This is a genomic window from Ensifer sp. ENS09 (assembly GCF_014852425.1).
Lineage (GTDB): Bacteria > Pseudomonadota > Alphaproteobacteria > Rhizobiales > Rhizobiaceae > Ensifer.
Genome location: NZ_JACVBP010000004.1, coordinates 458161 through 515494 on the forward strand (window position 1 = coordinate 458161; position 57334 = coordinate 515494).

Here is a 57334-nt window from a genome sequence, read left to right on the forward strand (position 1 = left end):
GCCAATCACGCGCGTGAAATCTACCTGCAGGCCGGCCGCAGCCACGCAATGCCGCCCGCCAACGTGACCGCCGTGTCGGACGAAGAGCGGCAGCTGCTCGTCGCCTGGTACGAGTCCGTCGTGAATGGAGGAAAGACCCAATGACCGATCTCTTGATCCGCGGCCGCGTGCTCACCTTCGTCGAGGAACCGAAGGGCGTCGACGACACCGCATCCTATCGCTACTTCGAAGATGGCGCCGTGCTGGTGCGCGGCGGCAAGGTCGCCGACATCGGCAATCATGCCGATGTTGCCCGCCGTGCCGGTGCCGGCGTCAAGGTCGCCGACCATCGCCCCCATCTGGTGCTGCCCGGCCTGATCGACACGCACCTGCATTTCCCGCAGACGCAGGCGATCGCGTCCTATGGCGCCCAGCTTCTCGAATGGCTGAACACCTACATCTTCGTCGAGGAGCAGAAGTTCCGTAAACCGGAGCATGCCGACTTCATCGCCGGCCGTTTCCTGGATGAGCTGCTGGCGAACGGCACGACGACGGCGGTTGCCTATTGCTCGGTGCATCCCGAAAGCGTCGACGCCTATTTCGGTGCTGCCGAAGCCCGCGGCATGCTGATGATCGGCGGCAAGGTGATGATGGACCGCAACGCGCCCGACGCGCTGCGCGACACGCCGCAGCAGGGCTATGACGAGACGAAGGCGCTGATTGCCAAGTGGCATGGCCGCGGCCGCGCGCACTACGCCATCAGCCCGCGTTTTGCCATCACCTCGACGCCGGAGCAGATGGAGGCGAGCCGCACGCTCGTTGCCGAGCATCAGGAATGCTACGTGCAAACGCATCTCTCCGAAAACAGGGACGAAATCGCCTTCGCCACGTCGCTCTATCCGGAGGCGAAGGACTATACCGACATCTACGCGCGCTACGACCTGCTGACGCGCAAGACCCTGTTAGGTCACTGCATCTATCTGAGCGATCGCGAGATCTCGGTGCTGGCCGAAACCGGTGCCGTCGGCAATTTCTGCCCGACGTCGAACCTGTTCCTGGGTTCGGGTCTCTTCGACCGAGATCGTTTCGACAAGCTCGGCGCCCGCTGGTCGGTCGCAACCGACGTCGGCGCCGGCACCAGCTTCTCGATGCTGGAAACGATGGACGAGGCCTACAAGGTGCTGCACCTGCAGGGACAGCGGCTGACGCCGTTCAACTCCTTCTACCGCATGACGCTCGGCAACGCCCGGGCGCTCGACCTCGATGACCGTATCGGCTCGCTGCATGTCGGCGCCGATGCCGATATCGTCGTACTCGACAGCCGCGCCAAGCCGTCGATGGACTTGCGCATGCGGGTTGCCGGTTCGCTCGTCGAGGAACTCTTCATCCTGCAGACGATGGGTGACGACCGTTGTGTCGCCGAGACCTATGTCGCCGGAAAGGCGATGAAGGGGACGGCACGCGCTTCGAAGGATGCAGCCACGACCACGGCAAAGAGCCTCGAAACCGCCTAAGGCACAGCTGCCCCTGCTGCGGGCTCGCCCGCGTTGCTTGCTATTACGCCGCGTGTCCGGATCTGACGCGCGGCGTTACTGTTGGTCGGGGTCTAAAGCTCTTCCGGCCGCTTGCCGCCCATCGCCTTGGTCAGCGCATCGGCGCGTTCGCGAACGATGGGGCCGAAGGTCGAGAGCTTCTGGTCGCTCACGCGGACCGACGGACCGGAGATGGAGATGCCGGCGATCGTTTCGCCATATTCGTTGAAGATCGGAGCGGCAACGCAGCGCATGCCGAGCGTGTGCTCCTCGTCGTCGACCGACCAGCCGCGGTGGCGGATCTCCTGGATATCCTTCAAGAGCGCCGGCAGCGTATCGCGGGTCTTGTCGGTGAAATGGGCAAGCTCGCGGCCGTGGAGCAACTGGGCGATCTCCTTGTCGGACCAGGTGGACAGGATCGCCTTGCCGATGCCGGAGGCATGCACCGGGCCGCGGCGGCCGGGACGGAAGAAAGCGCGCATCGGCGCGTGGCTTTCGACCTGCGAGATGAAGACGACATCGCCGCCTTCCTCGATGCCGATATTCGCCGTCTCGCCGCTTTCCTCCATCAAGCCCTTCAGAAATGGCCGGCTGATGGTGCCAAGCTTGCGAAAGCGGAGATAGGCATTGCCGATTTCGAAAGCCTTTAAACCGACTGTCCAGGCGCCGGTATCCGGGTCGTTCATCACCATGCCGTGGCCGGAGAGCGTCGTCAGCAGGCGGTGAACCGTGGACGGCGCCATGCCCGTCTCGTCGGCGAGCTGCGTCAAGGTCGAGCCATCGCCTTCAGCCACCACTGTCAGCAGAGCGAGGCTGCGGTCCAGCACCTGGACGGATGAAGGGGCGGCATTCTCACCCGCCTTGCGCCCGCGTTTTCCTCTGCCGTTGCCGTCCATAAAAGCCTCTCTGCAAATCACATCTCTGCCCATCATCCTCTATCAGGCCCTGCTGCGATTTTCTCCGAATTGTTGAAAATCTTTATTTCCACATGATGGAAATGAATTCCATTTGCTTGTTGCGTATCGAGAATTATGGATTATGTTTTCAGGAAATAGGAGGAGTTCCCATGGCAAAGATGCGTGCCGTTGACGCGGCTGTTTACGTTCTGGAGAAGGAAGGCATCGATTGCGCCTTCGGCGTACCGGGTGCCGCCATCAATCCGTTCTACTCGGCGCTGAAGGCGCGCGGCTCGGTTCGTCACATCCTGGCGCGCCACGTCGAAGGCGCTTCCCACATGGCCGAAGGCTATACCCGCGCCAAGCACGGCAACATCGGCGTCTGCATCGGCACGTCGGGCCCGGCCGGCACCGACATGATCACCGGCCTCTATTCGGCCTCGGCGGATTCGATCCCGATCCTCTGCATCACCGGCCAGGCACCGCGCTCCCGTCTCGACAAGGAAGACTTCCAGGCTGTCGATATCGCCAAGATCGCCGCACCGGTCACCAAGTGGGCGGTCACGGTCATGGAGCCGGCGCTCGTTCCCTTCGTCTTCCAGAAGGCGTTTCACATTATGCGCTCCGGCCGTCCCGGTCCGGTCCTGATCGACCTGCCGGTCGATGTCCAGTTCGCCGAGATCGAATTCGATCCTGACACCTACCAGCCGCTCGAGGCCTACAAGCCGAAGGCCACCCGCGCCCAGGCCGAAAAGGCGATCGCGATGCTGAACGAGGCGGAGCGTCCGCTGATCGTCGCCGGCGGCGGCATCATCAACGCCGATGCGTCCGATCTGCTCACCGAGTTTGCCGAAATTACCGGCATCCCTGTTATTCCGACGCTGATGGGCTGGGGGACGATCCCGGACGACCATCCGCTGATGGCCGGCATGTGCGGCCTGCAGACCTCGCACCGCTACGGCAATGCCAACATGCTCGCCTCCGACTTCGTTCTCGGCGTCGGCAACCGCTGGGCCAACCGCCACACCGGCAACGTTCCGACCTACACGGAAGGCCGCAAGTTCGTTCACGTCGACATCGAACCGACCCAGATCGGCCGCGTCTTCGCGCCCGATTTCGGTATCGTCTCGGATGCCGGCGCTGCGCTGAAGCTCTTCCTTGATGTCGCGACGGAATGGAAGACGGCGGGCAAGCTGCGTGACTGGTCCGCCTGGGCGGAAGAGTGCCGCGAGCGCAAGCGCACCATGCTGCGCAAGACCCACTTCGACCAGACGCCGCTGAAGCCGCAGCGCGTCTATGAAGAGATGAACAAGGCCTTCGGCCGCGACACCTGCTATGTTTCGACCATCGGCCTCAGCCAGATCGCCGGCGCCCAGTTCCTGCACGTCTACAAGCCGCGCAACTGGATCAACTGCGGCCAGGCCGGACCGCTCGGCTGGACCTTGCCTGCGGCACTCGGTGTTCGCGCTGCCGATCCGGACCGGACGATCGTTGCACTCTCAGGCGACTACGATTTCCAATTCCTGATCGAGGAACTGGCTGTCGGGGCCCAGCACAAGTTGCCCTACCTGCATGTGGTCGTGAACAATTCGTATCTCGGCCTCATCCGCCAGGCGCAGCGCGGCCTCAACATGGACTTCGAGGTCAGCCTCGCCTTCGACAACATCAATGCGTCGGGCGATGCGGAGAAGGGTTACGGCGTCGACCACGTCGCGGTTGCCGAAGGTCTCGGCTGCAAGGCGATCCGGGTGCGCAGTCCGAACGAGTTCCAGGAAGCCTTCGACCGGGCGCGCGCGCTGATGGACGAGCACCAGGTTCCCGTCGTCATCGAGTTCATCCTCGAGCGCGTCACCAACATCTCTATGGGCGCCGACATCAATGCGGTCGTCGAGTTCGAGGAACTGGCGCTGCGCGGCGAGGACGTGCCGACCGCGATCACGGCCCTGCTCGACTGAGCCTTGAATGACTGAGGAGATGCGGGCGCTCCGCCGCCCGCATCGCTCACAAGACAAACACAAGGAGGAAACATCGCATGGCGAAGTTCGCTGCGAACCTGACAATGCTGTTCAACGAGGTGCCGTTCCTCGATCGTTTCGCCCTTGCTGCCAAGGCCGGCTTCGAGGGCGTGGAATATCTGTTTCCCTACGAATTCGAGAAGGTAAGCCTGCGCGCCGAGCTTCAGCGCCATGGCCTGACGCAGGTTCTGCATAACCTGCCGGCTGGCAACTGGGCGAGCGGCGAGCGCGGCATCGCCATCCTGCCGGATCGGGTCGACGAGTTCCGCAAAGGTGTCGCCAGCGCCATCGATTATGCGACGGCACTCGATTGCAAGCAGGTCAACTGCCTGGTTGGCATCGCGCCTCACGGTGTCTCTGAACAGGTGCTGCGCGACACGCTGGTCGCCAACCTCAAGCTTGCCGCGAGCGAACTCGGCAAGCAGGGCATTCGCCTCTTGATCGAGCCGATCAACGACTTCGATATTCCGGGCTTCTACCTCAACACGGTCGAGCAGGCGGCTTCGATCATCGAGGAGGTCGGCAGCGACAACCTGTTCATCCAGTACGACCTGTACCACCAGCAGCGCACGCAGGGCGAATTGATCGGCACCTACAAGCGCTTTGCCGATCGCATCGTTCATGTCCAGCTTGCCGACAATCCGGGCCGCAACGAGCCGGGCACCGGCGAGATCAACTATCCCTTCGTCTTCGACGCGCTGGAAGCGGCCGGCTACGACGGCTGGATCGGCTGCGAATACAAGCCGCGCACCACGACGGCCGAGGGCCTCGGCTGGCTCGGCGCCGAGCGCCAGCGCACCCAATCCGCAGACATCATCAAGATCAGGAGCTAAGCACCATGGCAACAATCGGTTTCATTGGACTGGGTATCATGGGCACGCCGATGGCGCGCCACCTGCAGGATGCCGGCCACACCATCGTCACCTCGAAGTTCGTCATCCCGCCGCGCCAGGAGCTGCTCGACAACGGCCTCAAGTTCGTCGACTCGCCGAAGGCGCTCGCCGAGACCGTCGACACCATCATCCTGATGCTGCCGGATACCCCTGAGGTCAAGGATGTTCTCTTCGGCGAACACGGCGTTGCCTACGGCCTTTCCAAGGGCAAGCTCGTCATCGACATGAGTTCGATTTCGCCGATCGAGACGAAGGAATTCGCCAAGAAGGTTCGCGAGACCGGTGCCGAATACATCGATGCCCCGGTCTCCGGCGGCGAAGTCGGCGCCAAGAACGCCTCGCTGTCGATCATGGCGGGCGGCAGCCAGGAAAGCTTCGACCGCGCCCTGCCGCTGTTGAAGCTGATGGGCAAGAACATCACGCTCGTTGGTGACTGCGGAGACGGCCAGGTCACCAAGGTCGCCAACCAGATCATCGTCGCGCTGACGATCGAGGCGGTTTCCGAAGCCCTCGTCTTCGCGTCCAAGGCCGGTGCAGATCCGGCGCGTGTTCGCGAAGCGTTGATGGGCGGCTTCGCCTCCTCACGCATTCTCGAAGTGCACGGCGAACGTATGATCAAGCGCACCTTCGATCCGGGCTTCCGCATCTCGCTGCACCAGAAGGACCTGAACCTGGCGCTCCAGGGTGCAAAGTCGCTCGGCATCTCGCTGCCGAACACGGCGGCAACGCAGGAACTCTTCAACAACTGCGCCGCCAACGGCGACAGCGGTCTCGACCACTCCGGCCTCGTTCGGGCGCTGGAGCGCATGGCGAACCACCAGGTCGCGTGAGGCGACCTTGAATGCGCATGACTCGTCCGGCGTCCCATTGTTCCGGGCCGGTCATGCGTCCGGGCGGCGGTCGGAGGAACCGCCGCCCGAGACTTTCATTAGGTTCCAACCGTGATTTGGGTTGGGATGACATTTAAGGATGGAGCGACGCGACATCCTCCAGGGGGAGACCAATGCCAGCCATCACCGATCCACGCCGTTTCCTCGAAGCGCTGTTCACCTCGGCCGTTGCCGCGGCTGATCCGGAGAAGGTGATTGCCGCCAACCTGCCGGCGCGACCGAAAGGGCGCACGGTGGTGGTTGGGGCCGGCAAGGGTGCCGGCCAGATGGCGGCGGCCTTCGAGCGGCATTGGGATGGCCCGCTCTCGGGTGTGGTCGTCACGCGCTATGGCTATGCTGCCCCTTGCGAGAAAATTGAAGTTCTGGAAGCGTCGCACCCGCTGCCGGATGAAAACGGCCTGCTGGCCTCGAAGCGCTTGCTCGCTGAAGTCAGTGGCCTGACGGAGGATGATCTTGTCGTCGCGCTCGTCTGCGGTGGCGGCTCGGCGCTTCTGCCTTCGCCTCCGCCCGGCCTGACGCTCGAAGACGAGATTGCGGTTAACCGTGCGCTGCTTGCCTCCGGCGCGCCGATCAGCGCCATGAATGCCGTGCGCAAGCACGTCTCGATGATCAAGGGCGGTCGCCTGGCCGCTGCAGCCTATCCGGCCAAGGTCGTCTCGCTGATCGTTTCCGATATTCCGGGCGACGACCCGGCGCTGGTCGCCTCCGGCCCGACGCTGGCGGACGCCAGCAAGCGCGAAGATGCACTGACGCTGATCGAGCGCTACAGTCTGGACCTGCCAGCCAAGGTTATGTCCTGGATCAACAGCCCAGATAGCGCCGCGCCATCTCCTGACGATCCGCGTTTTGCCCGCAACGAAGTCCGGCTCATCGCATCCGCTTCCGTCTCGCTTGAGGCTGCGGCTGCCGAGGCGCGTGCCGCGGGCATCGAGGCGATCATTCTTTCCGATGCGATCGAAGGCGAGGCGCGCGACGTTGGCGGCGTGCACGCGGCGATCGCCCGCGAAGTCGCCGGCCGTGGTCGGCCGTTCACCAAACCGGTCGTCGTTCTCTCGGGTGGAGAGACGACCGTCACCATCCGCGGCAAGGGCAAGGGTGGCCGCAACAGCGAGTTCCTGCTGGCGCTGGCGCTTGGCATCGACGGCGCCAAGGGCGTCTCGGCGCTGGCCGCTGATACCGACGGCATCGACGGCTCCGAGGACAATGCCGGCGCCTTTGCCGACGACACGACGATCGCCCGCCTTGTGGCGCAACGGCTGGATGCGGCGGCATTTCTGCAGAAGAACGACAGCTGGTCGGCTTTCGACGCGCTGGGCGATCTCTTCAAGCCGGGGCCGACCGGCACCAACGTCAACGATTTCCGCGCCATCCTGGTGCAGTGATACGCGCGTGGCGGGTGCAATAGCCTGCCGCTAGCCATTTCACGCGAAGTGGCAACTCACTGAGCCGTAGACGCCGAAATCGGCGACGATCGTGTCGCCGCTCTTGGCTTCGAGGGTGCGGACGAACGAGCCCGAAAGTACGATCTGGCCAGGCTCGATCGCGTCGCCGCATTGCGCCAGCCGGTTGGCGAGCCAGGCAATGCCGCGGGCCGGATGGTTGAGCACGCCGGCCGCAAGTCCGGTCTCCTCGATCACGGCGTTGCGCGAGACGATCGCCCCCATCCAGCGCATGTCGACCGTATCGGGACGCACGGCCCGGCCGCCGAGGATGAGACCGCCATTGGCGGCATTGTCAGCGATCGCGTCGACGAGGATGCGCGCCTTCTTTGTCTTCGGATCGGTGCGGACGATGCGACTGTCGAGGATCTCCAGCGCCGGCATTACATAGTCCGTGGCGTTCAGCACCTGCACGATGTTGACGCGCGGACCCTTGAGCCCGGTTTTCATGATGAAGGCGATCTCCGCTTCGACGCGCGGCTGGATGAAGCGGTCGGCGGGGATGCTTGCGCCGTCATCAAACAGCATGTTGTCGAAGAGCACGCCGGAATCCGGCGTGTCGATGCCGAGCGCCTGCTGCATGGCGTTGGAGGTCAACCCGATCTTCCAGCCGATGATGCGGTGGCCGTCGTCACGTTTGCGCCGGATCAGGGCAGCCTGGATCGCATAGGCGTCGTCGACCGTCATTTCGGGATGCTTGAGCGAGAGGAGCCCGATCTGTTTTCGATCGCGCTCGGCCTGATGCAGGCTCTCGGCGGCCTTGGCGATCTCGGTTGCATTCAGCATGGTGCCCCCTGAATTCAGCGTCTTTGAGGATACACCAAGGTGGCGCCCGGCGCGCGCACCGTCTTTGGGCGATCAGATCGGTTGGCTCGCCAGCATCAGGCCGAGGCCGATGAGGATCGAACCGCAGGCGCGCGGAACAAGATTGCCGGCGCTGCCGGCCAGCCGACCGAGCGTGAAGGAGGCGAGGAAGACGGCCGCGATATCGGCGACCGACAGGGCAAGGTTCACCAGCAGGCCGAACATCAGGAACTGCAGCGACATCGGCATCGCCACGGCCGGATCGACGAACTGCGGCAGGAAGGTCACGAAGAACAAGGCGGTCTTGGGATTGAGGACCTCCACCACGATGCTGTCGCGCAGGACGCCGGGTTTCGCAGCATCGGCGTGGGCGGCATGTTTGCCGACCCCGAGCAGCATGGTCGCGCCGAGCCAGACCAGATAGACGGCGCCGGCAAGCTTTATCGCCCCATAGAGAAGCGGTGCATGGTGAAGCAGGGCGGCAAGCCCGAGCGCCGCGGCGGCGATGTGGACGTAGCAGCCGATATGAATGCCGAGCGCCGCCAGGAGGCCGGCCTTGCGGCCATGCGCCAACGTCTGCGCCGTCATGTAGAGAATGGCAGGACCCGGCATGAAGGCGAAAATCGCCGTTGCCAGTGCGAACGAAATCCAATCCTCCAGCGACGGCATGGCGGCTCCTCCCGAAATAGCCGGAACGCCCCGGGCCGACGTCTTGGCGTCGAACTATCTCGGTAGCGCGATAGAGCGGGAGAACTACGCTTGGTTGTATCCGATTGACATACGGCAGGTGCCGTATTTCGGCGTTGGCGAAGGCCGGTCCGTTTTGCCGTGGTTAAGGGAAGATGACCGTCGCGGATTGAGGAAAGAAGGCGGGACGTCAGCCGATCGGCAGGCCGATACGCACCGCATAGGCGGCGATCTCCGCCGCATTGTGCAGGCTGAGCTTGCGCATCAGGTTTTCACGATGCTTGCGGGCGGTCAGCGGGCTGATACCGAGGCGATCGGCGGTTTCGCGCGCTGTCAGCCCTTGCGCGGCGAGAGAGAGGATCTGCATCTCGCGGCGGGTGAGCGGAATAGGGGAGAGCGCCGTATCGGTTGTCGGCGGCGGCTGGTGGCTGCGGGGATCGTCGATGGCGAAACGAACCGATTGGCTGAGATAAATTTCGTTTCTGAGCATTGCATCGAGTGCTGCATTCAGTTCGGCCGGGTCGCCGGTCTTCGTCAGGTAACCGCTGGCCCCGGCCGCGATCACGGCTCGCACGGTTCGCGGCTCGATGTTTGCGGTCAGCGCCAGGATCTTCATGCGCGGCGCGACCGCCCGGAGTTCGTTGATGAACTGCACGCCGGCAACCCCCGGCATGCCGAGGTCGAGGATCACCAGATCAGGACTGCTGGCGCGCACGATGGTCGTAAGCGTCTCGCCGTCGGCCGCTTCCGCAACCACCGATACGTGGTCCATGGTGGAGAGCAGCAGCTTCAGGCCCTCGCGAACGATGGCGTGATCGTCTGCCACCACGATCGTCAGCAGTTTGCGCATGTAAGCAATCCTTCATCGAATTCAGGCAATTCTCCGCGGATATCCGCGTTGCATCGAGAGAGGAGCGGCAATGGAGACTCGCGAACACCTGCAACCTCTCCTGATAGGCTTATTATTTCGTCAATCTTACGCGGTGCTTTTCGCCAATTTCGCAATTCCATTGCCGGTTGCTTATGTTCTGCGTGACCTCGCATCCTGGGATCTGCTGCTTTCCTGGGGTGCCGCACTCTATCTGCTGACATTCGCCCGCATTCTTCTCGACTGGCGATACAGGCGGCAGGCGGATGAAGCGCGGACGCGGGACTGGAGGCTATGGGCTTGGCGCTTCACGCTGCTTTCGTGGGCTTCCAGCGGCCTCTGGGGCGCGCTCGGGTGGTTTGCCTTCCATCCGGACGAGCCGCAGACGCTTGCCTTCATCTGCATCGTGATCACCGGCATTGCCAGCGGCGCGGTGCCGTCGCTGTCTGCCTTTCCGCTCGCCTATGCCGGTTCGCTGGTCGCGATCCTGCTGCCTTTCGCCATCCGTTGCTTCCTCGGCGAGGGGCCGATCTACGACACCTATCTGATCTTCACCATCTGCCTCTTCGGCGTCGATCTCTACTACAGCCGGGTCACCCACAGGACGCTCGCCGAAACGGTGCGGCTGCGCTTCGAGAACCTGTCGCTGATTACCAGCCTCCAGGAAGAGCGCGACAAGGCGCAAAGTGCCGATCGTTCGAAGTCGCGGTTCCTCGCTGCTGCAAGCCACGATCTGCGCCAGCCGATCCACGCGCTGAGCCTCTTCATCTCGACGTTGGCAGCGCTCGGCCGAAACGGTGACGTTCCGGCGAAGAGCGCCCGCGATCTCGCCGACCGCGCGCGCTCGGTCGTCGGCAGTCTCGGCGGTCTGCTCGACGCGCTGCTCGACATTTCCAAGCTCGATGCAGGCATCGTCACCGTCGCGCGCGAGCCGCTATCCTTGCGGCGGTTGCTCTCCGATCTCAAGGACGAGTTCTCCGGCATCGCCAAAGACCAGGATCTCGGTTGGCGCGTGGTCATGACGGATGTCTGGGTCGATACCGATCCGATGATGCTGAAGCGTGTCCTCGACAACCTGCTGTCCAACGCCTTCCGCTACACCCGCACCGGGACGGTATTGATCGGCTGCCGGCGGCGCGCTGCTGCGGTGGAGGTGCAGGTCTGGGACACCGGCGTCGGCATCCCGGCGTCCGAGCAGGAGGCGATCTTCGAGGAGTTCGTACAGCTTCAAAACCCGGCGCGCGATCGATCGCAAGGGCTCGGGCTCGGCCTTGCCATCGTCCAGCGCACCGCCGTACTGCTCGGCCATCCGGTTCGGGTGGTCTCGACGGAGGGGCGCGGTTCGATGTTCTCCATCACTTTGCCGGTGGTCTCACCGCCTTCGCTGGCAAAGCCCGGACGCGCCCACCCGACTGCCGCGACCCAGCAAGGAGGTATCGTCGTCATCGACGACGAACGCGACGCACTGGATGCCACGGCGCTGCTGCTCCGCACGCTCGGCTATGCCGTCTATGCCGGGCGTTCGGCCGCGGCGGCCCGAACGGAGCTTGAGAAGGCTGCGCGCCTGGGAGAGGCGCCGGTCGATCTCGTCATCACCGACTACCGCCTTGAGGCCGGCAAGACCGGGATCGAAGCAATCCGGGAGATCAGAGCCTATCTTGGGTGGGAGGTGCCGGTGCTGATCCTTTCCGGCGATACCTCGCCGGCGCGGCTGAAGGAAGTGACCGCAAGCGGCCACCGTCTCCTGCACAAGCCGCTCGATGCGGTGCGGCTCGAAGACGAGATCGAAATGCTTCTCGCCGAGCGACCTGACGACGCAGCGCGCGAGGTCCGCACCGTCACTCGATGAAGACGCGCACGCTGGCGGCGCGCCCGACGGAATCGATCACCGTCAGCGTCGAATAGCCGGCTCCGTCCGGTTGCCACTGCGTCACCCGCCTGCGGGTGAGTTCCGGTAGTGGCTTGCCGTTGGCAAGCCAGCGGAATGGTGCGCGTCCGCCCTGGAGCTTGAGTGTCAGCGGCGAGAGTGTCTGGTGATCCGCGCCGAGCTCGACGCGCGCACCCTCGGGCGGAAACACGATCTGCGGGGCCGGCTCGCGGGCCGAAGCGTTGACGAGGCCGCTTGCTGTCAATGAGAAGCGGCGCTGGCTGATCGGCAGTTCGGCTTGAGAAATGCGGACCGCTCCGGCCGGCGCATCGGGCAGCGGTGTGATGCCGAAGCCAGATTTGGCGAAGCCTTCGAAGAGAATGGGAGCGGCGCTGCCATAGCCGGTCAGGCCAGGAACGGCGCCATTGTCAGGTCGTCCGACCCAGACTCCGAGCACATGGCGGCCGTCGTAGCCGACCGACCAGGCATCGCGGTAGCCATAGCTGGTGCCGGTCTTGTAGGCGATGCCGCGCTGGCGGCTGCCGGCGGGCGGCAAGACGCCAGAAAGCGCGTCGGAGACATTCCAGACGGCGACCGGCGAAAGCACCGGCTCCGCTTCGATCAGGTCGGCCTTGCCCTCGACGCCGTCGCCGAGCCGGAGCGGGAAGCCGCGATTGGCAAGCGCCGCATAGAGCTGCACGAGATCGCGCAACGAGAGCCCGACGCCGCCAAGACCGATCGCAAGGCCTGGTGCTTCGCCGGCAGGAAGCGCCGGCTTCACCTCGCCACGGCGAAAGCGCATCATCAGTTCGGCCGGACCGACCGCGTCGAGAAGGCGGATTGCCGGTACGTTCAACGACAATTGCAGCGCTTCGCGCACGCTGACATCACCCTGGTAGCTCATGTCGAAATTGCGCGGGCGATAACCGAAGAAGTCGGCCGGTCGATCCTCGATGATCGTCTCCTGGCTGACGAGCCCTTCTTCGAAGGCAAGACCATAGATGAACGGCTTGAGGGTTGAGCCCGGCGAGCGCGTGATGCGGGTCATGTCGATCCAGCCGGAGCGGCTCGCATCGAAATAGTCGGCGGATCCGACCGAAGCGACGATCTCGCCGTTCTTCGCATCGGCCATCAGCATGGCGACCGAAACTTTCGGTCCGAGCTTGGCAGCGCCTTCCCTCGCCACGGCCTCGAGGTTGCGCTGGACGGCAAGGCGCAAGCTTGTCTGGTGCCGAACTGCCTGCGGGGCCTTGCGCAACGCCCTCTCGGCGAGATGGGCGGCATAGGCGGGAAGCTGCAGCCGGCGCGACGGGACGGAGGTGGCGATCGCGCGCTCCGCTTCGCCGTCTCCGATCACATCGGCAACCGCAAGCCGCGTCAGCACCCGTTCGCGCGCAGCGACGGCGGCGGCATGGTTGCGGTCCGGTCGGCGCTTTTCCGGCAGTTGCGGCAGGGCGACGAGCAGAGCCGCCTCGCCGGCCGTCAGCCGTTTCGGCTCCTTGCCGAGCCAGGAGAGGCTTGCGGCGCGCACGCCCTCGATGTTGCCGCCATAGGGCGCGTGGGTGAGATAGAGATTGAGGATCTGGTCCTTGGATAACCGTCGCTCGATCTGGATCGCGCGGGCGATCTGCAGCAGCTTGGCGGTGATCGAGCGCTGCTGCCGTGGCTCGATGAGGCGGGCGACCTGCATTGAGAGCGTCGAAGCGCCCGAGACAATCCGGCCGTTGCTGACGAATTGCAAAGCAGCGCGGCCGAGCGCCAGCAGATCGACACCGGAATGCTCCTCGAAACGCTGGTCCTCGTAGGCGATCAGCATCTTCAGGAACTGCGGATCGACATCGTCGACGGTCGTCTTCAACCGCCAGAGACCATCCGGCGTTGCGAAGGCGCGCAAGAGCTGTCCGTTGGCGTCGTCCACCTCGCGCGACACGACGTCCGCCTCGCCAAGCGGTGGCGGGAAGGCCTCGTCAGCCTTCTCGATCGCAAAGCCCGTCAGCCCCGTCAGAAGCAGGCAGACGGGCAAGGCGATCAGCAGTTTGCGCCCAATCGACATGATTTTGCCTATTGCGCCGCCAGCACCTCCATGCGCCCGGTCGCTGTGCGGGCCGAAAGCTGCGGCCGGTACATGTCCTCGACGGTTGCGGCCGGATGATCGTAGGTGCCCGGTGTTACCGCGCGCACGACATAGGCGAGCGTAACTTCGCGGCCGGATCCGATGCTGCGGTCGAGTGCTGCGACGAAGCGGTCGTTGCGGAATTCCGTGTGGGTCGCGGTGATTTCACCGAGCCACTCGAGATTGCTGAGCTGTGCGCTGTCGACGAGGCTCGGATTGTCGATCTGGAAACCGGCCGGCAGAAGGTCGGTAACCAGCACGCGCGACGGCCAATCGTTGGCTTCCGTGACCTTCAGCACGACGACGTAGCGTTCGTTCTGCCGCGCTTCCATGACGTTCGCCTCGGCACCGTCGAGCGTGTAGTAGGTGCGCTCGATGGTGAAGCCGTCACCGCCGGCCGAAAGCGGTTGGGCTGGGGCGGCCACCGTGGTGACCACGGCCGAGACCGGATCTGCCCCCTGGTTGCGGATCACCACCGGATGGGTGATGAGCGCGTCGCCCGTCATCTGGGCGGCATAGCTGCCGGTCTTCGATGCGCCGTTGACGTCGAGCGCCATGTCCTCGTCGCCATTCTGGATGGCGCGGGCGGCAAGCAGCATCCAGGCCTGTTCCTGGGTGCTGGTATAGGTCTTCTGTTCCCATTCGCGGGCGACCATTTTCGACAGCTCCGGAACGATCGGCGGGACCGGTCGGCTTTCGGCCGCGAGCGCCAGTACTGCCGCGCCGTCACGCAGCGACGAGCCGTAGTCGGAGCGCGACAGGCTGACATTGACGAGACCCGTCGACATGTTCGCCGCGTTGGCAAACGTGTCCTGCGCCCCTTGAGCATCGCCATACAGCGAAAGCGCTGCGGCGATATGGGCCTTGGCGAGCGGCGTCGGGAAGTCGTTGATCAGCGTGTTAGCGTAATAGCGAAGATCGTTGATCGCCGCCTTGCGATTGCGGGCAAGCACGTAGAGCGCATAGGCGATCTCGTTGCCGCGATCCTTGGCATTGGTGTCGTAACTGACGCCGTTCTGCAGGTTTTCGAGCGCCTGAACCATCGCGGCCTCCGGCACGTCGTATTTCTGCTCGCGGGCCCGGGTCAGGAAATCGGTGACATAGGCGTCGAGCCACAGGTCGCCGTAGCCCGGCCCCCAAAGGCCGAAGCTGCCCGACGAGGACTGGTTGGAGAGCACGCGGTAGATTGCCTCCTGTACCCGTTTCGTCACGCCCTCGTCGTCGGCAAGTCCTGACTGCTTGGCGAGCTCGCTCAGGTAGAGCAACGGCAGCGCGCGGCTGGTCGTCTGCTCCGTGCAGCCGTAGGGATAGCGGTCGAGCGTCATCAGCAGCGCCGGCATGTCGAAGGCGGCGGAGCGGGTGACGCTGAGGTTGACCGAGGCGCCCTGCAGGATGCTGTCGGCGAGCAACTGCCCGTCGACCGTCAGGCTGCTTCCCGGCGCGATCGATACCACCCGCCGCTCAGTCACCGGCAGGGTTGCCGGACGCACGAGCAGGTCGAGCGACTGCTCGAGCGAAAGGCCGTTGGCGCCGGTCAGTGCCACTGTGACGACGCCGCTGCCGGGATATTGCCCGACCACCGGCAAGATGATCGAGGAGCGGCCGCCCTGGTCCAGAGTGACGGTGCTGCCCGTGCCCGGTTGCTCGACGGTCGCTTGGCCGCTGGTCGTCACATGGATCTGGTAGTCGCCGGCTGGTGCGTCGGTGTTGGCGATATCGAGCCTGAGGTCCGACCGGTCTCCGGGTGCCAGGAACCGCGGCAGGCTGGCTGTGACGACGACCGGATCGCGGATCACCACGTCGCGCGTGGCGTGGCCTACACCGGATTTCGTCCAGGCGAGGGCCATCAGCCGCGCCGTACCGTTGAACTGCGGAATGTCGAAGCTAACCGTTGCCTTGCCGTCGCCGTCGAGCTGAACCGGCCCTTCGAAGAAGGCGACCAGCTTTTCCGTGGGCGGGCTGCCCTGAAGTGCCACCTGGCCGCCGTCGCCGCCGGTGCGCAGTTTTCCGGTCGCGCCAAGCGAGCCGTCAATCAGGCGGCCGTAGAGGTCGCGGATTTCAAGGCCGAGTTGGCGCTGTCCGAAATACCAGGATTCGGGGTTCGGCGGCTCGTAGCGGGTGAGGTTGAGGATGCCGACGTCGACGGCGGCGATCGTCACATAGGCTTCTTCATTGGCGCCGGCACCGGCAACCTGAAGGCTGATATCGAGCGGCTGGCGCGGCTCCATCTTCTCGGGCGCACCGAGCGTGACGGCAAGTACGCGATCGGCCGGATCGACCGAAAGCCACTTGATGCCGATGGCGCGCATCGGCATGCGGCTTTCCTGGGCGTCGCCTGGCCGATAGAGCGTGGCCGTGACATAGGCCCCGGCGCCCCAGGCGTCGGTGACCGGCAGCTCGACTTCGCCGCCCTCCGCGGCAATCGATGCCGTCTGCGTCGTGATCAGGTTCTCGGTACCGACGGTCACCAGCAGCTCACCGGCAAAACGCGGCGAGACCTTGAGCTTGGCCGTGTCGCCGACTGCGTATTTCTCCTTGTCGAGCGCGATTTCCAAGCCGTCAGGCGTTTCCGTCGAGGTGGCGGCAACGTACCAGCCGGCGTCGAATTCGAGGCTCGAGGTCGGGCCATCGACCGCGGCCGTCTCGACTTCCAGGCGATACCGCCCCCAACCGACGGGCACGGAGATGTCGCCGCCGTCTTCCGTCAGATCGACGCTGCCGTTGGCCACCTGCTTGGTGGTGACGACGGGTTCGTACTTCCAGGCGCTGCCGTCGCGGTACCAGTGATAGTTCCGCTCGACGCTGATCAGCTTCCAGAGGACCCCGGGCATGGCGAGCTTGGCACCGGCCGGATCGACGGCGATGATGCGGAACTTGCCGACCGAGTTCTCAGCCAGTTCGCCTTCGAATTCCGGCTTGATGCCGAGCATTGGGCCTTCGGCGCGCACCGGCAGTTTCAGCGAGCGCTCGACGGCGCGGCCACCGGCTTCGCGCATGCGAACGGTCACCGTGGCATTAAGCAACTGCGTGGTCGAGGGGACTTCGTCGATGAGGACGTCGAAGCTGGATTTGCCTTCCTCGTCGAGCGACGAAAGCTCTTCGAGCGGCAGGCGCGTGTCTTCACTAGCCTCTTCATCGGCGAGACCGAAGGAATAGCCCTTGAAGGCGGCATTTTCGCGCGTCGGCTTGATCGTCACTTCGCCTTCGAGTTCGAGCCCGGCAGCCGGCGCGCCATAGAGATAGCGCCCGTCGACCGCCACACTCGCCGTCTCGCCGACAGCGATTTCCTTGGCGTCGCTGGTGAGGTCGAATTCGGTGCGATCCGGCACGAAGTCATCGATCAGGAACTGCTTCTCGCCGATCGCAGGCGACTTCGGATCGGTGAAGATCTGCATCGTCCAGGTGCCGCGCATGGCGTTTGCCTGGGTGTCGAGTTCGAGTGTATGGCCTCCAAGCTTGCCACCGGCGCTGGTCATGCGGCGGTATTCGACACCATCCGGGCGGAGGAAGACGAAGGTGAGCGGCAGGTTTTCGATCGCCATGCCGTCGACGTCACGGGCAAGCGCTGCCGCATGCACGGTTTCGCCGGCGCGGTAGATGCCGCGTTCGGTCCAGGCGAGAATGTCGATGGCGCCGGGCGCCGCGCGTCCGGTGACGCCGCGGTCGGAAAGGTCGAAGCCGGCGCGGCTCATGTCGAGGAAGACGTAATCGTCTTCGCCCTTCTTGGCCGTGATCACCGCAGGCGTCAGGCCGGCCGTGCCACGGATCAGGCCGGCGGTGAAGGTGACGCGGCCGTCGTCATCGCTCACGGCCGTGCCGAGGATCTCGTTGTTCTTGGCGACGAGCTGCAGTTCTACGCCTTCGATCGGCTCGGCTGTGGCAAGCGAACGCACGAAGACGTTCAACCCGTCGGTGCCGGCATAGGTGGAGATGCCGATATCGGAAACGACGAACCACTGTGTCGCGCGCGCGTCCCATTCCTGGCTGACGCCGGTTGTCGGCGCGGCGGTGAGCACATAGACGCCGGGTTTGCGCTGGGGCAGCGCCTCGTCGACCGGGAAGCTGGTGACAACCTCCTTGTTGACGTCACGCTCGATATCGATCGAGCCCTGCCAGACGAGTTCGCCGATCTCATCCTCGATGCGCTGGGCGCTGTAGCCATCGAGCTGCGTCAGGAACTGCGAGCTCTGCAGCACCTGGGCGATGCTGCGGTCGCCGACGCGGTAGAGTTTCAGCTTGGCGCTGTCGGTGTTGACGGAGACGAGCGGGATGCCGCGGCGCGCGGTCGACGGCAGCACGAAGCTGTCGCCGGTGAAGCGCACCATCTGCGCACGGTCAGCGACATAGATATCGAGGGTCACGGGCGCTTCGAGCACTTCGTCGACGGTGGAAGGCAGGCCGGTGCGAACGGTCAGCTTGTAGCGTTCGCCATGCGAAAGGCCCTCGATGCAGATCTGGTCGCCCTTGGCCTCAAGCGCCTTTGGCGCAGCACCATTGACGGTGACGAACGAGGCATAGTCGGCGCCGCTCTTTAGAAGCTGCTCGGAGAACTGCACGCAGGCGCGCGGCGTCGCAGCGTCGGAATCGATCGTATGTTCGACGACGCGGAAGCCCTTGCGCTGCTTGAGGTCGAGATAGGCCGCCTCGACCGATTTCGCCTTCACCAATTCGAGGCTCGCTTTGTAGGCGTTCAATGCGGCGCGGAAATTCTCGGCGCCTTCCAGCGATTTCGCCATGACGGCGAGCGCATGCGCACGGCTCTCGGTGGTGCGGGTGAGTTCATAGCCGTTGATCGCGGCGATGGCCGCCTGGATCGATACGCTTGAATTGTTGGTGATGCGGTTCGCGGTGCGCGCCGCCTCCAGCCAGAGTTCGCCGTCATCCGGATTGATCGCCAGCGCGCCCTGGAAGGCCTTCAACGCATTCTCGATATTGCCCATGCCGGCCTGACCGCGCGCCATGTCGATGAGCGTATTGACGCCCATGCCCTGTTGGTCGTCGGCGAGCGCCAGATTGGCCTTGGTGTTGCGGGCGTCCTGCAGCAGTTGATCCGACAGGAAATTCAGGCGCGGCGGTGCGCCGATATCGGCTTGTGTGGCTTGCGGCTGCACGACCTTGCCGGCAATCGCGCCGGGGAAAGTGTTGAGCTGGTTATAATCGGACTTGAGGAAGCACCACTTGACCTTGGGATTGTAGGTGAACGCGCGGCAGGACTGGTCCGCGATGCATGTCTGCTGGCATTCGTCGAGCGAGACGTTCTGTTCGGTCCTGAGGTCGAAACCGAAATAGTCGCCGTCCTTGGTGATCTCGATCTGCCGTCCACTCTCCTGGGCAACGGCGGGTACGCCGGCGGTCACAAGCGACAGGAAAAGGGTGGAAAGGCCGAAAAACGCGCGCACAGACATCAAGTCCTCCCAACGCTGCCGGTCTCGATAGAGGCTTCACTTTTCAGGCTTCCGCCCCGCTTGTCAACTGAAGAGCAGTCGACGTGCGGCGCAATTTCAGCGGGAGCACTGCTGTGAAAGATCGAACATCGATCCGGAATGAAACACGATAAAACGATATGTAAATCAAACTATTATGATGGTCGGCCAAAGCCACGGGAAAACCGCGCCGCTAGCCTCGTTGGTCTCTCAGGAAGACGGTCAGCGAGCGACCGGCGTCGAGGATATGGTCACGCGTCAAGGCGCTGGCTCGCTCCGCGTCGCGAGCAATGCAGGCATCCAGTATCGCCTTGTGTTCGCGGCGCGCGCGCGCAACGCCCGAGGTCAGCGTCAGCTGCGCCCGCAGGTAACGGTCGATGCGATCGAGCGAGGCGCGGACAATCTGCAGGTAATAGGGGCGACGGGCTGCCTCGTAGAGGCTGTAGTGGAAATTGCGGTTGATTTCGCCCCAGCGGTCGGAATTTTCCTCCCGCTCGAACTCCTCGCAATGCTGGCGTGCAAGATCGAGTGTGCGGCGGTCGAGATTGGGTATCGCAAGCCGAATGACCTCCGCCTCGATGAGCGCGCGGAACTCGAAGATCTCCTCGATTTCCTCGATCGAGAGGCCGGCGACGACGGAACCCTTGTAGCGCTCCGTGGTGATCAGCCCATGCTGCTCCAGCCGCGAAAGCGCCTCGCGCACTGGAATGCGGCTGGTGTTGAACATCTGGGCGATGTGGTCCTGACGCAGGTTCTCGCCCTCGGCGAGGTCACCTTCGATGATCGCCTTGCGCAGGGCCTCATAGACGATATCGGCGGCGGAGGCGGCTTGCCTGACATCGACGGCGTCGAGTTTCATCGTGTTCAAAATCCTGCTGGCCGAACCGTGAGGGCTCGGCGAATTCGGAAGCGTTTTCGCGCGCTTGGCCAATGGTCATAGGTCCAATTCAGGCGCCGGGCAACAGACGCGTTCGGTTCTCGCAGTAAATTCGAATATTTCAGATTGTATATTGGATCCAATGTTTCTATGACTGTTTTCGCCGGGCGGGCGCGGACGCGCTATCATCTCCGGCGAAGAGCGGAGCGTAGCCAGTGCGAAAGCATGGCGCGCCCGGGTGGCGCCCGTCCACCAGCACCGAAGGAGAAGGGGCATGCGCAGCAGCAAGGTCGTTCACATCGTTTCCTGCCACGCGGAAGGGGAAGTCGGCGACGTCATCGTCGGCGGCGTCGCGCCGCCGCCCGGAAACACGCTCTGGGAACAGCGCCGCTTCATTGCCGAAGATCAGACGCTGCGCAATTTCGTGCTCAACGAGCCGCGCGGCGGCGTCTTCCGCCACATCAACCTGCTTGTGCCGCCGAAGGACCCGCGCGCGACGATGGGCTTCATCATCATGGAGCCCGAAGATACCCCACCGATGTCGGGGTCCAACTCGATCTGCGTTTCGACCGTCCTGCTCGACAGCGGCATCGTGCCGATGCAGGAGCCGGAAACGCGCATGGTGCTGGAAGCGCCGGGCGGGTTGGTCAACGTCGTTGCTGAGTGCCGTAACGGCAAAGCCGAGCGCATCACCGTCACCAACGTGCCGTCCTTTGCCGACAAGCTGGACGCCAAGCTCGAGGTTGAGGGTCTGGGCACGTTGACCGTCGATACCGCCTACGGCGGCGATAGCTTCGTCATCACCGACGCCCGCGCTCTTGGTTTCTCGGTGACGCCGGACGAGGCGCGCGAACTTGCCGAAACCGGCATCAAGATCACCCGCGCGGCCAACGAACAGCTCGGCTTCACCCATCCGGAAAATCCGGAATGGGCCCACATTTCCTTCTGCCAGCTGACGCTGCCGGTCGAAGAGAAGGACGGCGTTCTGCATGGTCGCAACACGGTCGTCATCCAGCCGGCCAAGCTCGACCGCTCGCCGACCGGTACCGGCTGCTCGGCGCGCATGGCGGTGCTGCACGCGCGCGGGCTGATGAAGGTCGGCCAGCGCTTCAACGGTCACTCGATCATCGATTCGACCTTCAATTGCCGCATCGTCGGCGAAACCACCGTCGGCGGACGCCCGGCGATCGTGCCTGAAATCTCCGGCCGTGCCTGGATCACCGGCACCCACCAGGTGATGCTCGACCCGGCCGATCCGTGGCCGGCCGGCTACCGTCTCGCCGATACCTGGCCGCGAAAGCAGTAAGGCCTGACCTTGCGGGCCGCCTTGTGCGGCCCGTACCTTTCCGCCCAGTCCTTTGGATGGTTCCGCTGGTTCAGTCTTCCTTGATGATCCGGGTTGTGCCGACCCAGAGTTCGCGGGCCGGTCCCGCGCCGACATTGCGGGCGCGGTGGGGCAGCGAGGCGGGGAAGTGCAGCGTGTCGCCAGCCTTCAGCAGGTATTCCCTGCCGTCGATCTCGTAAAGCATCTCGCCGTCGATCAGGTAGAGGAAATCCTCGCCCTCGTGGCTGGTCAGTTCCGACGCATAGCCCGGCGGCATATGGGTGATGCAGCCATTGAGCGCAGCGCCCGGAAAGCCGCGCTCGATCAGTTCGTAGACGCGTTCTTTCGTTTCGACATTGTAGCCGGGGCGTTCGCCGGCATGCGAGACCATCGAATGCGAATGCTGCGGCGGCTGCGACAGGAAGGTATCGACGCTGGTGCCGAGCGCGTTGGCGACGTTGTAAAGCGAGATCAGCGACGGGGTGGAAATGCCGCGCTCGATCTGGCTGATGAAGCCCTCCGTCAGCCCGGCCTCGCGCGCCACGTCCTTCATGGTCTTGCCGATTTCCTTGCGGCGGGCTCTGAGCATTTGCCCGAGCGAGGCGGGTGTCGAGGCTTCGGGGAGGGAGGCGCCTTCATGGGCTTCGAGCGCCTCTTCGATCTTCAGGGGCATGACTTTCTTTCCGCTTGACTCACGTCTATCGATGTACTTTAGTCCAACTAAAGTTGGCTCGGCAAGCCGATCAGATCGCGTGCCAGCCTTCTTGAAAAGGGGAACTACAAGAACGTCTTCGCGGCAATCCGTCGGCGGCAAAAAACACTAAGAAAAATTGGATCCAATATCCAATAAACGTGTTTGGCGCACGATCGATGACGGCTGCGGTCAAAAGGAGGAGTGAGATGAAACGTATATTGCCTATTCTGCTCGGCACGACGCTGGGTCTGCTTGCGGCCACCTCGGCCTTTGCGATCGAGCGCGGCGGCGCAATGACCTTCGCGCGCTACGACGACTCGACCGTCATCGATCCCGTTTACGCCGACCGCAATCCCGATCTCTGGATGGTCAATGGTCTCTACGAGACGCTGCTGCGCAACGGTCCTGACGGTTCGATCGTGCCGGGTCTCGCCGAGGGTCACGAGGTTTCGGCCGACGGCAAGACCATCACCCTTGCTCTCAGAAACGGGCTCAAGTTCTCCGACGGCTCGGACCTGACCGGCGCGGACGTCGTCTTCTCGCTCGACCGGGCGCGCAATGCCGAACTCGGCCCCTGGGCCGGGCTGCTCGGCGCGGTCGACAAGGTCACGACCGATGGCAACAAGATCACCGTGTCGCTGAAGAACCCCGACCCGACGATCATCTCGATCCTTGCGACTTTCAACACCGGTATCATGCCGAAGGCGGCCTTCGAAAAGGCGGCAGGTGCCACCGACCAGGAAAAGGCGCGGGCCTTCTTCTCGGCCGGTCCGGTGACATCTGGCCCCTTCGTGATGAAGAGCCATGTGCAGGGCTCGAGCATGAGCTTCGAGCGCAACCCGAACTACTGGCGCCAGGGCGAAGACGGCAAGCCGCTGCCCTATCTCGACCGAGTGGAATTCCTCGTCATTCCTGACGATGCGACCCGTATCCTCAAGCTGCAGGCCGGCGAGGTCGATGCCGCCGAGTTCATTCCGTTTGCCCGCGTCGGCGAACTCGGTGCCGATCCGAACCTGAAGATGGAGCTCTTCCCCTCGACCCGCATCGTCTACGCGCCGATCAACACGCGCGAGACGACGAAGGACGGATCGAAGAACCCGCTTGCCGACGCCAAGGTGCGCCAGGCGCTGAACTATGCGACCGACAAGAGCGTGCTGATCAAGCTCGTGACCTTCGATACGGGTAAGCCGATGACCTCGCTGATGTCGGCGGCGACGCAGCTTCACTATGGCCCCGAGCCGCTCTATCCCTATGATCCGGAAAAGGCCAAGCAGCTGCTGGCGGAAGCCGGTCTCAGCGGCGGCTTCGAGGTGAAGCTTACCACGCTTGCCGGCAGCGCCGACGATGCGACGCTTTTTACCGCACTCCAGCAGATGTGGGCGCCGCTCGGTGTCAACCTCAAGGTCGAGCAGGTCGACAACCCGACCCGCGGCGAGAAGAACCGGTCCGGCGACTTCGACATCCATACCTACGGTTGGGCGAACGACGTCAACGATCCGGCGCAGGTGACCGGCTGGCTCGGCTACTATAAGCAGCGCCAGGCCGTCGGCACCGGCTGGAACAACCAGGAATTCAACACGCTGTTCGAGGCCTCCAACGTCGAGACCGATCCGGCCAAGCGCAAGGACGAATACAAGCGCATGCAGGAGATCTACGCGGCGGAAGCGCCGCTGCTCTTCCTGTTCGAAACGCCCTTTGCCGTCGCCGTGTCGAAGTCGATCGAAGGCTACGTCCAGACGCCGCTCGGCGCCAACGACTTCTCTGAAGCCTGGCGCGCCGACTGATAGCGGAACGATCCGAGAGAGCCGGGCGGCAAGCCGCCCGGTTTTCCGTTGAAGGTTGGAACCATGCCCTCACTTTCCTATCTCGTGGCACGGCTGCTGCAGATCATCCCGACGTTCCTGTTGGTAATGATCTTCATCTTCCTGCTCGTGCGCATGCTGCCGGGTGACCCGGCGATCGCCATGGCCGAGGCCAAGGCGACCGACGCCCAGCTTGAACAGATCCGGCACAATCTCGGTCTCGACCAGCCGCTGCCGATGCAGTTCCTCGTCTTTGTCAAGAACACGCTGACCGGCGATCTCGGCCGTTCGATCATGCTGAAGGCGCCGGTCACCGAGGTTATTCTCAGCCGGCTGCCGACGACGATATTCCTGGCGCTCTATTCGGTCGTGCTCGCGGTCTTGCTTGCCGGTCCACTCGCCTTTCTCGCGGCATCGCGCGTCAACAGTCCGGTCGATGTCGCCATCCGTGGCGTCTTTCAGGTCGGCCTGTCCATGCCCGTCTTCTATATCGGGCTCTTGCTTTTGACCGTGCTTGCGGCGCAGCTGCGCTGGTTTCCGGTCGGCGGCTACGGCAAGAGCTTTCTTGCCAACCTCTACCACCTGATCCTGCCCGCACTCAGCGTCGCGCTCTATACCTCGGCGATCATCCTGCGCAATCTCCGGGCCTCTCTGATCGAGGTGCTCGACGCGGAATACGTGCAATTCGCCCGTGCCAAGGGCCTGTCGCCGCGCATCATCATGACCCGGCATGTGCTGCGCAATGCGCTGGTCTCGACGGTGACGCTGCTCGGCCTTTCGATCGGCAACCTGATGAGCGGCACCTTGGTGACTGAGACGGTCTTTGCCATTCCCGGTGTCGGACGGCTGATGCTGGAGGCGATCTTTGCCCGCGACTATCCGCTGATCCAGGGCCTTACGCTCACCTTTGCCGTGCTCGTCTCCGTCGTCTTCCTTTTGACGGATGTCGTGCAATCCTGGCTCGATCCGAGGCTTCGCCAATCATGACGGTTCTGACGCAATCCCATGCGCGGACGCGGGGGCGGCTGACCGCCTTTCTGGCGCGTGCTTTCGCCCGCCCGTCCTTCGTGATCGGCATCGCCATTCTCGGCCTGTCGCTGGCCTTTGCGCTGTTTCCTCAGCTCTTTGCGCCCTATGATCCGCTGGCCTTCGATCTGCAGGCGATCCAACAGGGACCAAGCCTTGCGCATCCCTTCGGCACCGACAATTTCGGCCGAGACGTGCTTTCGCGCGTCATCTGGGCCTATCGGGTCGATATGCAGATGGCCTTCTTCGCGACGATCTTCGCGCTCCTGATCGGGCTCACCGTCGGCGCGTTCGTCGGCTATTACGGCGGTATCGCCGACGTGATCTTCGGCCGTTGCGTCGATGCGATCATCACCTTTCCGTTCCTGGTGCTGGTGATCGCGATCGTCGCCGTCCTCGGCCCCGGTCTCGTCAACATGTATGTGGCGATCACGGCGGTGAACTGGGTCTATTACGCCCGGCTGACGCGCGCAGAAATCATGGCGCAGAAGGCCAACGACTATGCCGCCGCCGGCCGGGTGCTCGGCTATTCCGATCGCCGCATCATCTTCCGCCACCTGCTCCCGAACGCGATCTCGCCGATCCTCGTCTACTGGATGACCGACATGGCGCTCGCGATCCTGCTCGGCTCGTCGCTCGGCTATCTCGGCCTCGGCGCGCAGCCGCCGGCCGCCGAATGGGGTGTCCTGATCGCCGAGGGCCGCAACTTCCTGATGACGGCCTGGTGGATGAGCCTGATGCCGGGCATCGCCATCGTTCTGACCGGGCTCGGCTTCAGCCTCGTCGGCGACGCGCTTGCCGATCTGCTTCGACCGAAGGGACGCTGAGATGGGAACGACAGAAAAACCCCTCGTGCTCGACGTCAGACACCTTCGCACCGAGTTCGGCCCGCGCGAGCGGCCGCTGGTGGCGGTGGACGATGTGTCGTTCCAGGTGGGGCAGGGGGAAATCCTTGGGCTCGTCGGTGAATCCGGCTCGGGCAAGAGCATCACGCTGCGCTCGATCCTTGGCATCATAAGGCCACGCGGGCGCGTCTCGGGTGAAATCCTCTGGAACGGCCGCGACCTCGTTCCGCTCGAGGAGACGCGTCTCCGGCGCATCCGGGGCCGCGAGATCGCGATGATCTTTCAGGAGCCGATGTCGTCGCTCAATCCGCTGCTGACCGTTGGCCTGCAGATCTCGGAAAACCTCGTGGCGCACACGGATCTCGATGCAAGGGCGAGGAAGGCGCGGGCGATCGAACTGCTCGATCTCGTGGGCATTCCCGGGGCGCGCAATCGTCTCGACGATTTCCCGCACGAGTTTTCCGGCGGCATGCGCCAGCGGGTGATGATCGCGATTGCGCTCGCCTCCAACCCAAAGCTGCTGTTGGCGGACGAACCAACGACGGCGCTCGACGTCACCATTCAGGACCAGATCCTCAGGCTCATCCAGTCGCTGAGCCGCGATCTCGGCATGGCGGTGATCCTCGTCACCCACGACATGGGCGTCGTTGCCGAAACCTGCGATCGTGTCGCCGTCATGTATGGCGGCAGGCTTTGCGAAGTCGGCACGACGACGGATGTGATCGCCGATGCGCGCCATCCCTATTCCCTGGGCTTGCTGCGTTCGATTCCGCGCGACGTCGCCCCGCGAACGCCGCTCTATTCGATCCCCGGTGCGCCGCCGGCGCTAAACGCGCTGCCGCCCGGCTGCGCCTTTAGCGCCCGCTGTCCGGTCGCTGGGCGTGAATGTCCCGATCGTCGCCCGTCGCTCGAAGCGATCGGCTCGTCGCGGCTCGTTGCCTGCCATCATCTTGAGGATGCCCAAGCGCATTTCGGACCGCGGGAGGCGGCGCAATGACTATGCCTATGTCAACCAGCGGCGCTCCCTTGCTCTCGCTCCGTGCGCTATCGATCCAGTTCGAGAAACGGCGTTCGTTGTCGGACACGCTGGCCCGGCGCCCGCAGCAGGTCGTCTCGGCGGTCAACGGCATCGATCTCGATGTGATGCCCGGCGAGACGCTCGGGATCGTCGGCGAGTCCGGCTGCGGCAAGTCGACACTCGCGCGCCTGATCGCCGGCCTGCGCCGGCCGACATCAGGCGATATCCTGTTTGAGGGCGAGAGTGTCGTGGGCCTCAAGGGGGCACGGCGGCGCGCCTACAACCGGCGCGTCCAGATGATGTTCCAGGACCCCTACACCTCGCTCAATCCGCGCATGACCGTGCGCGATACCCTGCGAGAGGCGATCACGGTGCACCGCATGCGCGAGGGTGCGGCGATCGACCGCAGGGTGGACGAGCTGCTCGAGCTCGTGCGGTTGCCCGATGGAGCCGCGGACAAGTTCCCGCATGAATTCTCCGGTGGCCAGCGGCAGCGCATCGGCATTGCGCGGGCGCTGTCGCTGGAGCCGACCTGTCTCGTCGCGGACGAATTGGTCTCGGCACTCGACGTTTCGGTGCAGGCGCAGGTCGTCAATCTGCTGATCGAGCTTCAGGACGAGCTCGGCCTGACGGTGTTGTTCGTCGCGCACGACCTTCGCCTCGTGCGCCATGTCTCGCACCGCGTCGCCGTCATCTATCTCGGCGCCATCGTCGAGATCGGCCCGTCAGAGGCGCTGTTTTCGAAGCCGATGCATCCCTATTCCAAGGGGCTGCTTGCGGCCGCACCGTCGCTCGACCCGGGCGCCAGGCGTCGTGCGCCGGCGCTGTCGGGCGAGCTGCCGAGCCCGCTCGCCATCCCGCCCGGCTGCCCCTTTCACGTGCGTTGCCCGCACGCGACCGAGCTTTGCCGCCACGAAAAGCCGGCGCTGCGTCCGGTCGGATCCGGCATGACCGCCTGCCATTTCGCCGAGACGGTCGGCGACGCCTGAAACTCACTCGATAGGAAAGACATCATGGATACGAGAGCAAGGCCGGACATCTCCGGCCGCATCGGCGCGCTACGCCGCAAACTTGCGGAAACCAGGCTCGACGGCTACGTCGTGCCGCGCTTCGACGAACATCAGGGCGAGTATTGCGCGCCGCATGACCATCGCCTGGCCTTCGTCTCCGGGTTTACCGGTTCGGCCGGCGTGGCGATCGTCATGCGCGACCGTGCAGCGATCTTCGTCGATGGTCGCTACCAGGTGCAGGTGCGAGACGAAGTGGATCTCGGCACCTTCACGATCGAGCACTTCTATGACGCTCCGCTCAAGGATTGGCTGAAGAACAATCTGCGCAAGGGCGAACGTGTCGGTTTCAACGCCATGCTTTTGCCGTCCACCTGGGATGCAGATTGCAGCCGTTCGGTCGAACTGGCCGGCGGCGTCTGGATGCCTGTCGATGGGGACCTTGTCGATGCGATCTGGACCGACCAGCCGGAAAAGCCGCTCGGCAAGATCACCGCCTTCCCGGTCGCCAATTCCGGCGAGAGCGTTGCTGAGAAGAAGCGCCGCATCGCCGCCATGCTGGCGGAGCAGGGAGCCGACCTCCTGATCGAAGCGCAGCCGGACAATATCGCCTGGTTCCTCAATGTCCGTGGCCGCGACGTCGCCTTCAACCCGATGCCGCAATCCTTCCTGATCTTCGATCGCGCCGGGCAGACGGAATGGCTGGTCGATCATCGCAAGCTCCCGAACGATCTCTCGGACTTCGAGCTTGAGGATGTTGAGATTGCCGAGCCTGGGCAGCTGCTTGATCGTGTCACGGTGATGGCGGCGGGGCGCACCGCCTTGATCGATCCCGGATTCGCCCCGTCGGCGACCGCGCATGCCACACGCGCCGCAGGCGGCACCGTGCAGCTCGCGAAGAGCCCGATCACGCTCGCCAAGATGCATAAGAACGCGACCGAGCTTGCGGGCTTCCGGGATTGTCACCGTCTGGATGGCGCCGCCTGGGTTCGCTTCTTTGCCTGGCTCGAGCGGCACGCCGCAGAACGGGAGGCGAGCGGCAAACCGGTGAGCGAACTGGAAGCGGAAGAGCGCATCCTCGCCTATCGCCAGATGGCCGAAAGCTTCGTCGAGCCGAGCTTCCGGTCGATTTCGGCGGCCGGCGGCCACGCGGCCATGTGCCATTATGCAGCCACCGAGGCGAGCAACGGGCTGATCCGCAAGGATGGCGTCTATCTGCTCGATTCCGGTGGGCAGTATCTGACCGGCACCACCGACGCCACGCGCACGACGGCGATCGGTCCGGTCAGCGACGAGATCCGCCGCGCCTACACGGCCGTCCTCAAGGGGCTGATCTCCATGGCGTCGCTGAAATTCCCCAGGGGAAGCTTCGGCCATCAGCTCGACGCCTTTGCCCGCCGCCCGCTCTGGGATCTCGGTCTCGACTATGACCACGGAACTGGCCATGGGGTCGGTCACTTTCTCTCGGTACACGAACAGCCGCAGCGCTTCGATCGGCGCGTCAACGAGATCGAGCTGAAGCCGGGCATGGTGACGACGATCGAGCCGGGCTACTACAAGGCCGGCGCCTACGGCATCCGCATCGAGAACCAGGTGGAGGTGGTGGACGACGGCGACGGGTTCCTGAGCTTCCGGAGCCTGACGCTGGTGCCGATCGACCTGCGGCTCGCTGATCTCGGCCTGCTGACGACGGCTGAGCGGACCTGGATTGATGCCTATCACCGTCGCGTCGCGCAGGAGCTCGACGGCTTGCTTGAGCCGGAGACGGTCGGCTGGCTTGCCGAGCGGACGGCGCCGATCGGCGCGTGATCGCGTTTCGTCCGCTTCTTTGCGCGGATTGACATGACGTCAGTGGAGCGGCGGGCCGGTTGGCCCGCCGTTGTCATTTCTTGGCGATCAGCCGCCTGGCGGCGTTCGCGGCGCGGCGGTCGCTTTCAATCAATGTGACTCCTCTTGCTTGGAGAAGAGTGTTTGTGATATTTTTCACAAAACCTGTTCGCGCCGCATACGGCTGCCGAACACGTCGGACACGGAAGAAATCATGGTCAGCCGCAAGACAGCCCGCATCATCCAGCTCGCCGATGCCCTTTCAGGACGGAGAGTCCTGCACTTGCGCGACGCCGCGGCCCTACTTGGCGTCTCGGAAATGACGATCCGGCGCGACGTTGCCGACAATCCCGGACAGTTCGCCTTTCTGGGCGGACATATCGTCCCGGCGTCTGAGATCGAAGGCGACGCGCCCTATGAGCTGGCACGTGAGGCCGACAGCCACGCGGCCGCCAAGCGCGAGGCCTGCGTCCACGCGGCGCGCCACATCCGCCCGGACGAGACGATCTTCATTGATTGCGGCACCACGCTCGAATATCTCGTCGACCTCATTCCCGAGAATTATTCAATAACGGCAGTATGTTACTCCCTGAACGTGGCGGAGAAGCTGACCCATAAGCCGAATGTCCGGATCGTCATGCTTGGTGGCGTCTATCATCCCTCGTCGGCGTCCTTCTCCGGTAACTCCGGTCTGGAGACGCTCGATTCGCTCGGCATCAACGTCGCCTTCCTTTCAGCCGCCGGCGTCGACCCGGCGCGTGGCGCGACCTGTGTCCATTTCCACGAAGTTTCGGTGAAGCAGAAGGTCATCTCGCTGGCGCGCGAGAGCCATCTGGTCGTCGATCTCAGCAAGATCGGCAAGCTGAAGCCGGCTTTTTTCGCGCCAATCGGCGTTTTTCGCTCTATCATCACCGAAGAGGGCGAAACGCAGCTGCCGGGCCTGTGATGGCGGCATCCGCAAAAATATTACGAAATCGTCAAAACGGCAGTGTCTCGCTTGACACTCTCTGTTCTTGATGGAATAGTCACAAAAATTCGATAGAAAAATAACAAAAATGAGTTCTCGGCGGCTGTGCTCGAGTGCGGCTGGTCGTGACAGGGAGTTCAAGGAGCCATCGCTTGGAAGACCTTGCTGTGAAAACTGGCGCGCCGAAGGCCGCGCATTCGCCGGCGGCGGGCCATAACTGGCCGCGCAACAACGGCATCGATCTGGATCTTGGCTGGGTGCTGGATCAGCGTGTCAACCTGTCGGCCGCCGAGCGTCGCGTTGCGACGCTGCCCGGTCGCCGCACGGTGAAGAAGGACGCGCAGGCCGCCTGGCTTTTGAAGGCCGTCACCTGCATCGACCTCACGACGCTCAATGGCGACGATACGACGGAGCGCGTCAAGCGCCTCTGCGCCAAGGCGCGCCAGCCGGTGCGCCAGGATTTGCTCGATGCGCTCGGCATGGGCGGCCGTGGCATCACGACGGGCGCTGTCTGCGTCTATCATCGTTTCGTCTCGACCGCCGTCGAGGCGCTGGATGGGTCCGGTATCCCCGTTGCTGCCGTCTCCACCGGCTTCCCGGCCGGTCTTATCCCGCATGACGTCAAGTTGCGCGAGATCGAGGCTTCCGTTGCCGATGGCGCCAAGGAAATCGATATCGTCATCACCCGCGAGCATGTGCTGACCGGCAACTGGCAGGCGCTCTATGACGAGATGCGCGACTTCCGCGCCGCCTGCGGTGACGCCCATGTGAAGGCTATCCTTGCGACCGGCGACCTGAAGACGCTGCGCAACGTCGCGCGCGCGTCGCTGGTCTGCATGATGGCCGGCGCCGACTTCATCAAGACTTCGACCGGCAAGGAAGGCGTCAATGCGACGCTGCTGGTAACGCTCATCATGCTGCGCATGATCCGCGCCTATCAGGAGCAGACCGGCCTCAAGGTCGGCTACAAGCCGGCCGGCGGCATCTCGGCCGCCAAGGACATCTTGAACTACCAGTTCCTGATGAAGGACGAGCTTGGCCGTGAATGGCTCGAGCCGGATCTCTTCCGCATCGGCGCATCGAGCCTGCTTGCCGATATCGAACGTCAGCTCGAACACCACGTTACCGGCGCCTACTCGGCCCTCAACCGTCACCCGATTGGATGATCCCGATGACTGTCGCAAGGTATTTTGACGAAATGTCCTATGGTCCAGCACCCGAGGCCGACACCGAAGCCCGTCAGTGGCTGGCGCGCCACAAAGGCGAGTTCGGCCACTTCATCAATGGCGCCTTCGTCGCTTCCGCATCCGGCAAGACCTTCGAGACCAACGAGCCGGCAACTGGCAAGCTGCTTGCCAAGATCGCGCTCGGCGGTGCCAAGGACGTCGACGACGCGGTTGCCGCTGCCCGCAAGGCGCAAGGCCCCTGGGCAAAGCTGCCGGGCCATGCTCGCGCCCGCCATCTCTATGCGCTCGCCCGTATGATCCAGCGCCACGCGCGCCTGATCGCGGTCGTCGAGGCGATCGACAACGGTAAGCCTATCCGCGAGACCCGCGATATCGACGTGCCGCTCGCCGCTCGCCACTTCTATCACCATGCAGGCTGGGCGCAGCTGCAGGAATCCGAGTTTGCCGATCAGCTGCCGGTCGGCGTCGTCGGTCAGGTCATTCCGTGGAACTTCCCGTTCCTGATGCTGGCCTGGAAGGTGGCTCCGGCGCTGGCGCTCGGCAACACCGTGATCCTCAAACCGGCGGAATTCACGCCGCTGACGGCGCTGCTCTTTGCCGAACTCGCGGTTGCCGCAGGTCTTCCGGCCGGCGTGCTCAATGTCGTCACCGGCGAAGGTGAAACCGGCGCACTGATCGTCGAGCACTCGGACATCGACAAGATCGCCTTTACCGGCTCGACGGAGGTCGGCCGCCTCATCCGCGAGCGCACTGCCGGAACCGGCAAGTCGCTGACGCTCGAACTCGGCGGCAAGTCGCCGTTCATCGTCTTTGACGACGCCGATATCGACGGCGCGGTCGAAGGCGTGGTTGACGCCATATGGTTCAACCAGGGCCAGGTCTGCTGCGCCGGCTCGCGCATCCTCGTGCAGGAAGGCGTGGCGCCGCTCTTTTACGAGCGGCTGAAGCGCCGCATGCAGACGCTGCGCGTCGGCCATCCGCTCGACAAGGCCATCGACATGGCAGCAATCGTCGCTCCGGTGCAGTTGCAGCGGATCGAAGACCTGGTCGCCAGGGGTGTCGCCGAAGGGGCAGCCCTGCATCAGCCGAAGATTGAACTGCCGAAGGGCGGAAGTTTCTATCCGCCGACGCTTTTGACCGGCGTACAGCCGACCTCGATCGTTGCCACCGAAGAGATCTTCGGCCCCGTCGCCGTCTCCATGACTTTCCGCACCCCGGAAGAGGCGATCCAGCTTGCCAACCACACGCGCTACGGCCTTGCCGCCAGCGTCTGGAGCGAGACGATCGGTCTGGCTCTGCATGTCGCGGCCAAGCTCGCCGCCGGCGTCGTCTGGGTCAATGCGACCAACCTCTTTGATGCTTCTGCCGGTTTCGGCGGCAAGCGCGAATCCGGCTTCGGCCGCGAGGGCGGTCGTGAGGGCTGCTACGAATACCTGAAGCCGAAGGCATGGCTCGGCCGCAAGCTGCGTCCCGCCGTCGCCGAACCGGTGCTGAAGCCCGTCGCCGGCGATTTCGCCATGCCTGACGTCGACCGTACCGCCAAGCTTTTCATCGGCGGCAAGCAGGCGCGGCCGGATGGCAACTATAACCGCAACGTGCTTTCGCCGAAGGGCAAGGTGCTCGGTGAAGTCGGCGAGGGCAACCGCAAGGACATCCGCAACGCGGTCGTCGCAGCGCGAGCCGCATCCGCCTGGTCCTCGGCAACGACGCACAACCGTGCCCAGATCCTTTACTACATCGCCGAAAATCTCAGCGGCCGTGCTGACGAGTTTGCCCATCGTATTGCCGCCATGACCGGTGCCTCTGCCGGCAACGCTAAGGCCGAAGTCGAGGCGTCGATTGCGCGCCTCTTCACCTACGGCGCCTGGGCCGACAAGTACGAAGGCGCGATCCATCAGCCGCCGCTTCGCGGCGTCGCGCTCGCCATTCCCGAGGCGATCGGCGTGGTCGGCGTGATCTGCCCGCCGGAAGCGCCGCTGCTCGGCATGATCAGTCTCGTCGCGCCGCTGATCGCCACCGGCAACCGCGTCGTCGTCGTGCCGAGCGAACAGCATCCGCTTGCAGCAACCGATTTCTATACGGTTCTGGAAACATCCGACGTTCCGGCCGGTGTCGTCAACATCGTCACCGGTTCGACGATCGAACTGGCCAAGACGCTCGCAAGCCACAACGACGTGGATGCGCTCTGGGCTTTCGGCTCGGTGGAACTCTCGACCCTTGTCGAGAAGCTCTCGGTCGGCAACCTGAAACGCACCTTCGTCGACTACGGCAAGGCAACGAACTGGCTCGACCGCGAGGCGGCGGAAGGCCCGGCCTATCTGCGCCGCGCGACGGACGTCAAGAACATCTGGATCCCCTACGGCGAGTAGGGGGCCAGCCACGTGCGGGGCGGGGGGAGCCGGTCCGCGCGGTGGAGGAACGTGAACAGTTAGGGAGACGCGTTCACCTGTAAGGGGAATGCATTGCGCGCCACGGAAACCGGAGCGCGCCAGGAGGAGAATTGTATGCTGAAGAATATCGATCCGGCGCTGAATGCCGACGTGCTGCACGCGCTGAGGTCCATGGGACACGGCGACACGCTGGTCATCTCCGACACCAATTTCCCGTCCGACGCCATTGCCCGCAAGACCACGCTCGGCACGCTTTTGCGTATCGACAATGTCTCGGCCGCGCGCGCTGTCGAGGCGGTGCTTTCGGTGCTGCCACTCGATACGCCGCTGCAGCCCTCGGCCGGCCGCATGGAGGTGATGGGTGCGCCCGACGAAGTGCTACCGGTGCAGCAGGAAGTCCAGGCCGCGATCGATCGCGCCGAAGGCAGATCGGCGCCGATGTACGGCATCGAACGCTTCAAGTTCTACGAGGAAGCGAAGAAAGCCTATTGCGTCATCACGACGGGAGAGACGCGCTTCTACGGCTGCTTCCTCTTCACCAAGGGCGTCATACCGCCGAAGACCTGACGATCCGCTGCGCGGTTTGCGCGGCGCCGACGACTGATTGAAATCGCGAGAGATTGCCTGGGCACACCGTCTGATACCGGTGCGGTCGCAGGGGGAGGCTTGAATGAAGGTTGGTGTTTCGATCCTGGGTATCTTCGTGGCCGACACGGCCTATCTGGCGCGGCGCATGCCGGTTGTCGGTGAAACGATCACCGGCAGCGGCTTCTCCGTCGGGCCGGGCGGCAAGGGCTCCAACCAGGCGGTTGCCTGCGCTCGGGCAGGAAGTCCCGTCTCCTTCATCTCCAAGCTCGGCCGCGACACCTTCGGTGAGATGGCGCTCCGCACCTATGCGGAGGCCGGCGTGACGCCGCAGATCGTCGAGATGGACGACCTGCCGACGGGAGCGGCCTTCATCTACGTCAACGACCAGAACGGCGAGAATGCGATCATCGTCTATCCCGGTGCCGCCGGCTCGATCGGGGTCGATGATGTCGAAGCCGCGCGCGAGACGATCGAGGGCTCGCGCATCTTCGTGACCCAGCTCGAACAGCCGGTTGCCGCCGCGCAGCGTGCGCTCGAAATCGCCCATGCGGCCGGCGTCATCACCGTCTTCAACCCGGCGCCTGCCGAAGCCTTCGCGGATGCGATCTATCCGCTCTGCGATTACCTCGTGCCGAACGAGACGGAAGCCCCAGCCATCGTCGGCTTTGCGCTTTCTTCCGAGGACGACATTCGGCGTGCCGGTGACGCCATCCTGAAGAAGGGCGCGAAGACGGCGCTGATCACGCTCGGCGAACGCGGCGTGCTCTATCACAACCACGAGCAGTCGGTGCTCGTTCCGGCGATCGCCAGCGGACCGGTGATCGACACGACCGGGGCAGGGGACGCGTTTGTCGGCGGCTTCTCCGCTGCACTGGCGCGTGGCCTTGCTCCGGTCGACGCGGTCCGCTTCGGCTGCGCCACGGCCGGCATCGCGGTCACCCGCCGCGGCACCGCACCCGCCATGCCGACGCTGGCAGAGATCGAGGCGCTGCTTGCCAGAGGTCCGGCCGCATGACGCGCAACGACCCGATCAAGCACTTCTTCATCTGGCCGGCCCTGATCATCGTCCTGATGATCTCGATCTTCCCGCTCGTCTATTCGCTGACGACGAGCTTTATGAGCATGCGGCTCGTGCCGCCGACGCCGGCCCGTTTCGTCGGCTTCGGCAACTACCTCGACCTCTTGCAGAACCCGCGCTTCTGGCATGTGGCGGGCACGACGACGCTGATCGCCTTCATCTCGGTCGGGCTGCAATATGTCATCGGTCTTTCGGTGGCGCTGGCGCTGAACTCAAAGGTGCCGGGCGAGGGCATCTTCCGCGTCAGCTTCCTGCTGCCGATGCTGGTGGCGCCGGTCGCCGTCGCGCTGATCGCCCGCCAGGTGCTGAACCCGACGATGGGCCCGCTCAACGAGCTGATGACGGCAATCGGCTTCCCCAATCTGCCCTTTCTCACCCAGACCAGTTGGGCGCTCGGCTCGATCATCGCGGTCGAGGTCTGGCAGTGGACGCCCTTTGTCATCCTGATGCTGCTCGCCGGACTGCAGACGCTGCCTGACGATGTCTATGAGGCGGCGGCTCTCGAGAACGCCACGCCGTGGCAGCAGTTCCGCGACATCACCTTCCCGATGCTGTTGCCGATCTCGGTCGCCGTCGTCTTCATCCGGCTAATCGAAAGCTACAAGATCATCGACACGGTCTTCGTCATGACCGGCGGCGGCCCCGGGATCTCGACCGAGACGCTGACGCTCTTTGCCTACCAGGAGGGCTTCAAGAAGTTCAATCTTGGCTACACCTCGGCGCTTTCCTTCCTGTTCCTGATCGTCATCACCGTGATCGGTCTTGTCTATCTGGCCATCCTCAAGCCCTATCTGGAGAAGCACAAATGAGCGTGCGCACTCTCAAGGGAAAACGGCGCTGGCTGGCGCTCGGCGGCTGCCTCGTCTGGCTCGCCATCACCTTCTTTCCGCTCTACTGGGTGCTGATCACCTCGTTCAAGACGCCGATCGCCGTCGTCGGCGGCCCGACCTATCTGCCGTTCGTCGATTTTGAGCCGAGCCTGACGGCCTGGAGCGAGCTCCTGTCGGGCCAGCGCGGCCAGTTCTTCAGCACCTTTTGGGCCTCGACGATCATCGGGCTGTCGGCCTCGGTTGCCGCGACCTTCATTGGCGCGATGGCGGCCTATGCGCTGGTGCGCTTCACCTTCCGCTTCCGGCTGCTCTCGGCACTAATCTTCGTGGTGATTGCCTTCGGTGGCTTCCTGCTCGGTCGCCATGTGCTTGGCTACGGCCAGGGGATCTCGCTGGTCTATGCCTTCGTCGCGGCACTTGCGCTTGCGGTGATCTCGAGCCGCTTTCGCCTGCCGGGCCCGGAACTCGGCAACAACGACATCGTCTTCTGGTTCGTCAGCCAGCGCATGTTCCCGCCGATCGTCGCGGCCTTCGCGCTCTACCTGATGTACACGGAGATGGGCAAACTCGGCTTCAAGCTGGTCGACAGCTACATCGGCCTCACCTTCGCCTATATCGCCTTCTCCCTGCCGATCGTGATCTGGCTGATGCGCGACTTCTTCGAGGCGCTTCCGGTCGAAGTCGAGGAGGCGGCGATGGTCGACAACGTGCCGTCTTGGCGGATCTTCTTCGGCATAGTTCTGCCGATGTCGAAGCCGGGGCTGATCGCCACCTTCATGATCACGCTCGCCTTCGTCTGGAACGAGTTCCTGTTCGCGCTGTTCCTGACCAATTCCAAATGGCAGACGCTACCCATTCTCGTTGCCGGCCAGAACAGCCAGCGCGGCGACGAATGGTGGGCAATTTCCGCTGCCGCTCTCGTTGCCATCATTCCGATGATGGTCATGGCCGGGCTTTTGAGCCGGCTCATGCGCTCCGGCCTGCTTCTTGGAGCGATCAAGTAATCAACCGCTTTGGCATGAATTCATTCAACAGGAGGATAGAATGAGGAAATTGCTACTGGCATCTGCATCTCTCGCCGCGCTTGCGTTGGGGAACGCGGGAGCGGCGCTGGCCTGCGATCCGGATTACACCGGCGTCGAACTGACGGCGACCACACAGACCGGTCCTTACATCGCCTCGGCGCTGCAGCTTGCGGCCAAGGGCTGGGAAGAAAAGACCTGCGGCAAAGTCAAGGTCGTCGAGTTCCCGTGGTCGGAACTCTATCCGAAGATCGTGACCTCGCTCACCTCGGGCGAAGACGCCTTCGACGTGATCGCCTTTGCACCGGCCTGGGCGCCCGACTTTACCGACTTCCTGTCGGAAATGCCGGCGGATATGCAGAAGGGCGCCGACTGGGACGACATCGCCCCCGTCTACCGCGAGCAGTTGATGGTCTGGAACGGCAAGGTCCTGTCGCAGACGATGGACGGCGACGCCCATACCTATAGCTACCGTATCGATCTCTTCGAAAACGCCGACAACCAGAAGGCCTTCAAGGCGAAATACGGCTACGATCTGGCGCCGCCGAAGACCTGGAAGCAGTATCTCGACATTGCCGAATACTTCAATCAGCCGGCCAACAACCTCTGGGGCACGGCCGAGGCCTTCCGTCGTGGCGGCCAGCAGTTCTGGTTCCTGTTCAGCCACGTGGCCGGCTACACCAGCCATCCGGACAACCCCGGCGCCATGTTCTTCAATCCCGAGACGATGGACGCGCAAGTCAACAATCCCGGTTGGGTTCGCGGTCTGGAGGAATATATCCGCGCCTCCAAGCTTGCGCCGCCGAACGCGCTGAACTTCTCCTTCGGAGAAGTCAACGCTGCCTTTGCCGGTGGCCAGGTGGCGGAATCGATCGGCTGGGGTGACACCGGTGTCATCGGCGCCGACCCGAAGCAATCGAAGGTCGCCGGCAATGTCGGCTCGGCACCGCTGCCGGGATCGGACGAGATCTGGAACTACAAGACCAAGAAGTGGGACAAGTTCGACCATGTCGTCCAGACCTCGTTCATGGCCTTCGGCGGCTGGCAGGCGGCAGTGCCTGCGACCTCGACCAAGCAGGAAGCGGCCTGGAACTACATCCAGTACCTGACGAGCCCGGCCGTTTCCGGCCAGGCGGCGATCACCGGCGGCACCGGTGTGAACCCCTATCGCATCTCGCACACGACCAATCTCGATCTCTGGTCGAAGATTTTCTCGGAGCGTGAAGCGAAGGAGTATCTCGGTGCGCAGAAAGAGGCGGTGACCGCCAAGAACATCGCGCTCGACATGCGCCTGCCCGGCTACTTCTCCTACACCGAAGTGCTGGAGATCGAGCTTTCCAAGGCGCTTGCCGGCGAAGTGACGCCGCAGCAGGCGCTCGATAGCGTCGCGGAACAGTGGAACAAGCTGACCGACGAGTTCGGCCGCGACAAGCAGCTCGCCGCCTATCGTGCGTCGATGGGCCTGCCGAAGCAGTAACAGGACCGCGCCCGCCCCGAGACGATCGGGGCGGGCTCCAATTTTCCCGGACGAGACCGGGCACCGCCAGCATCAGAGGCTACAGCATGTCACAGGTCCGATTGCAGCAGATCACCAAGTCCTTCGGGAGCGTCACCGTCATCCCGCCGCTCGATCTCGACATTGCCGACCGCGAGTTCGTGGTGCTTGTCGGTCCTTCCGGCTGCGGCAAGACGACGACGCTCCGGATGATAGCCGGCCTTGAGACGGCGACCTCGGGTTCGATCCGGATCGGCGACCGCGACGTGACAGACCTTAGGCCAGGCCTGCGCAACTGCTCCATGGTGTTTCAGAACTACGCGCTCTATCCGCACATGACGGTCGCCGAGAACATCGGCTACGGCATGAAGGTGCGCGGGACGCCGAAGGCGGAGATCGACAAGGCGGTGACGGATGCTGCGCGCATCCTCAATCTCGGCGCCTATCTCGATCGCAAGCCGAGCGCGCTTTCCGGCGGCCAGCGCCAGCGCGTGGCGATCGGCCGGGCGATTGTGCGCCAACCGGATGTGTTCCTCTTCGACGAGCCGTTGTCCAATCTCGATGCCAAGCTGCGCATCGAAATGCGCACGGAAATCAAGCTCTTGCACCGCCGTCTTCAGACGACTGCCGTTTACGTGACCCACGACCAGGTGGAAGCCATGACCATGGCCGACCGCGTCGTCGTCATGAACCAGGGCCGTATCGAGCAGGCGGCGGATCCCATCACGCTTTACGAAGCGCCGGCCAATCTTTTCGTCGCCGCCTTCATTGGCGCGCCAAGCATGAATTTCCTCGAGGGGCGGCTGGAACGCGGCGATGGCGGGATGCAGTTTATAGCGGATGGCGATGTGGCGGTTGCTATCCCGGAAAGCCGTGCCGAAAAGCTCGGTGCATACGTTGGCAAGGCCGTCGTGCTCGGCATCCGGCCGGAACATACGATGGCGACGGACGCCAATGCGCCGACAGTCAGGCTGACCGTTCGCGACATCGAACCACTCGGCCCGCATACGCTGGCGCTCGGCCGGGTGGGGCCCGCAGCCTTCACAGCGCAGGTTCACGCGGCGTCACGTATAGGCCCCGAAGACCAGATCGCGGTGCCGATCGAGGCGGAGAAGATGCACTTTTTCCTGAAGGATACCGGTGGGGCGATCGGTCGCTGACCGGGAAATGGCCGAAGGCGATGACGCCTCCGGCCTGCTGTCTTACTTCTTCTCGGCGCGTGCTGCGGCGAGGAAGGCGAGCTTGGCAGGCAGTTCCAGATGCTTGGAGAGTGCCACACGCTCGGGCGTGTAGTGGTGCTCGACGTCGAGGCAGTTGACGGTGCCGAGTAGTTCGCCGCCGACGACGACCGGGATGTTGGCGACCGAGCCGCAGCCGAGCGACCAGATGGTTTCGTGGTCGCCGAAGACCTTCGAGATGTCGACGATGGTGTTGGCGACGAAGGTCTGGTGCGCCTTGTGCACGATGTCGAACCAGCTGTCGTAGCGGATCGGCTTGGTGCCCGAGGTCGGATACTCCTCGGGATGCGAGGTATAGGCTCGGCGGGCGACTTCATTGACCATGTCGACGGTCATGATGGTGAAGAGCTTGGCGCCGATCACCTGGCGGCTAAGCGTCTGCAATGCGGTCCATACCGTATCGGCATCGGTGGCTTTGGCAATCGCCGCGTCGAATTCCGCCAGCGCGGCAGCGATCTGTTCACTGTTCATGCTATGTCCTTGGGGTTACTCGATATCTTAGAAGGGGACGGACGAGAAATCGTCCTGTTGTCCCATCCTAGTTGGCATGCGCGGCGCTGATCTGCATCAGTTCACGCGAATAGGGATCCTTGAGGTCGCCGCGCTTGAGATCGGCGACATCGGCAATCTCGACGATCCGGCCCTGGCGCATGACGGCCAGGCGATCGCAGAGGAAGGAGACGACGGCCAAGTTGTGGGTGACCATCAGGAAGGTGAGGTTCTGTTCGCGCCTGAGGCGCTTCAACAGGTTGAGGATTTCGGCCTGGACCGAGACGTCGAGCGCCGAGGTCGGCTCGTCGAGCAAAAGCACCTTCGGCTTCAGCATCAATGCACGGGCAATCGCGACGCGCTGGCGCTGGCCGCCCGAGAGTTGGTGCGGGAAGCGGAAGCGGAATTTGCGGTCGAGGCCGACCGAGGTCATGACCTCTTCGATGCGCGCGCTGCGGTCGCCGATCCCGTGGATCGTCAGCGCTTCGCCGAGCGTCGCATCGACCGTCTTGCGCGGGTGCAGCGAGCCGTAGGGATCCTGGAACACCATCTGGCACTGGCGCGAGAAGGCGCGGTCTATGCCGTGGCCGCGCGGTGCGCCGAGCACGGTGATCTCGCCGGTCCACTCCGGCGCGAGACCTGCGATCGCTTTCAGCACCGTCGACTTTCCCGAGCCGCTTTCGCCGACAAGCGCGAAGCTCTCGCCATCGGCAATGTCGAGATTGACGTCGTGGGTGATCTGCACGTCGCCATAGGAGATGTCGAGGTTTTTCAGAGAAAGCGCGGTCATGCCTTGGCCCATGCGCTGCGGTCGAGCACCGGCAGCTCGTCCCGTGTTTCATCAAGGCGAGGGATCGAGGCGATCAGCCCGCGCGTGTAGGGATGCTTTGCCGCCATCAGTTCGCCGGCCTTGCATTCCTCGACCACCTCGCCGGTGTTCATCACCAGGATGCGGTCGCAATAGCTGGAGACGAGGTTTAGGTCGTGGCTGATGAAGATCAGCCCCATGCCCTTGCGCTTCACCAGTTCGTCGATGATGTCGAGCACCTGCGCCTGAACGGAGACGTCAAGCGCCGAGGTCGGTTCGTCGGCGATCAGCAGATCCGGCTCGGGGATCAGCATCATCGCAATCATCACGCGCTGGCCCATGCCGCCGGAGACTTCGTGCGGATAGAGCTTGGCGACGCGCTCCGGATCGGCGATGCGCACCGATTCGAGCATGGCGAGCACGCGGTTGCTGACCTCGCGGCGCGGCAGCTTCTGGTGCGTCAGCAGCGCCTCAGCTATCTGCTCGCCGATGGTCATCACCGGGTTCAGCGAGAACTTCGGATCCTGCATCACCATGGAGATGCGGGCGCCGCGGATGGCGCGCATCTGTCTCTCGGACTGCTTCAGAAGGTCAATGCCATCGAAGACGAGCTTGTCGGCGGTGACCCGACCCGGCGCGCGGATCAGCTGCAGGATGGAGCGGCCAGTCATCGACTTGCCCGAGCCGCTCTCACCGACGATGCCGAGGCGCTCGCGGCCGAGGGTGAAGGAGATGCCGCGCACCACCTCAAGATCGCCGCGAGGTGTGGGGAAGGTAACGCGCAGGTTTTCAACTTCGAGGAGATTGCTCATCAGCGTTGCTCCCCGCTCTTCGGGTCGAGCACGTCACGCAGGCCGTCGCCCAGGAAGCAGAAGCCGAGACTGACGAGAATGATGGCAAAACCCGGCATGGTCGCGACCCACCACTGATCGAGAATGAAGGAGCGACCGCGTGAGATCATCGCCCCCCATTCGGGAAGCGGCGGCTGGGCGCCAAGTCCGATGAAGCCAAGACCGGCGGCGGTCAGGATGATGCCGGCCATGTCGAGCGTGACGCGCACGATCATCGAGGAGGTGCAGAGCGGCAGTACATGGCCGAGATTGACGCGCAGGCTGGAGGCGCCGAGCAGGCGCACGGCCGAGATGAACTCGGAGTTCTTGAAGGTCAGCGTCTCGGCGCGGGCGACACGGGCGTAGCCGGGCCAGGAGGTGATCGCGATGGCGATGATCGCGTTCTCGATGCCGGGGCCGAGGGCTGCGACGAAGGCGAGCGCCAGGATGAGCTTCGGCAGCGACAGGAAGATGTCGGTGATGCCCATCAGGATACGGTCGACCCAGCCGCCGAAGTAGCCGGCGGCAACGCCGATCACCAGGCCGGCGGGTGCAGCGAGCACGGCGACCAGCGTGACGATGGCGAGCGTGATGCGTGAACCGTAGACGACACGGGACCAGATGTCGCGGCCAAGCTCGTCGGTTCCCATCCAGTGGGCCGCACTCGGTGGCAGCAGCCGTTCGCCGAGCGATTGGCGCAGCGGGTCATGGGTGGCAAGCCACGGGGCAAAGAGCGCGCTCAGCACCAGAACGAGGATGATGACGGCGCCGACGACAGCCAGCGGATTGCGCATCAGCGCGCCGAAGATGCGGTAGAAGCGCCCGAGGCGCGCCTGCATCGGCGAAGCGGGGCTGTCGTCTATCAGCCATTCACGAAGTGCAGTCATGGTCGCTCCTCCCTTAGCGTGCACGCGGATCGAGCACGCGGTAGAGCACGTCCGAAATCTTGTTGATGCCGATGAAGACCGCGCCGATGACGAGGGTCGAGCCGAGCACGGCCGACATGTCGGCGTTGAGCAGAGCGACGGTCAGGTAGTTGCCGATGCCGGGCCAGGAGAAGATCGTCTCGATCATCACGGAGCCTTCAAGCAGGCCGGCATAGGAAAGCCCGATGACCGTGATCAACGGCACGCGGACCGGCCGGAAGGCATGGCGCCAGATGACCAGGCGCTCCGGCACGCCCTTGACGCGGGCGGTCGTCACATACTCCTGGCTCAGCTGGTCGAGCATGAAGGACCGCGTCATACGGGCGATATAGGCGAGCGAGAAGAAACCGAGGCAGGAGGCCGGCAGGATCAGGTGCCAGACGGCGTTGCGGAAGATCTCCCATTCGCCGGCAATGATGCTGTCGACGAGGATCAGGCCGGTCACGGGCGACACCATGCCGTCGTAAAAGATGTCGACACGGCCGGGCCCGCCGACCCATTTCAGCTTCGCGTAGAAAATCGCCAGGCCGACGAGACCGAGCCAGAAGGCAGGCACCGAATAACCGAGCAGACCGATGACGCGGATGCCCTGATCGAGCCAGGAGCCGCGGCGGGCGGCGGCAAACACACCGAGCGGCACGCCGATCAAGACGCCCAGGATGATGCCGAGCGTCGCCATTTCGAGCGTCGCCGGGAAGACGCGGGCGAGGTCCTCGATGACAGGTTTACCGGTCGAAACAGAGGTGCCGAAATTGCCCGTGGCGACATCGCCGACATAGCTGACGAACTGGGTGATCAGCGGCTGGTCGAGGCCCATTTCCTGGCGGACGCGCTCATAGACGGCAACGGGCGCGCGGTCGCCGACGACGGCCAGGATCGGGTCGATCGGGACAATGCGGCCGATGAAAAAGGTGATGGCAAGCAGGCCAAGGAAGGTTATCGCAAGCGTAACCAGGAAGCCCATGAACGAGAAAAGGCGCTGGCGTGCCCGGCTGGGCCGAGCGGCGCGTCGTACAGGCGCTGCTGCTGTGGTGCTGTTGTTTGCCACGTGGCGATTCCATCCCTCTTCGCTTGCGGTCTGAATTGTCGATACCGCAAAAATTCGCTTGGAGTATATAAATAAGTTTGCTTAAATCAAAAAAATTTTACTGGACGGAAACGGGAGGAATAACCGCTGTGAGCGATCCGTCTGAGGATACGCAAGCCGCTTCGGGCAAATCGGCCGGGGCAGGGCAGCCGAAGGTGGGCGCGCTGGTGCGTGCGCGCCGCCGGCAGATGCATATGACATTGCAGGCGCTCAGCGATGCGGCCGGCGTTTCGGTCGGCTATCTCAGCCAGATCGAGCGCGATCTCGCCATGCCGTCACTCGGCACCCTGGCGCAAATAGCCCAAGGGCTCGGCGCCGAACTCAACCATTTCATCCTGGCGCCGGCGATCGATACCGGCCTCTCGCGTGCCGAAGGCCGCATGGTGTTTTCGGTCGGCGGTTCGCCGGTTTCCTATGAGCGCATCGGTGCGGATTTTGCCGGCAACCAGCTGTCGAGCTTTGTCATCACCATTCCGCCGGGGCATCGGTCCGAGGTCTTCAGCCACGAGGGCGAAGAGCTCGTCTACATGCTCGAAGGCGAAATCCTGTTCGGGCTCGACGGCGACGACACCGTGCTTTCGCCCGGAGACGGTCTGCATTTTCGCGGCATCCAGCCGCATTACTGGTGGAACAAGACCGACAGGCCGGTGCGGCTGATCTGGACCGGCACGTTGCCGCTCTTCCGCCTGCGCGCTTCCCAATTCAACGAGACCGGCACGCCGCAATCGGCGCTGAAGCCGGCACCGACAAAAACCAAGCCTCATCGAAAATAGGAGAATGATGATGAGAATGTTCAAGGCCGCGGTCTTCGCGGCGTCCCTGATGATGAGCGTGGCGCCGGCCGCACTCGCCGAAACGCCAGCGGATGTGCTGGTCGTCGCCCAGAATATCGACGACATCGTCAGCATCGATCCGGCCGAGGCCTATGAATTCTCCTCGGGCGAATACGTCACCCAGACCTATGACCGCCTGGTGCAGTACGATGCGCCCGACGTGAAGAAGCTGGCGCCGGGTCTGGCCTCCGAATGGACGGCCGACGATGCGGCAAAGACGATCACCTTCACGCTGCGTGATGGCGTCACCTTCTCTTCGGGCAACCCGTTGCGCGGCGAAGACGTCGTCTACTCCTTCAAGCGCGTCGTCGTTCTCAACAAGGCGCCGGCCTTCATCCTGACGCAGCTCGGCTGGACACCTGAGAACATCGACAAGATGGTGACCGCCGACGGCAACAAGGTCACGATCAAGTACGAAGGCGACTTCTCGTCGGCCTTCGTTCTCAACGTTCTCGCCGCCCGCCCGGCTTCGGTCGTCGACGCGGAAACCGTCAAGGCCAACGAGGCCGACGGCGACTTCGGCAATGCCTGGCTGAAGGCCAATTCGGCTGGTTCCGGTCCGTTCGTTCTTAAGGCCTTCCGCGCCGGCGAACTCTTGAACCTTGCCAGCAACCCGAACTACTTCGGCGGCGCTCCGGCAATCAAGGGCGTCATCATCCGCCACGTGGCCGAAGCCGCGACGCAGCAGCTAATGCTGCAGACCGGCGACGTCGACATGGCGAAGAACCTGACGCCGGACCAAGTGTCGGGTCTCGAAGGCAAGGACGGCGTAAAGGTCGAATCCTACCCGCAGGCCGCCGTGCACTTCCTGTCGTTCAACCAGAAGGACGCAGCCCTGCAGCCGCCGGCCGTCTGGGAAGCCGCCCGCTATCTCGTCGACTACAAGGGCATGACCGACAGCTTCCTCAAGGGCCAGATGGATGTTCACCAGGCCTTCTGGCCGAAGGGCTTCCCGGGTTCGCTCGATGAGACGCCCTACAGCTATGACGTCGAAAAGGCGAAGAAGATCCTCGCCGACGCCGGCATCAAGACGCCGATCAAGGTGACGCTCGACGTCATCAACTCGACGCCGTTCACCGACATGGCGCAGTCGCTGCAGGCCTCGTTTGCCGAAGCCGGTATCAACTTCGAAATCGTCCCGGGCACAGGCAGCCAGGTCATCACCAAGTACCGTGCCCGCACGCATGAAGCCATGCTGCTCTATTGGGGCCCGGATTTCATGGACCCTCATTCGAACGCCAAGGCGTTTGCCTATAACGAAGACAATGCCGACGACAAGTACCAGTCGACGACCACCTGGCGTAACGGCTGGGCGGTTCCGACCGAACTCAACGATGCGACCAAGGCAGCCCTCAAGGAAGCCGATCCCGCCAAGCGCGACGCGCTTTACGTCGACCTGCAGCGCAAGGTGCAGGAAAAATCGCCGATCGTGATCATGTTCCAGGCCGCGACCCAGGTCGCGATGAAGGACAAGGTCGAAGGCTACGTCAACGGCGCCACCTCCGACTTCGTCTTCTACCGCCTGGTGAAGAAGAACTGATCGGCCACCGATCGCCCTTGCGCCCATGAGAAAAAGGCGCACATATCAAAACGCCCTGGGCCTCCCGGCCCGGGGCGACGTGTTTCTACCGATTGGTTTGATCAAGTTCTGGGAAGGTTTGCGAAATGGCGGATGTGAAGGTGAGAACGCGGGAAACCGGTGCGACGGCGGTCGTCGGCAAGAGCGGCTTTCCGCATGTGACGTCGGTGACCGGCGGCGAACTCGATATCGTCACCGGCCCGTCGCAGGCCGGCTACGGCCCGCTCGACCTGCTCTATGCGTCGCTCGCAAGCTGCCTGGTGCTAAGCGCCCGCATTGCCGCCAGCCGATTTGGCGTGCTCGATCGGCTGACGGAAGTGAGCGCCAAGGTGACCGGCGAGAAGGCCTATGACGAGCCCTCCCGTGTGGCGAAGTTCAATATCGTCTTCGATATCAAGGGTGATTTCGACGACACGGTCCGCCATGCGATTGCGGAAGCGGCCGAAAACGAAATCTGTACCGTCAGCAACACGATTCGCGGCAATCCGGAATTCGTCACGACGTTTGGCCACTGATCTTCGGGGTCTCCAGATCTATAACAAAAAGGGCGCCTCCGGTTGGCGCCGGCCAATGGTCAACACCAAGAGGGCCGCGACGATGCAGAGCATGCCGGCCGCGATCAAGGCCGGCGTATAGGTCTCCAGCGACGTCCGGCTGGCGCCGGCGAGAAAGGTCGCGCTGGCGGCTCCCAGCTGATGGCCGGTGAAAACCCAGCCGAAGACAAGGGCAGCGCGCTCCGGTCCGAAGCGTTCGGCCGAGAGCTTCACGGTCGGTGGAACCGTGGCGACCCAATCCAGGCCGTAGAAGATCGCAAAGATCGACAGCGTGTAGATGTTGAAGCCGCTGAACGGCAGGAACATCAGCGACAGGCCGCGCAGACCATAGAACCAGAAGAGCAGCCAGCGGTTGTCGTAACGATCCGACAGCCAGCCGGAGCCGATGGTGCCGATCAGGTCGAACACGCCGATCAGTGCCAGCAGGCTGGCCGCGGCAACGGGGGCAATACCGACATCGCCGCAGATTGAAACCCAGTGGGTCTGGATGAGCCCGTTGGTGCTGAAGCCGCAGACGAAGAAGGTAGCAAATAGCACCCAGAAGGTGTTGGTCCTGGCGGCGTCGACGAGCGCCCGGATCGGTGCGATCAGCAGTTCCCCGAAGCTCTTAGCCTTTGGCGGCTCCGGAGCCATCTGCTTCGAGCCGAAGGGCGAAAGGCCGAGGTCGCCAGGGCGATCCTGCATGAAAAGCAGGACCAGCGTGAAGGCCGCAAGCAGGATGACGATGATCAGCGTCAGCGCCGAGCGCCAGCCGATCGTTTCGGTGAGGGATGCAAGGAGCGGCAGGAAGACCAGTTGCCCAGTGGCGTTGCTGGCGGTCATCAGCCCGACGACGAGCCCGCGTCGCTTGTCGAACCAGCGCGTCGCGACCGTGGCCCCAAGCACCAGCGCGGTCATGCCGGTGCCGACGCCGAGCACCACGCCCCATATAGCGACCAGGTGCCAGAGTTCTGTCATGTAGAAGGAGGCGGCGATGCCGGAGACGATGAGGATCAGCGCGGTTGAAACGACCGGGCGCACGCCGAAATGGTTCATGAAGGATGCAGCGAACGGACCGAGCAGGCCGAAGAGGCAAAGCCGGATGGCGAGCGCCAGCGAGATTTGCGCATTGGTCCAGCCGAATTCAGTCTCGAGCGGCTTGATCAGTACGCCGGCCGAGCCCATGGCGCCGGCGGTTGACAGCATGACCAGAAAGGTGACGGCGGCGACAGCCCAGCCGTAATGGATATTGCGTCTGGCAAGATAACGCGCAAGCGCCGGACCGAGCATCGTCGATTTCCTTCTGTCTATGTTTTCGGGCATGCGACAGCGCTGCGCGGGCGGTTGGGAGCGCAGGTCGCAGATTGAACCGTTGGTTGGCAGTATTCTTCCGGTTCCGGGCAGCGCGGGCTGCCTGGATTATCCTGGCCACAAGTCGCAGACTGCGACCGGAAAGTTGATCTGGAAACGAGGCGCTAAAGCGCCAGCAGCAGGTCCTCCAGCTGGGCGGTGGCGTCGGCTCCCAGCCGCGCCTCGATCTTGTCCTGGGCGGCCTGCCAGAGCGGTGCGGCGTCAGCCAGTATCCGGTGGCCGCTCTCCGTCAATTCGACGATGGCCTCCCGCTGGTCCTTTCCGCTTCCCGTCGCGGCCAATCCCATTCCCTCCAACACCTTGACGTTGCGACTGACCGTTGATCGCTCGAGTTCGATCTTGCGGCCAAGCTCGGTCATCGAGATCGGTTCATCGCGCGCGATGTGCCGAAGCAGGCTGAACTGAGCAAGGTTGAGGCCAATCGGATGAAGTGCATCGTCATAGACGGACGTCACTCGCCGGGTGGCTTTGCGTAGGAGGGCACAGTAGCAACGAGACATGATGTGTGTATATACACGCAAATGATCGGCGTCAAGCGTTCCGTGGCGCGAGGGCGCTGTTCGGAGCGATCAGCGGTTCAAGCGAAGCTGAAGAACGTGGTTGGGATAAGCCTGGTCGCCGATGATGAAATGGGTTTGTCCTGCCCTCTCAAAACCGTTCGCGAGGTAGAAGGCCGTTGCCTTTTCATTTACAGCGTTCACCGCCAGCCACGTGCTTGGCTGGCCAGCGTCCAGGCAGAATTGCAGGCCGGATTTCAGAAGAGTTCTCCCGAGGCCGCGACCATGGTGGCGGGGCTGGACGTAGAGCGTCGTGATTTCCAGCTCGGAGGCGATGTCCACCGGCGCTTGTGAATTTGCCGACATGTGCAAGAAGCCATCGATGCCGACGGTGTTCTGCGAAACCCAGACGGTCTCGTTGCCGTCGCGCAGGATCTCTTCGAACCGCGCGGTGGTAAACTGCTCTAGCGCATAGTCGGCAAAGAATGCGTTGACGCCTTCCCTGATGTACGTATGTAGTCAGACTTCCAGGCTGTTCGCCGCAAGGCTTGATGCGTCCGCCATGGTCGCGCGTCTGATCGTCGTCTCGTTCTTCACGCGGTTCTTCTCGGTCTCAATCGACAAAGGCTTCGAGTTCCTTGTCGAACTCGACATCGACGACGTTGTTGAAGAGCGCCGTCGCCACCATGATGCCGGCGAAGGCGACGAGATCGACCAGCGCCTTGGCGTTGTAGCGCGCCTTGAGGCCCGTCCAGATTTCCTCCGGAACGCCATTGCTGTCGGCGACGATCGCGCGCCCGAAGGCGATCAGCCGCTGTTCGTCTTCGCTCGGCACGACGGTATGAAAATCGATGCCGGCATTGGCAAAGGCGCGGCGGAAGAAGCCCATGGCGATCGGCGACTTCATCGCTTCCGAGATGGAATGGGAGAGGAACCAGATCGCCCTGTCGTCGAGGGCCGGGCGCAGTTCCTCGCGCAACGTGAACCATTCCGCATAGATGCGGTGCGCGACCGGTGAATGCAAAAGCGTGCGCTTCATGTTGGTCATGCGGCCGCGCACGCGGACCTCCTCGTCATGCGCGGCGCGGATATCGTCGGAAGCGGTGTCGTAGTCGATCTGGGGGATATGGCTCATGATCATGCCTGTCTTGGTGGCGCGAGCTGCGCAGATGATGGGTATAAGCGTTAGACGGTACTGAGCAGAATGCTCGTTTCGCTGTTCGACACGCCGTCGACGTCGCGCACTTCGCGCAGGATGCGATCGAAATCGCTGAGGCTGTTGGCGCGGATTTCGGCGACCAGATCCCAGCCGCCATTAGTGGTGTGCAGCGCATAGAGTTCGGGCAGGCCGCGCAGGTATTTGATCACCTTGGTGGTGTTGCGACCGCTGACCTCGATCATCATGATCGCACGGATGGCGCGATCGTCATAATCCTGCCGCACGCGCAGGGTGAAGCCGAGCACCGCCCCGCTCTCGAGCAGCCGGTCGATGCGCGTCTGCACGGTCGCCCTCGATATGCCGAGCACCGCAGCGATCTTGGAGTAGGGCGCGCGGCCGTCTTCTCGCAGGAGCGAGATGAGCTGGTGATCGAGGTCATCGAAGATATGCATGAAAGATGTATATTACGATTGCGCAAATTGCTCAATATACCCTTCAATTTTGCGCAAGTTTAAAATTTCAACTCACTTCTTGCGAGCCTACGCTGACTTCATCGAATTTCTCCGATGGAGTTTTAAACGTGGTTCAGTATGTCGGTGTCGGCAACGTAATCGAGCTGGTCAAATCGATCGGCATTGAGACGTTCCTTGTGGGTCTTGCGGAATATATCGAGGACGATTTCCGCCGCTGGAACGCATTCGAGAAAACCCCGCGGCTTGCGAGCCACTCGAAGACGGGCGTCATCGAGTTGATGCCGACCTCCGATGGCGAGCATTACGGCTTCAAATACGTCAACGGCCACCCGAAAAACCCGAATGTCGGCCTGCAGACGGTGACCGCCTTCGGCGTTCTCTCCGATGTCAGCACCGGTTACCCCTGTCTCGTTTCCGAGATGACGATCATGACGGGCCTGCGCACGGCGGCGACATCGGCGCTGGCTGCGAAGTACCTCGCTCGTCCCGACGCCCGCTCGATGGCGATCATCGGTCTCGGCGCCCAGTCCGAATTCCAGGCGCTCGCCTTCCGTGCGCTTCTCGGCGTCAAGCGGCTGCAGGTTTTCGACATCGACAGCGAAGCGGCGACCAAGTTCTGCAACAACCTCGCGGATATGGACTTCGACATCGTCGTCGCAGCCACGGCGGAAGAAGCCGTTGCTGGCGCCGACATCATCACGACCGTCACGGCCGACAAGCGCAACGCCACGATCCTCTCCGACAACATGGTCGGCGCCGGCGTGCACATCAATGCGGTCGGTGGCGATTGCCCCGGCAAGACTGAACTGCAGGGCGATATCCTGCGTCGCGCCGACGTCTTCGTCGAATATCCGGAGCAGACCCGTATCGAAGGCGAGATCCAGCAGATGGCGCCGGACTTCCCGGTCACCGAACTCTGGCAGGTCATTGCCGGCGAGGCCGAAGGCCGTCGCTCGAGTGCCCAGATCACCATCTTCGATTCCGTCGGCTTTGCCACCGAAGATTTCTCGGCGCTGCGTTTCCTGCGCGACAAGATCCAGGGCACCTCGTTCTATACCGAACTCGACCTGACGACGCAGCCCGAGCATCCGCGCGATCTCTATGGCCTGTTCCGGCAGCAGCCGACGGCCCCCGTCGAGCGGAGCGCTGCGTAAGATGAAGAGACTGTCCGTGCAGGCGCCGAAGGGCGTCGTGATGATCCGTCCGCACCATTTCGGCCCGAACCCGATGACGGCCGAGGACAACGCCTTCCAGGCAACCGACGCGGCGCGCCAGCCATCTGCAATCGCCAAGGAGGCTTATGACGAAGTCAGCCGCATGGCTGACGGGCTTGCCGACGCCGGCGTCGCGGTCCATCTCTTCGAAGACGAAACGACGACCCGTCCAGACTCTGTCTTCCCGAACAACTGGTTCTCGACCCACTCGGGCGGTCACGTCGCGATCTATCCGATGTATTCGGAAAGCCGCCAGAGCGAGCGCCGCGCCGACATCATCGAGATGCTGAAGAACGAATACCGCGTTCAGGATGTGATCGACTATTCCGGCCTCGAAAAGGACGGTGTCTATCTCGAAGGCACCGGCGCCATGGTGCTCGACCATATCGGTCGCGTCGCCTATGCCGCCCGCTCCAACCGTACCAATGAAGTGGCGCTGGAACGTTTCTGCACCCACTTCAATTTCGAGCCGATGATCTTCGGCGCGATCGACCGCCAGGGCAACTCGATCTACCATACCAACGTGCTGATGTGCATCGGCACCGAGTTTGCGCTGATCGGCACGAGCATGATCCCGGATGCGGCCCGCCGCCGGGAAATCTGCGCCCGCCTGGAAGAGACCGGCCGCCAGGTCATCGACCTGACGCTGGAGCAGATCGAAAACTTCGCCGGCAATGCCATCGAACTCGATGGGGCCGACGGCCGCGTCGTCGTCATGTCGGCCCGCGCACTCGCTTCGCTCCGCGCCGACCAGATCAAGGCGCTGGAAGTCTCGGCGCGTGTTCTCGCCTTCGACGTTCCGACCATAGAGCTTGCCGGCGGGTCCGTGCGCTGCATGCTCGCTGGCATTCACCTGTCTCGTCGGGAAAACGTGAACAAGCAACCGCTTTACGCCGCCATGTCCGATCGCTAGAAGCACCTCATCCAAGCCAAAGGTATTACAAATGTCGCAGTCACGCCCTGTCTACCAGTTCAACAACATCATTGTGCGCACCCCGTCGAAGTCGGTCGTCAACGGCCTGCGTGCCGACGACCGCGGCAACCCAACCTTTGAGGGCGTGAAGGCTGAACACGACGCCTATATCGCGGCGATGAAGGATGCTGGCGTGAAGGTCACGGTGCTGCCGGCGCTCGAAGCCTTCCCGGACTCGATCTTCGTAGAGGATCCGGCGCTGGTCTTTACCGAAGGAGCAATCCTTTTGCGTCCGGGCGCTGAGACCCGCGTCAAGGAAACGCCCGAGATCGAGCCGACGCTGCGCGCCATGTTCGAGACTGTGCTCGATCTGCCGGGCGAAGGCTTTGCTGATGGCGGCGACGTGCTGACGACCCGCGAAAGCGTGATGATCGGCCTTTCGGCCCGCACCAACAAGGTCGGCGCCGAAGCCCTTCAGGCTTGCCTCACCAAGCTTGGCCGCAAGAGCGAGATCGTCGCGACGCCGGAAGGCGTGCTGCACTTCAAGACCGATTGCTCGCTGCTTGATGACGAGACCGTGCTGTCGACCGCCCGCCTTGCCAAGTCCGGTGCGTTTGAGCGTTTCAAGCAGGTGATCATTCCCGAGGGCGAAGAGCCTGCGGCGAACGCACTGCGCGTCAACGACGTCGTCATGGTCGGCTCGGACTTCCCGCGCACGATCGAGATGCTCGACAAGCTCGGCTACAAGGTCGTGCCCATGAAGACGACGGAGATCGGCAAGATCGACGCAGGTCTGTCCTGCATGTCGCTGCGCTGGTTCAGCAACACGCTCTGATCCGACGCAATCCCCGAGGAGGAACATTATGAAGACGTTGAAGACCGCCCTGTTCGCAGGGATCGCCCTTTCCATGGCTGCGGGCAGCGCCCTTGCCGAGGACACGCTGCGCCTCGGCATGACGCCGGAGCCTTATATGCCTTTCACCCAGGTCAACGCCGGCGGTGAGTGGGAGGGCCTGGAAGCCGACCTTTCCCGTGCGCTTTGCGAGAAGATGGCCGTCAAGTGCGACATCAACCAGATGGCCTGGGACGGACTGATCCCGTCGCTCAAGGAAAACAAGATCGACTTCATCATCGGCGCCTTCTCGATCACCGACGAGCGTCGTCAGGTCGTCGATTTCTCGGCGCCGTACTACACCGAGGGCACGTCTTTCGTCGGCTCCAAGGGTGATACCAGCGAGATCAAGACGATCGACGCTGCTGACGGTTCCGGCAAGATCATCGATCCGGCAAGCGTCGAGGGCAAGATCATCGGCGTGCAGGCGTCGAGCGTCCAGTCGGCCTATGTCACCAAGTACCTGACCGGCGCCGAAGCCAAGAGCTACGACACCGCCGACAATTCGGTCGCAGACCTCATTGCTGGGCGCGTCGACTACGTGCTGATCCCCGATCTCTACATCCAGACGTTCCTGAAGACGCCTGAAGGTGCGGACTACGAGGTCAAGGTCGAAGTGCCGAAGAACGTCACGCTCGGCGAAGGTGTCGCCTATGCCGTGCGCAAGGGCGATGCCGCAACGCTCGACAAGGTCAACGCCGGCCTTGCTGCCCTGGAAAAGGACGGCACGACGCAGAAGCTCGTCGACAAGTGGATCTTCGGCAAGAAGTGATCGCATGATTTGGAAGCCGGCGGCGGTCTTGGAACGCCGCCGGCCTCGATCGCCAAACCGGCCGCAGCGTCGGGGCACCATCGCAGCAGGCGCGACAGCACCTTCCCGACCTGAGGGCGGGCGGCGCCGGGGCTGACGAGACACTCGGGAACAGGTAACGACGGATGGACTATTACTGGCAATTGCTTGCCTGGGGCGGCGAGGGCTGGGGCGACGATTTCGCCTGGGGCCTGCTGATGACCTTGCAGGTATCCGTGGTCGCCTATGCGGTTGCGGTTCTCTTCGGTTTCCTCGGGGCTGCCGGTAAACTGTCGAAACACCGCGTCCCGCGGTTCCTCGCCGACATCTACACGACGGTGGTGCGCTCGCTTCCTGAGCTGCTCGTCATCCTGCTTCTCTATTTCTCGGTAGCAAGCGGCGCCGAACGGCTGTTGAAACACTTCGGCCTCGTTGCCGAGAGCTTCCAGTTCAGCCCGTTCTGGGCGGCCATCATCGCTCTCGCCTTCGTTTCCGGCGCCTTCATGACCGAGGTGCTGCGCTCCGCCTTCCTTTCGGTGCCACCGGGCCAGATCGAGGCGGCGGTCTCGATCGGCATGTCCAGGCAGAAGATCTTCACCCGTATCGTCTTCCCGCAGATGATGCGCCACGCGGTTCCCGGCATGGGCAATCTCTGGCTGTCGATCACCAAGGAAAGCGCCATCATCAGCGTGCTCGGCTCTTTCAGCGAGCTGCTCTACACCGGCTATCGCGCTGCTGCCGGCACCAAGCAGTACATCTTTTTCTATGGGCTGACGGCCATCCTGTTCCTGGCGATCACGCTCGTTTCCGTGCTGGTGATCGCGCAGATCGAACGCCGCCTCAACCGGGGGCACCACTGATGGATACGATCTCCAACGTCCTCGGCTTTCTGCCGGCGCTGCTCAAGGCCACCCCGCTGACGTTGCTGCTGACGGCGGTCGCCGGCGTCTTCGGTCTCGTCCTCGGCACGCTGGTCGCGCTCGCCCGGCTGTCCGGCCGCCGCGCACTCTCGGTCCCGGCCTATGTTTTCACCTTCGCCTTCCGCGGTACGCCGCTGCTCGTGCAAATCTATCTGATCTACTATGGCCTCGGGCAGGTCCTGCCCGGCACCTGGGTGCGCCACAGCTTCCTTTGGCCCTATCTGCGTGATGGCCTGTGGTATGCGATCTTTGCGCTCAGCCTCAATCAGGCGTCCTATAACGCCGAGGTTATCCGCGGTGCGATCAAGGCAATCCCGCGCGGACAGATCGAAGCGGCAAAATCGATCGGCATGCGCTCGTCGATGATCCTTCGCCGCATCACCCTGCCGCAGGCGTTCCGCTCCTGCCTGCCGGTGCTGACGGGCGACCTGATCATCCTGCTGAAGACGACGTCGCTCGCCTCGACGATCACCGTGCTTGAGGTGATGGGCACCGCCCGCATCCTGCAGCGCCAGTCGCTGTTGACCTTCGAGCCGCTGATTGCCGCCGGCATCATCTATTTCACCGTCGTCTTCATCCTGACGCGCATCATGGGCGTCGTCGAGAAGCGGCTCACCCGCTACCGCACGGCGAAGGCATAAAGAGGAGGCGCGCCAAGGCGCGCGAGAGGAACGAACATGGTCGCATCAGCGCTTTCGGTGAAGAACATTCACAAGAGCTTCGGGTCCGTCGAGGTGCTGAAAGGCGTCTCCTTCGAGGCAAAGTCCGGCGACGTCATCTCGCTGATCGGCAGCAGCGGCTCCGGCAAGAGCACGCTTCTGCGCTGCATCAACTATCTGGAGACGCCGGACGAGGGGGAGATCTCCGTCTCGGGCGAGGTCATCCGGACGGTCAAGGGCAAGGACGGCAAGTTCCATGCCGTCGACAAGCGACAGCTCGAACATATCCGCACCCGTCTCGGCATGGTGTTCCAGAGCTTCAATCTCTGGTCCCACAAGACCATCCTTGAAAACATCATCGAAGGGCCGATCCATGTGCTCGGCATGACGAAGAAGGATGCGATCGGCGAAGCCGAGCTCTTGATGGAAAAGGTCGGCATCACGCCGAAGCGCGATCACTATCCCAACCAGCTTTCCGGCGGCCAGCAGCAGCGCGCGGCAATCGCCCGGGCGCTGGCGATGAAGCCCGAAGTGATGCTCTTCGACGAGCCGACTTCGGCGCTCGATCCGGAACTCGTCAACGAGGTGCTGCTCGTCATCAAGAAGCTCGCCGAAGAGGGCCGCACCATGGTGATGGTCACCCATGAAATGTCACTCGCCCGTGATATATCGAGCGAAGTGATCTTCCTGCATAAGGGATTGGTCGAAGAACGCGGCGCGCCTTCGCAGATGATGCGCGA

51 protein-coding genes (2 of these 51 running past the window's edge) are annotated in these 57334 nt (G+C 63.4%); 33 read left to right on the top strand and 18 right to left on the bottom strand.

Annotation, left to right across the window (positions count from 1 at the left end):
* On the top strand, positions 1-144 hold the 3' portion of the coding sequence (locus IB267_RS22470) for a urate hydroxylase PuuD (protein WP_192449645.1). It extends 1095 nt beyond the left edge of the window; the window shows 144 of its 1239 coding nt (coding positions 1096-1239); its start codon lies off the left edge, out of view; its stop codon occupies positions 142-144.
* Positions 141-1493, top strand: a complete 1353-nt coding sequence (gene guaD, locus IB267_RS22475; protein ID WP_192449646.1) for a guanine deaminase — start codon at positions 141-143, stop codon at positions 1491-1493. The genes IB267_RS22470 and guaD overlap by 4 nt, the downstream gene beginning before the upstream one ends.
* Before the next feature lie 92 nt (positions 1494-1585).
* On the opposite strand, the gene IB267_RS22480 is transcribed toward guaD, so the two are convergent.
* Positions 1586-2407 (bottom strand): IclR family transcriptional regulator, encoded by an 822-nt coding sequence (locus IB267_RS22480; protein WP_192449647.1) that lies wholly within the window; start codon positions 2405-2407, stop codon positions 1586-1588.
* Positions 2408-2577: 170 nt separating this feature from the next.
* Here IB267_RS22480 and gcl point away from each other — a divergent pair, with 170 nt between their 5' ends.
* From gcl to IB267_RS22500, 4 genes are all read left to right on the top strand, one after another.
* Complete coding sequence (gcl, locus tag IB267_RS22485; protein ID WP_192449648.1) at positions 2578-4362, top strand: glyoxylate carboligase; 1785 nt, start codon at positions 2578-2580, stop codon at positions 4360-4362.
* Between the two features lie 77 nt (positions 4363-4439).
* Positions 4440-5255 carry a hydroxypyruvate isomerase gene (gene hyi / locus IB267_RS22490; RefSeq protein WP_192449649.1) on the top strand — a complete coding sequence of 272 codons (816 nt, stop codon included), beginning with the start codon at positions 4440-4442 and terminating at the stop codon, positions 5253-5255.
* 5 nt (positions 5256-5260) lie between these two features.
* The gene (locus tag IB267_RS22495) at positions 5261-6145 is read left to right on the top strand and encodes a 2-hydroxy-3-oxopropionate reductase (protein ID WP_192449650.1); all 885 of its coding nucleotides are present in this window, start codon (positions 5261-5263) and stop codon (positions 6143-6145) included.
* A 173-nt stretch (positions 6146-6318) separates the two neighbouring features.
* Positions 6319-7587, top strand: a complete 1269-nt coding sequence (locus IB267_RS22500; protein WP_192449651.1) for a glycerate kinase — start codon at positions 6319-6321, stop codon at positions 7585-7587.
* A gap of 39 nt (positions 7588-7626) precedes the next feature.
* Here IB267_RS22500 and hpaH read toward each other — a convergent pair whose 3' ends face one another.
* From hpaH to IB267_RS22515, 3 genes are all read right to left on the bottom strand, one after another.
* Positions 7627-8430 (bottom strand): 2-oxo-hept-4-ene-1,7-dioate hydratase, encoded by an 804-nt coding sequence (gene hpaH, locus IB267_RS22505; RefSeq protein WP_192449652.1) that lies wholly within the window; start codon positions 8428-8430, stop codon positions 7627-7629.
* 72 nt (positions 8431-8502) lie between these two features.
* Entirely contained in the window at positions 8503-9117 is a 615-nt protein-coding gene (locus tag IB267_RS22510; protein WP_192449653.1) for a LysE family translocator, read from the bottom strand.
* Positions 9118-9325: 208 nt separating this feature from the next.
* Positions 9326-9985, bottom strand: a complete 660-nt coding sequence (locus IB267_RS22515) for a response regulator transcription factor (RefSeq protein WP_192449654.1) — start codon at positions 9983-9985, stop codon at positions 9326-9328.
* A 160-nt stretch (positions 9986-10145) separates the two neighbouring features.
* On the opposite strand from IB267_RS22515, the gene IB267_RS22520 reads away from it, so the two are divergent.
* The gene (locus IB267_RS22520) at positions 10146-11852 is read left to right on the top strand and encodes a hybrid sensor histidine kinase/response regulator (RefSeq protein ID WP_246810790.1); all 1707 of its coding nucleotides are present in this window, start codon (positions 10146-10148) and stop codon (positions 11850-11852) included.
* Here IB267_RS22520 and pbpC read toward each other — a convergent pair.
* The 3 genes from pbpC to IB267_RS22535 form a co-directional block, all read right to left on the bottom strand.
* Positions 11842-13923: a penicillin-binding protein 1C gene (pbpC, locus tag IB267_RS22525; RefSeq protein WP_192449656.1), complete on the bottom strand. Its 2082-nt coding sequence runs from the start codon at positions 13921-13923 to the stop codon at positions 11842-11844. The two genes, IB267_RS22520 and pbpC, sit on opposite strands and share 11 nt — an antisense overlap.
* Before the next feature lie 8 nt (positions 13924-13931).
* Complete coding sequence (locus IB267_RS22530) at positions 13932-19382, bottom strand: alpha-2-macroglobulin family protein (RefSeq protein WP_192450026.1); 5451 nt, start codon at positions 19380-19382, stop codon at positions 13932-13934.
* A gap of 217 nt (positions 19383-19599) precedes the next feature.
* Positions 19600-20265: a GntR family transcriptional regulator gene (locus IB267_RS22535; protein ID WP_192449657.1), complete on the bottom strand. Its 666-nt coding sequence runs from the start codon at positions 20263-20265 to the stop codon at positions 19600-19602.
* A gap of 292 nt (positions 20266-20557) precedes the next feature.
* On the opposite strand from IB267_RS22535, the gene IB267_RS22540 reads away from it, so the two are divergent.
* Complete coding sequence (locus tag IB267_RS22540) at positions 20558-21589, top strand: proline racemase family protein (RefSeq protein WP_192449658.1); 1032 nt, start codon at positions 20558-20560, stop codon at positions 21587-21589.
* Positions 21590-21659: 70 nt separating this feature from the next.
* Here the strand turns inward: IB267_RS22540 and IB267_RS22545 are convergent, their stop codons facing one another.
* The gene (locus IB267_RS22545) at positions 21660-22280 is read right to left on the bottom strand and encodes a helix-turn-helix domain-containing protein (protein WP_192449659.1); all 621 of its coding nucleotides are present in this window, start codon (positions 22278-22280) and stop codon (positions 21660-21662) included.
* Positions 22281-22507: 227 nt separating this feature from the next.
* Here IB267_RS22545 and IB267_RS22550 point away from each other — a divergent pair, with 227 nt between their 5' ends.
* The 15 genes from IB267_RS22550 to IB267_RS22620 all read left to right on the top strand — a co-directional run bounded on the left by IB267_RS22550 (position 22508) and on the right by IB267_RS22620 (position 40543).
* A complete protein-coding gene (locus IB267_RS22550) occupies positions 22508-24085 on the top strand; it encodes an ABC transporter substrate-binding protein (RefSeq protein ID WP_192449660.1) in 1578 nt (525 codons plus the stop codon).
* Between the two features lie 63 nt (positions 24086-24148).
* Positions 24149-25090, top strand: a complete 942-nt coding sequence (locus tag IB267_RS22555) for an ABC transporter permease (protein ID WP_192449661.1) — start codon at positions 24149-24151, stop codon at positions 25088-25090.
* The gene (locus IB267_RS22560; RefSeq protein ID WP_192449662.1) at positions 25087-25956 is read left to right on the top strand and encodes an ABC transporter permease; all 870 of its coding nucleotides are present in this window, start codon (positions 25087-25089) and stop codon (positions 25954-25956) included. The genes IB267_RS22555 and IB267_RS22560 overlap by 4 nt, the downstream gene beginning before the upstream one ends.
* Position 25957: 1 nt before the next feature.
* Positions 25958-26971: an ABC transporter ATP-binding protein gene (locus tag IB267_RS22565; protein ID WP_192449663.1), complete on the top strand. Its 1014-nt coding sequence runs from the start codon at positions 25958-25960 to the stop codon at positions 26969-26971.
* Positions 26968-27981 (top strand): ABC transporter ATP-binding protein, encoded by a 1014-nt coding sequence (locus tag IB267_RS22570; RefSeq protein ID WP_192449664.1) that lies wholly within the window; start codon positions 26968-26970, stop codon positions 27979-27981. Before IB267_RS22565 ends, IB267_RS22570 begins: the two co-directional genes overlap by 4 nt.
* Positions 27982-28005: 24 nt before the next feature.
* Positions 28006-29808 carry an aminopeptidase P family protein gene (locus tag IB267_RS22575; protein ID WP_192449665.1) on the top strand — a complete coding sequence of 601 codons (1803 nt, stop codon included), beginning with the start codon at positions 28006-28008 and terminating at the stop codon, positions 29806-29808.
* A gap of 232 nt (positions 29809-30040) precedes the next feature.
* Entirely contained in the window at positions 30041-30772 is a 732-nt protein-coding gene (locus tag IB267_RS22580) for a DeoR family transcriptional regulator (protein ID WP_192449666.1), read from the top strand.
* A 173-nt stretch (positions 30773-30945) separates the two neighbouring features.
* Positions 30946-31959 carry a deoxyribose-phosphate aldolase gene (gene deoC / locus IB267_RS22585; RefSeq protein ID WP_192449667.1) on the top strand — a complete coding sequence of 338 codons (1014 nt, stop codon included), beginning with the start codon at positions 30946-30948 and terminating at the stop codon, positions 31957-31959.
* A gap of 5 nt (positions 31960-31964) precedes the next feature.
* The gene (locus IB267_RS22590) at positions 31965-34349 is read left to right on the top strand and encodes an aldehyde dehydrogenase family protein (protein ID WP_192449668.1); all 2385 of its coding nucleotides are present in this window, start codon (positions 31965-31967) and stop codon (positions 34347-34349) included.
* Positions 34350-34484: 135 nt separating this feature from the next.
* Complete coding sequence (locus IB267_RS22595; protein WP_192449669.1) at positions 34485-34937, top strand: RbsD/FucU family protein; 453 nt, start codon at positions 34485-34487, stop codon at positions 34935-34937.
* Between the two features lie 103 nt (positions 34938-35040).
* On the top strand, positions 35041-35973 hold the full coding sequence (rbsK, locus tag IB267_RS22600) for a ribokinase (RefSeq protein WP_192449670.1): 933 nt from the start codon (positions 35041-35043) through the stop codon (positions 35971-35973).
* Positions 35970-36845, top strand: a complete 876-nt coding sequence (locus IB267_RS22605; protein ID WP_192449671.1) for a carbohydrate ABC transporter permease — start codon at positions 35970-35972, stop codon at positions 36843-36845. Before rbsK ends, IB267_RS22605 begins: the two co-directional genes overlap by 4 nt.
* On the top strand, positions 36842-37870 hold the full coding sequence (locus tag IB267_RS22610; protein ID WP_192449672.1) for a carbohydrate ABC transporter permease: 1029 nt from the start codon (positions 36842-36844) through the stop codon (positions 37868-37870). Before IB267_RS22605 ends, IB267_RS22610 begins: the two co-directional genes overlap by 4 nt.
* Before the next feature lie 40 nt (positions 37871-37910).
* The gene (locus tag IB267_RS22615) at positions 37911-39365 is read left to right on the top strand and encodes an extracellular solute-binding protein (protein WP_192449673.1); all 1455 of its coding nucleotides are present in this window, start codon (positions 37911-37913) and stop codon (positions 39363-39365) included.
* An 86-nt stretch (positions 39366-39451) separates the two neighbouring features.
* On the top strand, positions 39452-40543 hold the full coding sequence (locus IB267_RS22620; RefSeq protein WP_192449674.1) for an ABC transporter ATP-binding protein: 1092 nt from the start codon (positions 39452-39454) through the stop codon (positions 40541-40543).
* 42 nt (positions 40544-40585) lie between these two features.
* Here the strand turns inward: IB267_RS22620 and IB267_RS22625 are convergent, their stop codons facing one another.
* The 5 genes from IB267_RS22625 to IB267_RS22645 all read right to left on the bottom strand — a co-directional run bounded on the left by IB267_RS22625 (position 40586) and on the right by IB267_RS22645 (position 44638).
* A complete protein-coding gene (locus IB267_RS22625; protein WP_192449675.1) occupies positions 40586-41092 on the bottom strand; it encodes a GAF domain-containing protein in 507 nt (168 codons plus the stop codon).
* Positions 41093-41159: 67 nt separating this feature from the next.
* The gene (locus IB267_RS22630) at positions 41160-41900 is read right to left on the bottom strand and encodes an ABC transporter ATP-binding protein (protein ID WP_192449676.1); all 741 of its coding nucleotides are present in this window, start codon (positions 41898-41900) and stop codon (positions 41160-41162) included.
* The gene (locus IB267_RS22635; protein ID WP_192449677.1) at positions 41897-42730 is read right to left on the bottom strand and encodes an ABC transporter ATP-binding protein; all 834 of its coding nucleotides are present in this window, start codon (positions 42728-42730) and stop codon (positions 41897-41899) included. The genes IB267_RS22630 and IB267_RS22635 overlap by 4 nt, the downstream gene beginning before the upstream one ends.
* A complete protein-coding gene (locus tag IB267_RS22640) occupies positions 42730-43635 on the bottom strand; it encodes an ABC transporter permease (RefSeq protein WP_192449678.1) in 906 nt (301 codons plus the stop codon). The genes IB267_RS22635 and IB267_RS22640 overlap by 1 nt, the downstream gene beginning before the upstream one ends.
* Before the next feature lie 13 nt (positions 43636-43648).
* Positions 43649-44638 (bottom strand): ABC transporter permease, encoded by a 990-nt coding sequence (locus tag IB267_RS22645; RefSeq protein ID WP_192450027.1) that lies wholly within the window; start codon positions 44636-44638, stop codon positions 43649-43651.
* Between the two features lie 212 nt (positions 44639-44850).
* Here IB267_RS22645 and IB267_RS22650 point away from each other — a divergent pair, with 212 nt between their 5' ends.
* The 3 genes from IB267_RS22650 (at position 44851) to IB267_RS22660 (ending at position 47688) form a co-directional block, all read left to right on the top strand.
* Positions 44851-45534, top strand: coding sequence for a helix-turn-helix domain-containing protein (locus IB267_RS22650; protein ID WP_246764847.1), 684 nt, complete (start codon positions 44851-44853; stop codon positions 45532-45534).
* A gap of 10 nt (positions 45535-45544) precedes the next feature.
* Positions 45545-47134: an ABC transporter substrate-binding protein gene (locus IB267_RS22655; RefSeq protein ID WP_192450029.1), complete on the top strand. Its 1590-nt coding sequence runs from the start codon at positions 45545-45547 to the stop codon at positions 47132-47134.
* A gap of 125 nt (positions 47135-47259) precedes the next feature.
* Complete coding sequence (locus IB267_RS22660; RefSeq protein WP_192449679.1) at positions 47260-47688, top strand: OsmC family protein; 429 nt, start codon at positions 47260-47262, stop codon at positions 47686-47688.
* Positions 47689-47706: 18 nt separating this feature from the next.
* Here the strand turns inward: IB267_RS22660 and IB267_RS22665 are convergent, their stop codons facing one another.
* The 5 genes from IB267_RS22665 to IB267_RS22685 all read right to left on the bottom strand — a co-directional run bounded on the left by IB267_RS22665 (position 47707) and on the right by IB267_RS22685 (position 51185).
* Entirely contained in the window at positions 47707-48996 is a 1290-nt protein-coding gene (locus IB267_RS22665; RefSeq protein WP_192449680.1) for an MFS transporter, read from the bottom strand.
* Between the two features lie 185 nt (positions 48997-49181).
* Positions 49182-49577: a MarR family winged helix-turn-helix transcriptional regulator gene (locus IB267_RS22670; protein ID WP_192449681.1), complete on the bottom strand. Its 396-nt coding sequence runs from the start codon at positions 49575-49577 to the stop codon at positions 49182-49184.
* 69 nt (positions 49578-49646) lie between these two features.
* Complete coding sequence (locus IB267_RS33500) at positions 49647-50081, bottom strand: GNAT family N-acetyltransferase (protein WP_371742627.1); 435 nt, start codon at positions 50079-50081, stop codon at positions 49647-49649.
* Between the two features lie 106 nt (positions 50082-50187).
* The gene (locus tag IB267_RS22680; protein ID WP_192449682.1) at positions 50188-50709 is read right to left on the bottom strand and encodes a hypothetical protein; all 522 of its coding nucleotides are present in this window, start codon (positions 50707-50709) and stop codon (positions 50188-50190) included.
* Between the two features lie 50 nt (positions 50710-50759).
* Positions 50760-51185, bottom strand: a complete 426-nt coding sequence (locus IB267_RS22685) for an Lrp/AsnC family transcriptional regulator (protein ID WP_043613515.1) — start codon at positions 51183-51185, stop codon at positions 50760-50762.
* Between the two features lie 92 nt (positions 51186-51277).
* Between IB267_RS22685 and IB267_RS22690 the strand changes: the two genes are divergently transcribed.
* The 7 genes from IB267_RS22690 to IB267_RS22720 all read left to right on the top strand — a co-directional run.
* Positions 51278-52360 carry an ornithine cyclodeaminase gene (locus IB267_RS22690; RefSeq protein ID WP_246810824.1) on the top strand — a complete coding sequence of 361 codons (1083 nt, stop codon included), beginning with the start codon at positions 51278-51280 and terminating at the stop codon, positions 52358-52360.
* Position 52361: 1 nt separating this feature from the next.
* Positions 52362-53333 carry a citrulline utilization hydrolase CtlX gene (gene ctlX / locus IB267_RS22695; protein WP_192449684.1) on the top strand — a complete coding sequence of 324 codons (972 nt, stop codon included), beginning with the start codon at positions 52362-52364 and terminating at the stop codon, positions 53331-53333.
* A 31-nt stretch (positions 53334-53364) separates the two neighbouring features.
* Positions 53365-54168: a dimethylarginine dimethylaminohydrolase family protein gene (locus tag IB267_RS22700; protein WP_043613513.1), complete on the top strand. Its 804-nt coding sequence runs from the start codon at positions 53365-53367 to the stop codon at positions 54166-54168.
* A 28-nt stretch (positions 54169-54196) separates the two neighbouring features.
* Positions 54197-54997 (top strand): transporter substrate-binding domain-containing protein, encoded by an 801-nt coding sequence (locus tag IB267_RS22705; RefSeq protein WP_077964471.1) that lies wholly within the window; start codon positions 54197-54199, stop codon positions 54995-54997.
* A 164-nt stretch (positions 54998-55161) separates the two neighbouring features.
* Positions 55162-55875, top strand: coding sequence for an ABC transporter permease (locus IB267_RS22710; protein ID WP_043613509.1), 714 nt, complete (start codon positions 55162-55164; stop codon positions 55873-55875).
* Complete coding sequence (locus IB267_RS22715; protein WP_192449685.1) at positions 55875-56576, top strand: ABC transporter permease; 702 nt, start codon at positions 55875-55877, stop codon at positions 56574-56576. Before IB267_RS22710 ends, IB267_RS22715 begins: the two co-directional genes overlap by 1 nt.
* Before the next feature lie 36 nt (positions 56577-56612).
* Positions 56613-57334 carry the 5' portion of an ABC transporter ATP-binding protein gene (locus IB267_RS22720; RefSeq protein WP_192449686.1) on the top strand. Its footprint extends 43 nt past the window's final position, so 722 of the gene's 765 nt are visible here — the first part of the coding sequence; its start codon is at positions 56613-56615; its stop codon lies beyond the right edge, outside the window.

Bases quoted from the DNA above. Each gene is read 5' to 3' on its own strand.
- IB267_RS22635 (WP_192449677.1), bottom strand. From the start codon at position 42,730: ATGAGCAATCTCCTCGAAGTTGAAAACCTGCGCGTTACCTTCCCCACA.
- IB267_RS22705 (WP_077964471.1), top strand. From the start codon at position 54,197: ATGAAGACGTTGAAGACCGCCCTGTTCGCAGGGATCGCCCTTTCCATG.
- IB267_RS22640 (WP_192449678.1), bottom strand. From the start codon at position 43,635: ATGACTGCACTTCGTGAATGGCTGATAGACGACAGCCCCGCTTCGCCG.
- IB267_RS22680 (WP_192449682.1), bottom strand. From the start codon at position 50,709: ATGAGCCATATCCCCCAGATCGACTACGACACCGCTTCCGACGATATC.
- pbpC (WP_192449656.1), bottom strand. From the start codon at position 13,923: ATGTCGATTGGGCGCAAACTGCTGATCGCCTTGCCCGTCTGCCTGCTT.
- ctlX (WP_192449684.1), top strand. From the start codon at position 52,362: ATGAAGAGACTGTCCGTGCAGGCGCCGAAGGGCGTCGTGATGATCCGT.
- IB267_RS22570 (WP_192449664.1), top strand. From the start codon at position 26,968: ATGACTATGCCTATGTCAACCAGCGGCGCTCCCTTGCTCTCGCTCCGT.
- hpaH (WP_192449652.1), bottom strand. From the start codon at position 8,430: ATGCTGAATGCAACCGAGATCGCCAAGGCCGCCGAGAGCCTGCATCAG.
- IB267_RS22710 (WP_043613509.1), top strand. From the start codon at position 55,162: ATGGACTATTACTGGCAATTGCTTGCCTGGGGCGGCGAGGGCTGGGGC.
- guaD (WP_192449646.1), top strand. From the start codon at position 141: ATGACCGATCTCTTGATCCGCGGCCGCGTGCTCACCTTCGTCGAGGAA.
- IB267_RS22700 (WP_043613513.1), top strand. From the start codon at position 53,365: ATGTCGCAGTCACGCCCTGTCTACCAGTTCAACAACATCATTGTGCGC.
- IB267_RS22625 (WP_192449675.1), bottom strand. From the start codon at position 41,092: ATGAACAGTGAACAGATCGCTGCCGCGCTGGCGGAATTCGACGCGGCG.
- IB267_RS22515 (WP_192449654.1), bottom strand. From the start codon at position 9,985: ATGCGCAAACTGCTGACGATCGTGGTGGCAGACGATCACGCCATCGTT.
- IB267_RS22645 (WP_192450027.1), bottom strand. From the start codon at position 44,638: ATGGGCTTCCTGGTTACGCTTGCGATAACCTTCCTTGGCCTGCTTGCC.
- IB267_RS22550 (WP_192449660.1), top strand. From the start codon at position 22,508: ATGAAACGTATATTGCCTATTCTGCTCGGCACGACGCTGGGTCTGCTT.
- IB267_RS22540 (WP_192449658.1), top strand. From the start codon at position 20,558: ATGCGCAGCAGCAAGGTCGTTCACATCGTTTCCTGCCACGCGGAAGGG.
- IB267_RS22500 (WP_192449651.1), top strand. From the start codon at position 6,319: ATGCCAGCCATCACCGATCCACGCCGTTTCCTCGAAGCGCTGTTCACC.
- IB267_RS22620 (WP_192449674.1), top strand. From the start codon at position 39,452: ATGTCACAGGTCCGATTGCAGCAGATCACCAAGTCCTTCGGGAGCGTC.
- IB267_RS22590 (WP_192449668.1), top strand. From the start codon at position 31,965: ATGACTGTCGCAAGGTATTTTGACGAAATGTCCTATGGTCCAGCACCC.
- IB267_RS22605 (WP_192449671.1), top strand. From the start codon at position 35,970: ATGACGCGCAACGACCCGATCAAGCACTTCTTCATCTGGCCGGCCCTG.
- IB267_RS22555 (WP_192449661.1), top strand. From the start codon at position 24,149: ATGCCCTCACTTTCCTATCTCGTGGCACGGCTGCTGCAGATCATCCCG.
- IB267_RS22615 (WP_192449673.1), top strand. From the start codon at position 37,911: ATGAGGAAATTGCTACTGGCATCTGCATCTCTCGCCGCGCTTGCGTTG.
- gcl (WP_192449648.1), top strand. From the start codon at position 2,578: ATGGCAAAGATGCGTGCCGTTGACGCGGCTGTTTACGTTCTGGAGAAG.
- IB267_RS22670 (WP_192449681.1), bottom strand. From the start codon at position 49,577: ATGTCTCGTTGCTACTGTGCCCTCCTACGCAAAGCCACCCGGCGAGTG.
- IB267_RS22660 (WP_192449679.1), top strand. From the start codon at position 47,260: ATGGCGGATGTGAAGGTGAGAACGCGGGAAACCGGTGCGACGGCGGTC.
- IB267_RS22665 (WP_192449680.1), bottom strand. From the start codon at position 48,996: ATGCTCGGTCCGGCGCTTGCGCGTTATCTTGCCAGACGCAATATCCAT.
- IB267_RS22685 (WP_043613515.1), bottom strand. From the start codon at position 51,185: ATGCATATCTTCGATGACCTCGATCACCAGCTCATCTCGCTCCTGCGA.
- IB267_RS22655 (WP_192450029.1), top strand. From the start codon at position 45,545: ATGAGAATGTTCAAGGCCGCGGTCTTCGCGGCGTCCCTGATGATGAGC.
- IB267_RS22630 (WP_192449676.1), bottom strand. From the start codon at position 41,900: ATGACCGCGCTTTCTCTGAAAAACCTCGACATCTCCTATGGCGACGTG.
- IB267_RS22480 (WP_192449647.1), bottom strand. From the start codon at position 2,407: ATGGACGGCAACGGCAGAGGAAAACGCGGGCGCAAGGCGGGTGAGAAT.
- IB267_RS22715 (WP_192449685.1), top strand. From the start codon at position 55,875: ATGGATACGATCTCCAACGTCCTCGGCTTTCTGCCGGCGCTGCTCAAG.
- hyi (WP_192449649.1), top strand. From the start codon at position 4,440: ATGGCGAAGTTCGCTGCGAACCTGACAATGCTGTTCAACGAGGTGCCG.
- IB267_RS22610 (WP_192449672.1), top strand. From the start codon at position 36,842: ATGAGCGTGCGCACTCTCAAGGGAAAACGGCGCTGGCTGGCGCTCGGC.
- IB267_RS22545 (WP_192449659.1), bottom strand. From the start codon at position 22,280: ATGCCCCTGAAGATCGAAGAGGCGCTCGAAGCCCATGAAGGCGCCTCC.
- IB267_RS22580 (WP_192449666.1), top strand. From the start codon at position 30,041: ATGGTCAGCCGCAAGACAGCCCGCATCATCCAGCTCGCCGATGCCCTT.
- IB267_RS22495 (WP_192449650.1), top strand. From the start codon at position 5,261: ATGGCAACAATCGGTTTCATTGGACTGGGTATCATGGGCACGCCGATG.
- IB267_RS22535 (WP_192449657.1), bottom strand. From the start codon at position 20,265: ATGAAACTCGACGCCGTCGATGTCAGGCAAGCCGCCTCCGCCGCCGAT.
- IB267_RS22575 (WP_192449665.1), top strand. From the start codon at position 28,006: ATGGATACGAGAGCAAGGCCGGACATCTCCGGCCGCATCGGCGCGCTA.
- IB267_RS22595 (WP_192449669.1), top strand. From the start codon at position 34,485: ATGCTGAAGAATATCGATCCGGCGCTGAATGCCGACGTGCTGCACGCG.
- IB267_RS22565 (WP_192449663.1), top strand. From the start codon at position 25,958: ATGGGAACGACAGAAAAACCCCTCGTGCTCGACGTCAGACACCTTCGC.
- IB267_RS22510 (WP_192449653.1), bottom strand. From the start codon at position 9,117: ATGCCGTCGCTGGAGGATTGGATTTCGTTCGCACTGGCAACGGCGATT.
- IB267_RS22560 (WP_192449662.1), top strand. From the start codon at position 25,087: ATGACGGTTCTGACGCAATCCCATGCGCGGACGCGGGGGCGGCTGACC.
- rbsK (WP_192449670.1), top strand. From the start codon at position 35,041: ATGAAGGTTGGTGTTTCGATCCTGGGTATCTTCGTGGCCGACACGGCC.